At 63.2% G+C, this 54704-nt stretch carries 48 protein-coding genes; 35 read left to right on the top strand and 13 right to left on the bottom strand.

Features of this window, described 5'->3' with window-relative positions; genetic code table 11:
• Positions 1-161 precede the first annotated feature (161 nt).
• Positions 162-365 carry a cold-shock protein gene (locus B5F70_RS09375; RefSeq protein ID WP_087205308.1) on the bottom strand — a complete coding sequence of 68 codons (204 nt, stop codon included), beginning with the start codon at positions 363-365 and terminating at the stop codon, positions 162-164.
• Between the two features lie 481 nt (positions 366-846).
• Between B5F70_RS09375 and B5F70_RS09370 the strand changes: the two genes are divergently transcribed.
• From B5F70_RS09370 to B5F70_RS09360, 3 genes are all read left to right on the top strand, one after another.
• Positions 847-1587 (top strand): DUF4352 domain-containing protein, encoded by a 741-nt coding sequence (locus B5F70_RS09370; RefSeq protein WP_087205307.1) that lies wholly within the window; start codon positions 847-849, stop codon positions 1585-1587.
• A 62-nt stretch (positions 1588-1649) separates the two neighbouring features.
• Positions 1650-2099, top strand: a complete 450-nt coding sequence (locus tag B5F70_RS09365) for a helix-turn-helix domain-containing protein (RefSeq protein ID WP_087205306.1) — start codon at positions 1650-1652, stop codon at positions 2097-2099.
• 57 nt (positions 2100-2156) lie between these two features.
• Positions 2157-3524: a serine/threonine-protein kinase gene (locus B5F70_RS09360; protein WP_206383548.1), complete on the top strand. Its 1368-nt coding sequence runs from the start codon at positions 2157-2159 to the stop codon at positions 3522-3524.
• A 112-nt stretch (positions 3525-3636) separates the two neighbouring features.
• On the opposite strand, the gene B5F70_RS09355 is transcribed toward B5F70_RS09360, so the two are convergent.
• Positions 3637-4776 carry a hypothetical protein gene (locus B5F70_RS09355; protein WP_087205304.1) on the bottom strand — a complete coding sequence of 380 codons (1140 nt, stop codon included), beginning with the start codon at positions 4774-4776 and terminating at the stop codon, positions 3637-3639.
• A 390-nt stretch (positions 4777-5166) separates the two neighbouring features.
• Here B5F70_RS09355 and B5F70_RS09350 point away from each other — a divergent pair, with 390 nt between their 5' ends.
• The 4 genes from B5F70_RS09350 to B5F70_RS09335 all read left to right on the top strand — a co-directional run bounded on the left by B5F70_RS09350 (position 5167) and on the right by B5F70_RS09335 (position 14320).
• Positions 5167-6423: an ATP-grasp domain-containing protein gene (locus B5F70_RS09350; RefSeq protein WP_087205303.1), complete on the top strand. Its 1257-nt coding sequence runs from the start codon at positions 5167-5169 to the stop codon at positions 6421-6423.
• Positions 6424-6508: 85 nt separating this feature from the next.
• Positions 6509-7261 (top strand): amino acid racemase, encoded by a 753-nt coding sequence (locus B5F70_RS09345; protein ID WP_087205302.1) that lies wholly within the window; start codon positions 6509-6511, stop codon positions 7259-7261.
• Positions 7262-7653: 392 nt separating this feature from the next.
• Positions 7654-13239 carry an immunoglobulin-like domain-containing protein gene (locus B5F70_RS09340; protein ID WP_087205301.1) on the top strand — a complete coding sequence of 1862 codons (5586 nt, stop codon included), beginning with the start codon at positions 7654-7656 and terminating at the stop codon, positions 13237-13239.
• Between the two features lies 1 nt (position 13240).
• Positions 13241-14320, top strand: coding sequence for a DUF4430 domain-containing protein (locus B5F70_RS09335; protein WP_087205300.1), 1080 nt, complete (start codon positions 13241-13243; stop codon positions 14318-14320).
• Positions 14321-14866: 546 nt separating this feature from the next.
• Here the strand turns inward: B5F70_RS09335 and B5F70_RS09330 are convergent.
• Positions 14867-15265: a GtrA family protein gene (locus B5F70_RS09330; RefSeq protein WP_087205299.1), complete on the bottom strand. Its 399-nt coding sequence runs from the start codon at positions 15263-15265 to the stop codon at positions 14867-14869.
• Positions 15266-15595: 330 nt separating this feature from the next.
• Here B5F70_RS09330 and B5F70_RS09325 point away from each other — a divergent pair, with 330 nt between their 5' ends.
• Positions 15596-16489 carry a DegV family protein gene (locus tag B5F70_RS09325; protein ID WP_087205298.1) on the top strand — a complete coding sequence of 298 codons (894 nt, stop codon included), beginning with the start codon at positions 15596-15598 and terminating at the stop codon, positions 16487-16489.
• A 77-nt stretch (positions 16490-16566) separates the two neighbouring features.
• On the opposite strand, the gene B5F70_RS09320 is transcribed toward B5F70_RS09325, so the two are convergent.
• On the bottom strand, positions 16567-17097 hold the full coding sequence (locus tag B5F70_RS09320) for a nitroreductase family protein (protein ID WP_087205297.1): 531 nt from the start codon (positions 17095-17097) through the stop codon (positions 16567-16569).
• Positions 17098-17273: 176 nt separating this feature from the next.
• Between B5F70_RS09320 and B5F70_RS09315 the strand changes: the two genes are divergently transcribed.
• A complete protein-coding gene (locus B5F70_RS09315; RefSeq protein WP_087205296.1) occupies positions 17274-17468 on the top strand; it encodes a hypothetical protein in 195 nt (64 codons plus the stop codon).
• Positions 17469-17528: 60 nt separating this feature from the next.
• Here B5F70_RS09315 and B5F70_RS09310 read toward each other — a convergent pair whose 3' ends face one another.
• From B5F70_RS09310 to B5F70_RS09285, 6 genes are all read right to left on the bottom strand, one after another.
• Positions 17529-18512 (bottom strand): RsmB/NOP family class I SAM-dependent RNA methyltransferase, encoded by a 984-nt coding sequence (locus B5F70_RS09310; RefSeq protein ID WP_087205295.1) that lies wholly within the window; start codon positions 18510-18512, stop codon positions 17529-17531.
• Positions 18513-18585: 73 nt separating this feature from the next.
• Positions 18586-19332: an energy-coupling factor transporter transmembrane component T gene (locus tag B5F70_RS09305; RefSeq protein ID WP_087205294.1), complete on the bottom strand. Its 747-nt coding sequence runs from the start codon at positions 19330-19332 to the stop codon at positions 18586-18588.
• Positions 19325-21148 (bottom strand): energy-coupling factor transporter ATPase, encoded by a 1824-nt coding sequence (locus B5F70_RS09300; protein ID WP_087205293.1) that lies wholly within the window; start codon positions 21146-21148, stop codon positions 19325-19327. The genes B5F70_RS09305 and B5F70_RS09300 overlap by 8 nt, the downstream gene beginning before the upstream one ends.
• Before the next feature lie 138 nt (positions 21149-21286).
• Positions 21287-21871: a hypothetical protein gene (locus B5F70_RS09295; protein WP_087205292.1), complete on the bottom strand. Its 585-nt coding sequence runs from the start codon at positions 21869-21871 to the stop codon at positions 21287-21289.
• A gap of 405 nt (positions 21872-22276) precedes the next feature.
• Positions 22277-23377 carry an ATP-binding protein gene (locus B5F70_RS09290; protein ID WP_239463063.1) on the bottom strand — a complete coding sequence of 367 codons (1101 nt, stop codon included), beginning with the start codon at positions 23375-23377 and terminating at the stop codon, positions 22277-22279.
• A 214-nt stretch (positions 23378-23591) separates the two neighbouring features.
• Complete coding sequence (locus B5F70_RS09285) at positions 23592-24515, bottom strand: diacylglycerol kinase family protein (protein ID WP_087205290.1); 924 nt, start codon at positions 24513-24515, stop codon at positions 23592-23594.
• A gap of 92 nt (positions 24516-24607) precedes the next feature.
• Between B5F70_RS09285 and rnd the strand changes: the two genes are divergently transcribed.
• From rnd to B5F70_RS09160, 24 genes are all read left to right on the top strand, one after another.
• Positions 24608-25744, top strand: coding sequence for a ribonuclease D (rnd, locus tag B5F70_RS09280; protein ID WP_087205289.1), 1137 nt, complete (start codon positions 24608-24610; stop codon positions 25742-25744).
• A 162-nt stretch (positions 25745-25906) separates the two neighbouring features.
• Positions 25907-27460, top strand: coding sequence for an exodeoxyribonuclease VII large subunit (xseA, locus tag B5F70_RS09275; protein ID WP_087205288.1), 1554 nt, complete (start codon positions 25907-25909; stop codon positions 27458-27460).
• Positions 27461-27566: 106 nt separating this feature from the next.
• Positions 27567-27830 carry an exodeoxyribonuclease VII small subunit gene (gene xseB / locus B5F70_RS09270; protein WP_087205287.1) on the top strand — a complete coding sequence of 88 codons (264 nt, stop codon included), beginning with the start codon at positions 27567-27569 and terminating at the stop codon, positions 27828-27830.
• 15 nt (positions 27831-27845) lie between these two features.
• The gene (locus B5F70_RS09265; RefSeq protein ID WP_087205286.1) at positions 27846-28181 is read left to right on the top strand and encodes a histidine triad nucleotide-binding protein; all 336 of its coding nucleotides are present in this window, start codon (positions 27846-27848) and stop codon (positions 28179-28181) included.
• Between the two features lie 313 nt (positions 28182-28494).
• On the top strand, positions 28495-29667 hold the full coding sequence (locus B5F70_RS09260; protein WP_087205285.1) for an acetate kinase: 1173 nt from the start codon (positions 28495-28497) through the stop codon (positions 29665-29667).
• A 107-nt stretch (positions 29668-29774) separates the two neighbouring features.
• Positions 29775-30953, top strand: coding sequence for an acetate kinase (locus B5F70_RS09255; RefSeq protein ID WP_087205284.1), 1179 nt, complete (start codon positions 29775-29777; stop codon positions 30951-30953).
• Positions 30954-31187: 234 nt separating this feature from the next.
• On the top strand, positions 31188-31844 hold the full coding sequence (locus B5F70_RS09250) for a Wzz/FepE/Etk N-terminal domain-containing protein (RefSeq protein WP_087205283.1): 657 nt from the start codon (positions 31188-31190) through the stop codon (positions 31842-31844).
• Positions 31845-31847: 3 nt separating this feature from the next.
• Complete coding sequence (locus B5F70_RS09245; protein WP_087205282.1) at positions 31848-32759, top strand: CpsD/CapB family tyrosine-protein kinase; 912 nt, start codon at positions 31848-31850, stop codon at positions 32757-32759.
• A gap of 1 nt (position 32760) precedes the next feature.
• The gene (locus tag B5F70_RS09240; RefSeq protein ID WP_087205281.1) at positions 32761-33408 is read left to right on the top strand and encodes a CpsB/CapC family capsule biosynthesis tyrosine phosphatase; all 648 of its coding nucleotides are present in this window, start codon (positions 32761-32763) and stop codon (positions 33406-33408) included.
• A 412-nt stretch (positions 33409-33820) separates the two neighbouring features.
• Positions 33821-34354 (top strand): antiterminator LoaP, encoded by a 534-nt coding sequence (gene loaP / locus B5F70_RS09235; protein ID WP_241145966.1) that lies wholly within the window; start codon positions 33821-33823, stop codon positions 34352-34354.
• Positions 34355-34433: 79 nt separating this feature from the next.
• Positions 34434-35183, top strand: coding sequence for a sugar transferase (locus B5F70_RS09230; protein ID WP_206383547.1), 750 nt, complete (start codon positions 34434-34436; stop codon positions 35181-35183).
• Between the two features lie 38 nt (positions 35184-35221).
• Complete coding sequence (locus tag B5F70_RS09225) at positions 35222-36058, top strand: sugar transferase (RefSeq protein WP_158094979.1); 837 nt, start codon at positions 35222-35224, stop codon at positions 36056-36058.
• Positions 36055-36894, top strand: a complete 840-nt coding sequence (locus B5F70_RS09220; protein WP_087205279.1) for a glycosyltransferase — start codon at positions 36055-36057, stop codon at positions 36892-36894. The genes B5F70_RS09225 and B5F70_RS09220 overlap by 4 nt, the downstream gene beginning before the upstream one ends.
• 2 nt (positions 36895-36896) lie before the next feature.
• Positions 36897-38213 (top strand): hypothetical protein, encoded by a 1317-nt coding sequence (locus B5F70_RS09215; RefSeq protein WP_087205278.1) that lies wholly within the window; start codon positions 36897-36899, stop codon positions 38211-38213.
• Positions 38206-38997, top strand: a complete 792-nt coding sequence (locus tag B5F70_RS09210) for a hypothetical protein (protein WP_087205277.1) — start codon at positions 38206-38208, stop codon at positions 38995-38997. The genes B5F70_RS09215 and B5F70_RS09210 overlap by 8 nt, the downstream gene beginning before the upstream one ends.
• A 55-nt stretch (positions 38998-39052) precedes the next feature.
• Positions 39053-40246 (top strand): hypothetical protein, encoded by a 1194-nt coding sequence (locus B5F70_RS09205; protein ID WP_143753966.1) that lies wholly within the window; start codon positions 39053-39055, stop codon positions 40244-40246.
• Positions 40236-41288: a polysaccharide biosynthesis protein gene (locus tag B5F70_RS09200; RefSeq protein WP_087205275.1), complete on the top strand. Its 1053-nt coding sequence runs from the start codon at positions 40236-40238 to the stop codon at positions 41286-41288. Before B5F70_RS09205 ends, B5F70_RS09200 begins: the two co-directional genes overlap by 11 nt.
• Position 41289: 1 nt before the next feature.
• Positions 41290-42513, top strand: coding sequence for an NAD-dependent epimerase/dehydratase family protein (locus tag B5F70_RS09195; protein ID WP_087205274.1), 1224 nt, complete (start codon positions 41290-41292; stop codon positions 42511-42513).
• 4 nt (positions 42514-42517) lie between these two features.
• Positions 42518-43933, top strand: coding sequence for a glycosyltransferase (locus tag B5F70_RS09190; protein ID WP_143753965.1), 1416 nt, complete (start codon positions 42518-42520; stop codon positions 43931-43933).
• A gap of 27 nt (positions 43934-43960) precedes the next feature.
• Positions 43961-45184: a glycosyltransferase family 4 protein gene (locus tag B5F70_RS09185; RefSeq protein ID WP_087205272.1), complete on the top strand. Its 1224-nt coding sequence runs from the start codon at positions 43961-43963 to the stop codon at positions 45182-45184.
• A 564-nt stretch (positions 45185-45748) separates the two neighbouring features.
• Entirely contained in the window at positions 45749-47242 is a 1494-nt protein-coding gene (locus B5F70_RS09175; protein WP_087205270.1) for a polysaccharide biosynthesis C-terminal domain-containing protein, read from the top strand.
• An 84-nt stretch (positions 47243-47326) separates the two neighbouring features.
• On the top strand, positions 47327-48505 hold the full coding sequence (wecB, locus tag B5F70_RS09170; RefSeq protein WP_241145965.1) for a UDP-N-acetylglucosamine 2-epimerase (non-hydrolyzing): 1179 nt from the start codon (positions 47327-47329) through the stop codon (positions 48503-48505).
• Between the two features lie 248 nt (positions 48506-48753).
• Positions 48754-50256 (top strand): serine/threonine-protein kinase, encoded by a 1503-nt coding sequence (locus B5F70_RS09165; RefSeq protein ID WP_087205268.1) that lies wholly within the window; start codon positions 48754-48756, stop codon positions 50254-50256.
• Between the two features lie 23 nt (positions 50257-50279).
• Entirely contained in the window at positions 50280-50825 is a 546-nt protein-coding gene (locus B5F70_RS09160) for a hypothetical protein (RefSeq protein WP_087205267.1), read from the top strand.
• A 222-nt stretch (positions 50826-51047) separates the two neighbouring features.
• Here B5F70_RS09160 and B5F70_RS09155 read toward each other — a convergent pair whose 3' ends face one another.
• Positions 51048-51440 (bottom strand): hypothetical protein, encoded by a 393-nt coding sequence (locus B5F70_RS09155; RefSeq protein ID WP_087205266.1) that lies wholly within the window; start codon positions 51438-51440, stop codon positions 51048-51050.
• Between B5F70_RS09155 and B5F70_RS09150 the strand changes: the two genes are divergently transcribed.
• Positions 51414-51650, top strand: a complete 237-nt coding sequence (locus B5F70_RS09150) for a hypothetical protein (RefSeq protein WP_087205265.1) — start codon at positions 51414-51416, stop codon at positions 51648-51650. The two genes, B5F70_RS09155 and B5F70_RS09150, sit on opposite strands and share 27 nt — an antisense overlap.
• A 6-nt stretch (positions 51651-51656) precedes the next feature.
• On the opposite strand, the gene B5F70_RS09145 is transcribed toward B5F70_RS09150, so the two are convergent.
• On the bottom strand, positions 51657-53102 hold the full coding sequence (locus tag B5F70_RS09145; protein WP_087205264.1) for a hypothetical protein: 1446 nt from the start codon (positions 53100-53102) through the stop codon (positions 51657-51659).
• Between the two features lie 199 nt (positions 53103-53301).
• Here B5F70_RS09145 and B5F70_RS10555 point away from each other — a divergent pair, with 199 nt between their 5' ends.
• A complete protein-coding gene (locus B5F70_RS10555) occupies positions 53302-53427 on the top strand; it encodes an AAA family ATPase (protein WP_143753963.1) in 126 nt (41 codons plus the stop codon).
• Positions 53428-53459: 32 nt separating this feature from the next.
• Here B5F70_RS10555 and B5F70_RS09140 read toward each other — a convergent pair.
• On the bottom strand, positions 53460-54704 hold a 1245-nt coding region (locus B5F70_RS09140; protein ID WP_087205263.1), incomplete at its 5' end, for an ISL3 family transposase.

The following is a 54704-nucleotide window of genomic DNA, read 5'->3' as shown; positions in this document are numbered from 1 at the left end:
AGGCGGCAGCCAGCCCGGGTGAAGATAGGTAGGCCCGACCGGTCGCGGTAGCTCCGCGGGCGGTCGGGCCGGTTTTGCCTCTTGACAATGTTCAGCTCATATTAAAAAAAGAGGCGCCCCGTAGGGCGCCTCCTAAGCTAACGATCGCGTTTGCGCGGCTCTTAGAGCTTGCGGACGTTGGAAGCCTGCAGCTTGCCGTTCTGACCGGTCGTAACGTCGAACTCGACGCTCTCGCCCTCGTCGAGGGTCTTGTAGCCGTCCATCTGAATCTCAGAGAAGTGGACAAACAGGTCGTCCCCATCCTCGCGGGAGATGAAGCCGTAGCCCTTCTCGGGGTTGAACCACTTAACGGTACCTTGTGCCATGACGTGCCTTTCTTTCGTGCCCTTGCGGGCAAAAAATGCGCTTGCGCGCGAAACAGGAACGCGACCGAACGGCCGCGAGGGATATGGTACCCCATGCGGCGAAAGTTAACGCGCTCGGATGCGAAACATTGCGATAAGTTGCAACGAAGTTTTCTGCGCGCTCCCGCCTCTAGAGACGCGACGCGCGCCGTTTACGGTAGCCGCCCGACCGTAATTAAGGTACGAGCGATTCGCTGAGACATCTCGGTTATGCGTGGTGACAATGGTGCGGGAGTTTCGCGTGATGCTCAACCCCTCGGTGATGGGTTTGATGGCTGACGGTGCGGTTCGGGACAGTGCCCGTCGCATGCTGCGTAGGCTCCATACGCCGCAAGCCTCCAACCCGTTTCATTAGCTCGCAGCTAATGAAACGGGGGCAGATCTTTTCCATACTGGGCGTGATGGCACCGGAGGGGTGCCGTGTCCATGGGAAGGGGTCGTTATGGCAGGGGAGAATAGGGACGCATCGCGTTCGGTCGCCGCAATCGTCGGTTTGGTGCTGGGTATCTTGGCGGTCGTGCTATCGTGGATGCCCATCATCAACAACTTCGCCTTCGTGCTGGGAGGCATCGGGCTCGTGTTTGCCGTCGTGGGCATGGTGGGCGTGGTGCGCGGCAAGAAGGCCGGTAAGGCGCTCGCCATCGCCGCCCTTGTGGTGAACATCGCCTCGCTTGCCGTGGTTCTGGGGACGCAGAGCATGTACTCCTCCGCCTTGGATGATGCGGCGAACGGTCCAGACGTCACGGCGACGGACGCCGCGCAGGCGGCAGGGGATGACGCCGATCGCGGGGACGCCGCCGACACGGACGCCGTGTCGACGCAGGACCTCGGCGTCGGCTCATCGGTGACGTTCGAGGACGGTGTCACCCTGACGCTCGACAGCGTGGAGCCGGGGCTCACCAACTACGATGGCTCGCCGGTGATCGGCATACACGTGACCTACGTGAACAACGGCGACGCCGAGTTCGATTACAACAGCTACAACTGGAAGGGCCGGGATGCCCAGGGCGCGGCAACCGACCCGGTGTATTACAGCGAGGCGGTCGACGAGCTCTCTTACGGTACGCTCGCTGCAGGCGGCACCGTATCCGGCTCGGTATATTTCGAGGGCGACAGCGTGTCGGCGCTCTACTACGCCTCGATCATTGCCGACAGCCCCGCCGCGAGCTGGACGATCGCATAGCATGCGCGGCCGTTTTGCTGCGCTATAGTGCAACGTGACAGGTGCGATCGATGGGAGTGGTCATGGCAGAGACGGGCGATGGTCGTCGAGATGGGGAGCCGCTTACCGAGGAGCTGCTCGCCGAGCTGCTCGCGGCTCCCGATCCCGCGGTGTTTGCCGATGCGCACGACCTCGTGCACCGCGATCTTGCCACCTATCTGAACGAGCTCCTTCTCGCCAAAGGCAGGAGACGCGTCGAGGTGGTGCGCGCGGCCGAGCTCAACGAGACCTTCGGCTACCAGATCTTCAAGGGTCGGCGCGGGGCGGGGCGCGATACGGTGCTGCGCCTCGCCATCGCCCTCGGCTGCGACCTGGTGGAGACGCGGCGGCTCTTGCAGGCGGCCGGTGTGAACGAGCTCTACTGCAAAGATCGCCGCGACGCCATCATCATCTTCTGCATCGACCGCGGCTACAGCCTGCGCCGCGTGGACGACGAGCTCTACCGCCTGGGGGAGCGCACGCTGGGGGAGTAGCGCCCGGCCAACAGGCGGCGCGCCCCCTTGTCCGCGCGGTCTGCTAGTATGAGCGCCATGGACGAGACGATGGTGACAGATGACGGTTTGGACGCGTATCTCGACGCGGTGGCGCGCTCGGATGCGTACAGGGTCGAGCGCACCCTTGGCAGCCGCGACGGCCTGACGGAGCTCGTCTACTTTGCCGGGGAGGGCGGCACCCGCCTCGGTCCCTTTGTGCGCAAGCGCATCGAGTTGGCGACGGGGCTCGGCGGCGCGTACGAGGAGCTGTTGCGCGCCCAGCGCGCGGGCAGGCGCTTTTGCCATCTGCCACGCGTGGTGGAATGCTATAAGACGGGGTCCGAGCTGGTGGTCGTGACCGAATATGTGCCCGGCGAGACGCTTGCGGCATACGTGGCGCGCCGCGGCGGGTCGCCGGCGCTCGCGCGGGAGGTGTTCCCCGTGCTCTGCGAGGCGGTCGCCGAGCTGCACGGAGTCTGCGACCCGCCCCTCATCCACCGCGACCTCAAACCGCAGAACGTGATTATCGCCCCCGAGGGGCTCTTTCTGATCGACTTCGGTATCGCCCGGCGCTACCGCGATGACGCGGCGTCCGATACGGTGCACCTGGGCACGCGCGCCTACGCACCGCCCGAGCAGTACGGTTTTGGGCAGACCGATGTGCGAAGCGATGTCTTTGCGCTGGGGCAGTTGCTCGCGTTCTGCCTGACGGGGGAGGAGCCCCGGCCTGGTTTCGACACAACGGCGCATGCCGCCGAGGTGACGCCCGCGCTCGCCCCGGTGCTCGCGCGGGCGACGGCATTTGATCCGGCGGAGCGTTATGCGGATGTTCCGGCGCTCGCCGAAGCCTTTGCCGAGGCGGTTTTCGGAGCGGGCGCTTTGTCGCTTAAGCCGGCTACCAAGGTTGCTGCGCCGGCATCTGCTGTCCGTACCGAGTCCGCACCGGTGCCCGCCACGGGTGCGGAGTCTGCGGCGCCGTCCGCCGTCCGTACCGAGTCTGCGGGGCCGTCCGCCGGGGCCGCGGCGACCACCGGCGCATCCTCGGCGCTTATCGAGGATGCGCCCCCTGCAGCGGTAACACGGGCGGCTTCGCAGGGGAGCCGCCTGCCGTGGGGCGGCATCGCATGGAACGTCGCCATTGCGGTCTTTGTGCTGGTATGCTTCGCTGCGGTGGTGAACGAGGTGCTCCACCCCTCGGCTGCCAACGCGGGCAAGCCCCTCTGGTATTTGGGGCTGCTGGGTCTGGGCTTTGTCTTTCCCGCTATGGGCGGTATGTCCTATCTGGCCTGCAACCGGACCGCCCTCGCCCTCGTGCTCCCCGTTGTGGCGCGGCGCACCCGTAGGCAGGACGCTCTTGTCCTCATTCTCTATCTCGTTATCGTGTTTGCCATCTTGGTGGTTGTCACGCCGCCATCGGCTGCATAACGCCTCGGGACATCGTTGCCCTGAGGCGCGGGACACGGAGTCAAAAAACACCCGCCCGGCCATGTGGTCCGGGCGGGCGTCTGTTTGCGTATTAAGACGTGGCCAACGCGCGCTAGATACGGTTCATCTCGCTTGCGACCTTGTTGTACCAATCCTGCCACGTGGGCGGGCAGTACTTCTGCGCCGCAGCGGGGGTGAGCGTCGGGCCGTAATACTTGTACAGGTAGGAAACGTGGTAGTTGATGGCCTCGGTCCAGCTGCCGAAGTTCATCCAGCCGCCGCCCACGGCCGAGAGGCCCCACGCGTTACAGCTGCCGGCGCAGTAGCGGCCCTTGGTGCTCTCGATGCAGGAGATGGCGGGCGACCAGCGCGGGTCGGTGCCGGTGTTCCACGATGCCTCGGCAAACACGCGGCCGTAACCGGCGAGCGGGGAACCGGCGAGGTAGTTGTCGATGCGCGTCGTCCACGTGTTGATGAACTCGTCGTAGGAGACGTTCCAGTTGACGCCGCCGGAGGAGACGCCGCCCGACACGGAACTGCCCTGGTCGGTGGCGCCGGAGTAGGGGTTGTCGCCGGAGACGCCGGAGCCCTCACCGGGCGCAGTCTGCTCGGCCTGGCTCTGGGCGGCGAGCGCTGCGAGCTCGGCGGCAGCCTCGGCCTCGGCCTTGGCCTGCGCGGCGGAGCGGGCGGCCTGTGCCTCGGCGAGCGCGTCGGCAGCGGCCTTCTTCTGCTCCTCGAGCTGGGCCTTCGCCTGATCGAGCTCGGCCTTCTGCTGCTCGAGCTCCTGCTGCTTGCTGTTGAGCTCGTCGATGGCAGCGTTGTTGGAGGACTGGATCTGGTCCATGTAGACGACGCCTGTGATGAGGTCGTCCAAGCTCTGCGACTTGAGCACGAAGCTCACGAGCGGATTGGAGTTGCTCTGGTACTTGTAGGCCTCGCGCATCGCCTGGCTCGCCGCGGCCTGCAGGCCGGGCAGCTCCTCCTCGATGGCCGCGATGTTGGCGGTGTTCTCGTCGATCTTCGCCTGGAGCTCCTCGAGCTTTTTGGCCGCCTCGTTGTAGGCGGCGGCGTAGGAGTCCACCTGGCTCTCGGCGGCGTCGAGCTCTGCCTGGGTCTCGCTCGAGACCGCGTAGGCGGCGACGGGGGAGAGAAGGGGGGTCGCGGCAAACGCGACGGCGAGTGCGGCACAGGTGAGCGCACGGGCCGGGCGGCTGGCGATGACCTTCACGATCGATGGTTTGGAATCTCGCATAGAAGTCCTTGTCCTCTACGAACGACATACCTCACGTGCTGGTGGACAGTATAGTACGGCGATTTTAATTAATAACCCCCTACCCCTACCTTAAGGCTCAAGTTGAAGGTTTAAGATTGGGCGCGACCTGCGGCTTTTCCGGTCCGTTGAGAAACTGTGGAGTTTCAAGCTCACCTTTAAGGTTAATGTTCTGCAGGGTTTGAGACGGCTCCAGCGCCTTTTTGGAGCGCGCGGGGCGCGCCCGCGCTCAAGGGAGAAGCATGGGGAACGTGTAAGGCCGGGCGCTCGCTCGGACGTTGGGCGGCGGCGCGCCGTATACTAATACAGTTTGCCGTCCGCGCGACCCGGTGGTCCAGCGCACGGCGCACCGAGTGACGAGAAGGGGAGAAGATGGCCCTTACCTTTACCGAGCGCGAGTTCATCCCCGTCCTTCTGGGCGGCGACATCAACGTGTATTCCGTGGCGCGCGCGTTCTTTGAGCAGTATGGCGTACGCAGCGTGGCCTTTGGCAAGTACCACACCGGCCCCGCCTTCCGGAGCCTTATCGTCGATTACCGCCCCAACGAGCGCATCGACACCCGCGAGGTCTTCCTGCCCACGGTGAACGCCTTTGCCCGCGAGCACGCGGACAAAAAGATCGTCCTCATGGGCTGCGGCGACAACTACGTCGCGCTCATCGCGCAGGCGAAGGACGCAGGCGAGCTCGAGGGGAACATCGTGGCGCCGTACGGCCCCTTTGAGCAGATGAACAGCTGCCAGCAGAAGGAGGTCTTCTACGACCTCTGCGAGAAGCACGGCGTGCCCTACCCGCATACCTTCACCTTCACGGCGGCCATGGCGGCGGACCCGGCGAAGACGGCTGCCGCGATCGACGCCCTCGACTTCCCGTACCCCATGATCTTGAAGCCGTCGGACGGCATCTCGTACTGGGAGCACCCCTTCGCCACCCAGCAGAAGGCCTACACGATCGAATCGCGCGCCGAGCTCGAGGCGACCATCCGCGACGTGTACGCCTCGGGCTACGAGGACGACCTCATCATCCAGGACCGCGTGCCGGGCAACGACGAGTACATGCGCGTGCTCACGAGCTACTCCGACCGCTCGGGCAAGGTGCGCATGATGTGCCTGGGCCACGTGCTGCTAGAGGAGCACGGGCCGCATGCCCAGGGCAACCACGCCTGCATCATCACCGAGCCCAACGACGAGCTGATGGGCGGTGTGCGTGAGCTTCTGGAGGACCTGCACTTTGTGGGCTTCTCCAACTTCGACGTCAAGTACGACGAGCGCGACGGGTCGTTCAAGTTCTTCGACTTCAACACGCGTCAGGGCCGCAGCAACTACTACGTGACGGGCTCCGGCTTCAACGTGGCGAAGTACGTGGTGGAGGAGTACGTCTACAACCGGCCCTTCGACCCCGCCTTCGAGACGGCGCGCGAGGAGCACCTCTGGACGGTCGTGCCCAAAGGCGTCATCAAGCGCTACGTGCGCGACCCCGAGCTCCGCGAGCGGGCGCTCCGCCTCATGCGCGAGGGCAAGGGCGTCAACCCGGTCTTCATGAAGGGAGACTTTACTCTCAACCGGTGGCTCCGCATGGTGCACACCACTATGGAGCACTTCAAGATCTTCAAGCGCTACTACCGCGCATAGGCGACGGCGCGACGGGGCTGCCTGCCGGCTTCGTCGCGCGCAAAAGGGCGCGTGCGGAGACGCGCGCCGACGGGAGGTGCGACAGATGGAGAAGCTCGGCGTGATCGGCGGCATGGGCCCCGAGGCGACCTCGTACTTCTATGACGAGGTGGTGCGCCACACCCAGGCGTCGTGCGACCAGGAGCACCTCAACATGGTGATTCTCTCGTGCGCCTCCATGCCGGACCGCACCCGCGCCATCGAGACGGGAGACCACGCGGCGCTTCTCGCCGAGATGCGCTCTGCCACCGCCGCGCTCGAGGGCCTGGGCTGCGCGCACATCGCCATCCCGTGCAACACGTCGCATTATTTCTACGATCAGATCCAGGCGATGACCCGGGTGCCCATCATCCACATGCCGCGCGAGGCAGCGCGCTATGCGGCGGCGGGCGCCGTGGTGGGGGAGCGCGGGTTCGACCCGGCGGCGTCGGCGGGCCTCTTCGAGCGGCCCATCCGCCGTATCGGCATCATGGGGACGGACGGCACGGTGGGCTCGGGCGTGTACGCGCGCGCATGCGAGGCCGTGGGCGTGGAGGCCGTGGTGCCGAGCCCGGAGCGGCAGCGCGATGTGATGTCGCTCATCTACGACGACGTCAAGGCCGGCCGCGAGCCGCATCTCTACCTGTTTGAGCGCGTGCTGGAGGAGTTTGACGCCGTGGGATGCGACCGCGTGATCCTCGCCTGCACGGAGCTCTCGGTTCTCAAGCGGTATCGCACCATGCCCCCGCGCGTGCTCGACGCGATGGATGTGCTCGTGCGCGAGAGCATCGTGCGCTGCGGGGCTCCCTACCGGGCGTAGCCTTCGGCTCCTTTGGGCTTCGGCGCACGCCGCGCGCCCCAGCAGCCTCTCCCGTCTGCGGACGCCCGTGTGCAATCGGGAACGTTCCCCTGCCCTCCGATGCGCGCAGCCGGCGGCCCAACCGGCTATCCCGATGTGCTAGCATACGGGGCACATATACGTTGGCCTCGAGAGTGGTGCGGAGACGCACGGGCGCCAGGCGCCCAGGGGAAGAGGGGTGCGAGACCCCCGCTATACCAGTAACCGTGAATCGCGATGCCCGCCGGGTACTCGCGCCGCAGATCGGACGGCGCGCGGCGGGAAGGGCGGTGAGCCGGATCGCCTCCTCTCGATAGGCGCGCAGGCAACGCTTGGGTGCATGCGCGTCGGGCCCTGGGAGAGAGGTTGCACCTATGAAGGTGAATCGGGACGCTGCACGGGCGCGGGAGGCACTCGACCGCGGCGGACGTTGGTGGCGCGCGGGCGCGCCCTGGCGCCGTGCGACTGCGCGGCGTGCAGTTGCCGTCGGACTTACGGGATTGCTGCTGTTTGGCCAGGTTCCCGCGGCAGCGTGGGCGGCGGAGGCAGAGGCCCTCGGGCACGTGGCCCAAAACGTGGTTGCGTTTGCGCAGAACGCAGGCGAGGGTATCGCTGCGACGGACGCGGTCGGTGCCGAGGGCACGGCGGCGGATGGGGCTGCCGGCGCCGGTGACACGGCGGCGGGCGCAGATTCTGCCGAGGGCACGATTGCCTCAGACACGGGGGATGGCGCGGTATCCGCGGCAACAGACGATGCGTCCCCGGAGACCGCTGCGGACGCGGCGCCGGCAACGGATGCGCCCGCATCCGATGCGGCGGCGCCGTCTGCCGCCGATGGGACGACGGCGCCCGACGCCGCTTCGCAGGCGCATACGGGGGCCGTGTACCTGCTGATTCAGGACGCCAAGGACGCAGCGTCGTCGGAGGGCAGTGTCGAGGGCGCCGTGAGCGCGGGCACGACGCTCTGGGCCAACCTGTTCATCGGTGGGGAGGATGCCGATGGGGCCGATGCCGACGCGGCCGTGGCCGCGCAGGACGGTTGGTCCTACCAGTGGTACGCCTGCGGCACCGCCTCCGCGCGCATAGACGACTACGAGCCCATCGCGGGCCAAACCGCGCAGAGCCTCGTTCTCACCGAAGACCTGGCAGAGCAGCTTGCGGGCAGCTATCTCGCCGTCGCGGTGACGGTCGACGGTGAGTGCCACGTGGGTCCTGCGGAGCGCTTTGGCACCGCGCAGGGCGCCCTCGATACCGTCTCGCCGGTCGGCCCCGTTGCGGCGCCCCCTGCGAGCGCGTCTGCGGGTGCTGCGTCCACGGCGCCCGAGGCGGCGGGCGCCTCCGATGCCGCTACCGCAGGAGCGGACGAATCGCCTGCGACCGACGAGGGCGTCGCGTCCCTCGCCGTGACGGCGGCGGCAGGCGACGCTGCGATTGCGGACGCCGCCGTGGGCGCCGCCCCTGCTAGGGACGCGGGGCGCTACACGCTCTCGGGCATCAAACTGTCCTCGAGCGGTCAGGCGGCGCAGGCGGGCAACGTCATCACCGCCACGGCGCAGGTGCGCCAGGGCTACTACGAGGTGGCGGCTCCCGCGGACGCCGCCCTCAGCTTCATCTGGGAGGTGCAGGACGAGGCGGGGTCGTGGCAACCGCTCGACGAACGCCTTGCCGCGAGCGGCAAGGGTGACCTCCTTTTGCTCGACGGCTACGTGGGCAAGACGCTTCGCGTGCGCGCCTCGGCGCTCGACAACGAGGTCGTCTCCGAGAGCTTCACCGTGCTCGCGGCGGGTACGTACGACCTGCTCCGCGTGACCACCTCGCCCCTTGTCTCCAGCTCGACCACGCAGCTTTTTACGGGCGATACCGTGACGGCGACGGTCCAGGCGCGCCGGCTCGGCGGGTCCGCGACCTACGGCGACAACGTAACCGGCGACGTCGCGATCCAGTGGTATGCGGCGGATGCGGCCGAGGGCCCCTTTGCGGCGATCGACGGGGCGGACGGGGCCTCGCTCACCATCGGCGCTGACCTCGCCGGCTTCTACCTCAAGGCGGTGGCGACCAGCGGTTCCTCCACGGTGGAGATCGCCGCGGCGAACCCCGTCATCGATGCGACGTCGCTTGCGGGCATCGCGGCCAAGCTCGCGGACGAGAGCTGGCGCCCCGAGCTCACCTACGGCGTGGACACCAACCTGAACGACGTGCTCCGGGCGAAGCTCGCGCGCATGGGCGCGGACGACGTCGCCGTGCGCACGGTCGCCATCGAGGTCTCGCGGCCTGCCGAGGGCGCGGTGCTCGGCATCTCGACCGATGATGCCTCAAACGGCGCCATCACCTACTTCTTCATGGACCCCGACGACCTCACGGGTTGGGGCGGGTTCACCGGCTACCGCACGTTCACACCTACGTTCGAGCTTGCGCGCGACGGCGAGACCGTTCTGTTCACCCCCGAGCGCACGGCGACCATGCCGTGGGACGAGGCGCGCGTCGAGGAGATGCTCGCATCCGATGCGGCGGCCGCCCTCGCCATCGGGTACACCGCAGGCGACGCGGCGGAATCCGTCACCCAGGACGTGACGCTGCCGCTCAAGCTGGCCGACAAGAGCTGGTCGACTGTCAGCTGGACGAGCTCCGACGAGGACGTCGTCAAGGTTGCCGGCAATAGCTGGGACAAGACCATGACCGGCGCGGTCACGCGGCCGGCGGAGGATACCGAGGTCACGCTCACGGCTACGGTGGGCGTGGTGACCTCTGGCGGCCCCGAGGTTACGGTCGAGGTGCCGTTCACGCTGACGGTCAAGGCCGATCCCGCCGCCATCGAGGAGGAGACGGCCGCGCTCGCGGCGAAGGTCGACGCCGCCTTCACGCCCGACGCCCTCACCTACAGCGCTGACGGCGCCGCGGTCGACGCGGCGGCGGTGGCGGGCGACCTGCAGCTGCCCACGACGCGCGCCCTCGGTATCGACGGCAAGTATTACACGGTCGCGTACGCGGCCTCGACGGACGCCCTCGTCATCAACGGGTACCGCGCCAACGTGTACCAGCCGCTGCCGGGCGGCGCGCCGCGCGAGGTCGAGCTCGCGCTCACGGTGACGAGCAAGGATAACCCCGCAATCACGGCGACCAAGACCATCGCGCTCACCGTCTCGCCGCTCACGGCGGAGGCGATCGATGCCGAGCTCGCCCTTATGGAGGAAGCCGCGGCGGGGTATGCCGCCGCCCTGCTCGACGGGCAGGGCGCCGATGCCGTGACGGGCGACCTCGCCATCTTCCAGAAGGCGTACCGCGCCGAGGACGGCTCGCTCGCGTGGGCGCGCGATTACGCGGAGGCCTCCGCCGCGGGCGACGGTATCGAGACCGTCGACCTCGAGGCGGATGACGAGATGGGCGTCGTGCCCGGCCATTGGTTCAAGTCAAGCGACGCCGGCGTGGTGGCGCACGACACGCTGCGGGTGACCCAGCCGGAATACGACACGCAGGTTACCGTCACGAGCATGCTCGCGAGCGAGAGGTTCGCGCGCTACGCCGAGCGCTATGCGGACGATGCCACGTGGGGCCCCGCGTTTACCCGGCTCGCCGGCCAAGAGGTGCGCGCCACCTTCACGGTTGCGGGCACGAGGGGGGCTGAGGACCCGGATGTGGAGGCCACGGTTGCCATCATCGGTGCAGACGCCTTTGGCGAGGACCAGGTCTGGGTGGCGCGCACGTCCTACGACCTCGCGAAGGGGTCGACGGCGGCCGACCTCATCGAGGCGGCGCTCGCCGACGCCGGGCTCGCGCACGAGGCGTCGGGCGTGGGCACCGAGGGGTACTACCTCAGCACGATCACCGCTCCGGACGGCCGCGTGCTGGGTTGGGACGAGGCGACGGGCAAATACTGGCAGCTCTTTGTGGACGGCGCCGCCTCCGATACGGGCGCGGGCCAGGTGGCGCTCGAGCCGGGTACCGACGTCGTGCTGTACTACGCGCCCTACGGCGCGTCGCCGGAGGATATCGGCAAGGCCAAGATCACGGTGACCGCGCAGATCATCGGTCCCGATGCGGAGGGCGCGGACGCGTCGTGGATGGGCCCCACCGAGATCTCGCTCCCGCAGGGCTCCACGGCGGCCGACCTCACCGAGCGCGCCCTCGCGCTCGCGGGCCTCGAGGCGGATACGGGCACCGGCTCGTACGGCTGGTTCCTCAACAGCATCACCTCGCCCATCACCGGCGAGTCGCTGGGCACGGTCGAGACCTCGCCGGGTACGTGGTCGTACTGGCAGCTGTTTGTGGATGGCGCGTCGTCCGACCTCGGCGCGGGCAGCGTGGAGCTCAAGCCGGGCACCCAGGTGGTGTGGTATTACTCCGCGTACGGCGCCGAGCTTCCCGCAAACGACGTCACGGTCGATCCGGACGCCTGGGACGAGCGCCCCTCCGACTGGGAGGCGGCGTGGGAGGGCTTCGCCCCGGGTGCCCTCGCGGGCATCGCCACGCCCACCGAGGGCGGCGAGCTCGCTTGGGCGGTCGCCACGGGGGCCACGCCGGGCAGCGCCTCCGCCGTCTATCAGAGCGACCCCGTCATCGCGGGCGGACGCGTCTTTTTGGCAGTGGGGGACACCCTCAGGGCCTATGACAGCGCGACGGGCACGGAGCTCGCCCGCGCGACCCTCGCCACGAGCATCGATTCCGCCTGCCGGCTCGTCTTTGCGGACGGTCTCATCGTCGTGCCGCTCCACGGCGGCCGGCTGCAGGTGCTCACGGCCGATACGCTCACCACGGTCTCGCTCACCTCGGAGCTCGCGGCGGGCGCGCAGGCGCTCTCCTCGGTGACCGTGCGGGACGGATACGCGTATTTCGGCACGACGGACGGCGCCGGCGCCGCGGGCGCGCTCTTCTGCGTCAACCTGCGGACGGGCGCCGTCGCGTGGTCGACGACCGGCTCCGGTGACGCCGGTTACTACTGGACGGGCGCCGTGCGCGCGGGCGATCGCGTGGTCGCCGTCGACGGTGCGGGTACGGTGCGCTCGCTCGACGCGGCGACGGGTGCCGACGAGCAGACGCTCGCGCTCGGCGCCGCCGCGCGTGCGGCGCTCGTGGCGGACCCGTCGGACGCCTCGACGCTCTACGCCGTAACGCGGGACGGAACCCTCCACCGCATCACGGTTGCGGCGGACGGATCGCTTGCGCTCGCGGGCAGCGTCCGCTTTGCGGCGAGCTCGACCTCCACGCCCACCATCGCCGACGGGCGCGCCTATGTCGGCGGCGCCACGGAGGGTTACACGGGTGTGCTCGCGGTCATCGATCTGGCCACCATGACGGTCGAGCACGAGGTCACCGGCTTTGCGAGCGGGGTGTCGCTTCCCGGCGACGTCAAGGCGGCGCCGACGGTCGCGGTGCAGGGCGACGCCACCTACGTCTACTTCACCTGCAACGCCGCGACCGGTGCGGTGTACCGCTACCGCCTGGGCGACGATGCGGTGGTGCTTGTGTACGAGCCGACGGGAGCCTATGCCGACTGGTGCATGGCGAGCGTGGCCGTCGATGCCGAGGGCGCGCTCTATTTCGTCAACGACTCCGGCCATCTCTTCCGCATCGATGCGGGCGCGGCACTGCCCGATCCGGAGGCGCCGGCAGACCCCGAGGGCTCGGGGACATCGGATGGCGCGGGGCAGGGCGGTGCGGCCTCCGGCGCGGGCGGGGCAACCGGCGGTACCGTGCCGCAGATCGTGCTTACGGGCACGGCCGCGGCCGCCGACGCCGCCGCATCGAATGGCGATGCCGGCGATACTGCGGACGCCGAGTCCCAGAGCCTGCTCTCGGCCTTCGCCCGCGCAGGGGAGGACGGTGCGGTTGCGGCGGCTTCCGCCGCCGACGCGACCGAGGGCCCGCGCGCCCCGCTCGCCGCCGTCTTCCTCCTTGCCATCGCCGCGGGCGTCATCCTCATCATCGGTCTTGTCGTCACGCGCCGCCGCGCGGGGGAGGAGTAGCATGACTGCCACCGATCAGGGGCGCGCGCCCCACTGGATCCGTCCCGCGCTCGCCGCGCTCGCGGTCCTGCTCATCGTCGTCGGTGTCGGCGGGGCGATTGCCCTGGGCGCCGGAGACGGCCTCGCGGGGCTTCTCGGCTCCGACCTCTTCCAGACGGTGGCCGAGGAGCCAGCGGAAGATGATGCCGCGCTCACGGCGACGGTCACCGTCGAAGACGTGCAGGGGGCGCTCGCGGAACTCCCCGGTGATCTTGCCATCTCCCCGGACGCCACCGGCATCACCTGCGTGGTGGACGGTGACGGCATCTGGGTGGAGTACCCCGAGGCGACCGATGCCTCCGCGGTCATCGACCGCGCCGCGCGGCGCGCGGCGGGCCTCGCGCAGTGGGCCGCGCAGGCGGATCCCGCCATCAGCCGGGTGACCTGGATCGCCGAGGATGCGCGTCAGACGGCGCTTTTTGCCCTGACCCTCGATCCCGCCGTCGTTGTGTCCGATGCGGCAGACGCCTCCGCCGCGGATATCCTCGCTGCGGCCACCGGCTACCGCATCGCGGGCGACGCGTACGCCTCTCTCGACGACCCGGTCTTCGAGCAGGAGGCGGGCGCGGCGCCCTCGCTGCCCGACGGCAGCGAGGTGCCCATCGAGCTTGCGCAGACCGCAACCGATGGGGCCGATGCCGCGCAAGGCGGCGCCTCCGGCTCGACGGGGGGCGGCGCTGCCGGCGCGGCGCAGGGCGGCCCGACCGGTACCGCGTCCGGTGCCACGGCAGACCTCATCACGGTGTCCATCACCGTCGACGGCTCGGCTGCCGGGGCGGGCGCCTCGTCTGCCACGGTATCGCTCGCGGCGGGCTCAACGGTCTACGACGCGCTTGCCAAAACGGGCATCGGCATCTCCGCCTCGGAGTCGGCCTACGGCATGTACGTGTCGGCGATCGGCGGCCTCGCGGAGCGCCAGCACGGCCCCATGAGCGGGTGGATCTTCAGCGTCAACGGCGTCGAGCCCAGCGTGGCGTGCTCCGCCTATACGCTCAGCGCGGGCGATAGCATCGTGTGGACGTACGTGAACGTGGAGGAGTAAGCGACGGGAAGGGTTTCCGTTACGCGTCGGTTTGCGGGGCGCGGGCGCAAGGGGTGCGCCCGCGCCCCGTTTTGCCGCACCGGAGAGTTCGAGAGCGCCGCCCGCGGGAGGAGAACCGCGCGCATCCCGCACGAAGGCGCCGTTTCACCGAAATAAATAACCCCCTATGGACAAAAAGCGCATCGAAATAATGATTGACCCTCGTTCCCAGGGGCCTTCACTGTGCTGCGACGGGACATGGCGCCAGCTACAACCAGCGTTTCCGCAGGAAACGCCCTGCCGCCAAGGTGAGTGCGGGCAACTTGCGCGCGCCGGAAGCCTCTGCTCCCGTGTCCTGTCGTTATTTGAAGCGCTTTTCTGGCCAGAGGGGGTTATTTATATCCCTGTTGGGCGCGACCTGGCCACCCGTGAGCGGCGCGCAATCGATGGGCGCTGCGCGATTCCGCGATTCCCGCGGGCGGGGTGCTATGTGTCGATCGCAGGGAGTGCGCGAGGCGCCGCAGATGCGTCGTGCTCCACGCCGGGGCGCCGGGCGGCGACGGAGGGCTACCCTGCGAGGAACTTCTTGCGGGTAAAGAAGTTGTACCAGGTGACGCAGAACGTGGCGATGACCTTCATGGCCTGGTAGGCGATGTTCAGCATCGTGACGCCCACGAACATAAAGAGGTCGTTGAGCCCCAGGCCCACCGCCGAGAGGATGGCGAAGATCGTGAACTCGCGCTTACGGCTCATGTCGTCGCGGTGATCGAAGACGTAGCGCATGCTGAGCGCGTAGTTGAGCACGACCGAGGCGATGAACGAGATGGTGGTGGAGAGGAGGTAGTCGGCGCGGAAACCCTCGACGAGCACGATGAGGAGGGCCCAATCGACGACAAACGAGATGATGCCCACGCAAGCGAACTTGGCGAATTGCACCGTTGTGGGCTTGTAGAGCGTCGCGCGCACCGTGGGCTCCCTCTCCTCGGCGACGGCCGGCCATCAGGTGCGCGCCGGCGCGTCAAGTGTTTCATGTCTTAGCGGTGGCAACTATACGGTAACCGTAAGGATTCGGTAAGCGCCGGCGGGCGCCCGGCGGCGAAAAGCGCGGTTTCTGCACAGTTGCGCATGCGCTGGGTTGCTTGGGGTATATGTCGACGGGGAACATACGAGGTGGGGGCATGCCGCCTCCGCTATCATGGGGGATGAGCCCAACGCGCCGTATCCGGGCGCGTATCATATCTGTGTTTGAGGCTATGCGCGTCACCGGGCTTGCCGGTGTCGCGGAGAGGAGTGCGCATGAGCGATTGCAGTTATGTGTTGTCCTGCGAGTCCACGGCGGATTACCCGCGCGCGTTTTTCGAGCAGCGCGACATCGCCTGGGTTCCCTTCCATTACATGATCGACGGCGTGAGCCATCCGGACGATCTCTACACGTCCATCACGCCCGAGGCGTTCTTCAACCAGATCAAGGCCGGTGCGCAACCCACCACCTCGCAGGTGGGCGTGGGCGAGTACGAGGAGTTCTGGGAGCCCTTCCTCCAAGAGGGCAAGGACGTCTTGCACCTCACGCTCTCGTCGGGCATATCGGGTTCGTACAACTCCGCCTGCATCGCCGCCGAGCAGCTGCGCGAGCGCTATCCCGAGCGCCGCGTGTGCGTGGTGGACTCCCTTGCCGCGTCGGCGGGCTTCGGTCTTCTGATGGAGTATCTCGCCGACCTGCGCGACGGCGGCATGTCGTTTGACGACGCCTGCGCGTGGGTCGAGGAGCACAAGCTCAACCTCAACCATTGGTTCTTCGTGTCGGATCTCGATTGCCTGAAGCGCGGCGGCCGCGTCTCCGCCACGAGCGCGCTGCTCGCCAACGCCCTTAAGATCTGCCCGGTGCTGAACGTGGACTATCAGGGCAAGCTCATCCCGCGGCAGAAGATCCGCACCGTCAAGCGCGCCATCGCCGAGCTCGTGCGCATGATGGAGGAGCATGCCGAGGGCGGGCTCGCCTACGCGGGCAAGTGCTGCCTCTCGCAGTCGAATTGCCGCGGCGAGGCCGAGGCCGTGGTCGCGGGTATCGAGGAGAGGTTCCCGCAGCTTGCCGGCAAGATCGCCATTTACGACATCGGTACGGTCATCGGGGCGCACACCGGTCCCGGCACCGTAGCCCTCTTCTTTATGGGTGATAAGCGCGTAGACTAGCGGACGCGCAAGCGGATGAGAAAGGGCGGGCCCGCGGGTCCGCCCTTTTTCGTGTCTCCCTCGTCACGCGCGGGGGCTCAGCCGCAGTGGTCCGCGTAGGTCTCCCACGCGACCATCTGCTCGAGCGGAAGGGACTCCTCATGCAGATGCGCGGGGTGGCTCCGCTCACTCGGGTAGCCGAGGGGCATGACCGAGATGATGCGCTGCGTGCGCGGGATGTCAAACTGCCGGCGCAGCTCCGGCGGGTCGATGAGGCCGACCCAGCAGCTGTGGACGCCGAGCTCCTGGGCCTCGAGCATCATATGCGTCGCGGCGATGGCGGTGTCCACCACACCGAAGTCGACGACGTCGGGGTGGCGCGACGCCACCGTCATGTCGTAGGAGAGCACGAGCACCACGGGCGCGCCGAAGCGGCAGGAGGTCGCGCGGTCGATCTTGGCGAGGCCCTCGGGGCTCTGCACCACTAGGATGCGCTGGGGCTGGAGGTTGCGCGCGGTGGGCGCGACGCGCGCGGCCTCGAGGATGCGCGACAGCTTCTCGGGTTCGATGGGGTCGGGTGCGAAGCGGCGCTCGGAGTAGCGGGCGCGGGCGAGGTCGAGAAACGACATGCCGGTCTCCTTTCGGCGATGCGGGGCGCCGTTGCGCCGTGACGGTGCGCGGCGTCTCCTCTTCTTGTGACGATGCCCCTCCCGCCGCGGTGCGCATGGCGCCCGTTTGCTAAGCTAGAGGACATCAACGCACAGTGTACCCCGCGGGGCGGGGTTTTTCGATAGCAGGTGTTCAGATGCTCGATTCCATTGCCGAGATCATAGGTCCCGTCATCATCGTCCTTGTCGCCATCGTGGTTGCGGCAGGGCTCTATCTGGCCGTCTCGACGGTCAAGGCGCGGCGCGAGGAGCGCCGGGCCGCGCGCGATGCCGCCGACGCGCTGCGCGGCGGAGCCCCGCACGGGCGCCGGGACGGGGCGCACCGGCGCTAAGCGCGTCCCTGCCGGGAGCCCCCGCCCCGTCGCACCGCCGCCGGGTCGTGGGGTTCGGCGCTACGGGCGCGCCGCTTTGCGGATAAGGGCGAGATAGAACCCCTCGAACTCGCGCGTGGGGCAGACGGTGAGCGTTCCCTCGGGTCCGCCCGGGAGCACGGGGATGGAGCCCGCGTCGATGGCGTCTGCCACGGCCTGGGCGGTCGCGGGGCGCGCCGGCGCGTCCTCGGGAAGCGCGCCGGCGAGCGGGACGAGCGCGCAATCGCGGTGGCGCTTGAGCGCGGAGGCGACCTGCTCGCCGTTTTCCTCAGGCAGGATCGAGCAGGTGGAGTAGACGAGGGTGCCGCCCGGTTTGAGCACGGTGAGCGCGCGGTCGAGAAGCGCCCGCTGCGCCTTGGTAGCCTTGGCGAGAAGTGCCGGCGTGATGCGCCGCGCCGCCCGCTCGTCGCCCGCACGGACCGTGCCCGTGCCGGTGCACGGCGCGTCGAGCAGGATCTGGTCGAAGGAGAAGAACGTATCGAGGCGGCGGGCGTCCGTGCGCATGATGTTCACGCCGGTGACACCGAGCTTCTGGAGGTTGTAGGCAAGCTTCTCGGCGCGGGGGGCGTTCATCTCGCAGGCGGTGAGGTGCGCCCGCGGCTCGAGGGCGGCGAGCTCGGAGGTCTTGCCTCCCGGTGCGGCGCACATGTCGAGGACATCCGCCCCGGCGCGCGGCGCCAGCGCGAGCGGGGGCAGCATGGAGGAGAGGCTCTGCAGGTAGACCTTGCCCTCTTGGTAGAGCGGCAGCTCCCAGAGGGCGCGCTCGCGCACGTCGGCGAGCACGAAGGCGTCCGGGTACCAGGAGACGCCCTCCCACGCGATGCCCGCCTCGTCGAGCGCGGCGGCGACCTCGTCGCGGTCTGCGCGCAGTGCGTTGGCGCGAAGCGTTACCGGGCGCTTTGCGGCCGCCGCGAGCCCGGCGCGGATGCGCGCACGGGCCTCCTCGTCAAAATGGGCCTCGATCGTATCGTCAAGAAAGGGGAATAGGGTTGCGCCGTCGCTCATGCCGTCTCCTCACATAGGGGGTTCGACGGCATGGTAGCAAAAAAGTGGCGCGCTCTTCTGCGTGATGTCTGCCTTACAGCGCGATGCCGCCGGCGATGAGCGCCACGCAGACGAGCGCCGCGGCCGCGTCGCGCGCGCAGAAGGGGTAGCGCCGGTAGCTGCTCGCGCGGGTGCGCAGGTAGAAGCCGCGCTGCTCTGCGGCGAGCGCCGTCGCATCCGTCTTGCCCACCGAGGTCACGAGGAGCGGCACGCACACCGGCAGCATGAGCATGAGCTTCTTCAGGGGGTTCTTGGTGTCAAACGCCACGCCGCGCGCGGTCTGCGCCTCCATGATGGCGTTCATCTCCTGCGTGAAGACGGGCACGAAGCGCAGCGCCGTCGTAAACGTGAAGGCTAAAGGGTAGGGGACGTGCAGCTTCTCCACGCAGGCGTTGGCGAGGTCCGTCGTCTTGGTGACGGTGAGCATGAGGACGAGCGGCAGCGCCACGCCCACGAGGCGCAGGCACGCCTTGGTGCCCGAGACGAGGCCGTCGGTGGTGATGAAGAGCCAGAGCACCTCGCCGTGGCGCACGAAGGCGAGCTGCAGCACGAGCATGAGGGCGGAGACGGGCACGAGCACCTTCACGAGCGAGAAGAGCCGGCTTGCGCTTCCCGCGTAGGCGCCGAGCAGAAGCGTCAGGAGCAGCAGGCCGATGAGCGCCGCGTAGCCGTCGGCAAGAAACGTCGCGGCGATGATCGAGGCGGCGAGGGTGAGTTTGGTGACGGGGTTCAGGCGGTGGAGGATTGTGTCGCCGGGCACGTAGTCGATGACGTTAAGCACGGAGGGCCTCCTCGGGGTCGGCGGTGGGTGCGGGGCTGCCGGCGAGCGCGACGGTGGTGTCAACGATGCCGGACACCTCGGTTTCGTGGGCGAAGGCGGGGGAGACCTCCTGCGCGAGCCGGGCGGAGAGCTCCACCACCTGCGGCGGCGTCACGCGGGCGCGCGCCATGAGCGCGGCGTCGGCGAAGACGTCGGCGGTGGCGCCGCGGGCGAGGATGCAGCCGTCCGCCATGACGACGAGCCGCTCGGCAAAGTCGGAGACGACCTCCATGTCGTGGCAGACCATGATGACGGCGGATCCCTGTTCGGCCATCTCGCGCACCGTCTCCATGACGGTCATGCACTCGCGGTAGTCGAGCCCGCTCGTGGGCTCGTCGAGCACGATGACCGCGGGCTCGGTCACCACGACGGAGGCGAGGGCGACCATCTGGCGCTGCCCGCGCGAGAGCGAGAACGGCGCCTCGTCGGCCGGCAGGCCAAAGCGCTCGATGACGCGCTCGGCGCGGCAGACGGCTTCGGCGCGCGGGACGCCCTGGAGTTCGAGGCCAAAGGCGACCTCGTCGCGCACGGTGTTCTTGCAGAGCTGGTGGTCGGGATTCTGGAAGAGCGTGGCCACGTGGCGCGCGATCTCGGATACGGGGACGTCGCGTGTGTCCACGCCGGCGATGCGCACGCTGCCCGAGCTCGGGCGCAGAAGCCCGTTGACGAGCTTGGTGGCCGTCGTCTTGCCGGTGCCGTTCTGGCCGACGATGCCCACGAGCTCGCCGGGGTAGACGGCGAGGTCGAGGTTGTTGACCGAGGCGCCGCCGCCCGGGTAGGCGAACGTCACGCCCGAGAAGCGGACCACGGGCTCCGCCCCCTCCGCATGCGGGCGCGGCGCGGGGGCGTGGGGGGAGCCGGTGCGCGGAGCGGCTGCGGGAACCGAGCCGGGCTCTCCCGCCTGAGGTGCGCCGGTACCCACGGTGCGGGCGATGAGCGATGCCGCCTCGGCAACGTTGAGACACGGGGTCCCCGCCGGATAGAGGCCGCGCCGGGCGAGGCTGTTCGAGATGCGCGCCACGCGCGGGCTGTCGACGCCGATGGCGCGGAGCTCGGCGGCGTGCGCGAAGACCTCGTGCGGCGTGCCCTCGAGCGCCACGCGCCCCTCGTTCATGACGAGGAGCCGGTCGCAGAACTCCGAGAGGAGCGCCACCTTCTGCTCGATGACGATAACCGTGATGCCGCGGTCGCGGTTGAGGTCGCGCAGCACGTCGAAGACCATGCGCGAGCTCACGGGGTCGAGGGCGGCCGTGGGCTCGTCGAGCACGAGCACGCGCGGGGCGAGCGCGAGTATCGCCGCGATGGCGACCTTCTGCTTCTGGCCGCCGGAGAGCGTGGCGATCTCGCGGTCGCGGAGGTCGGCGATGCCCACGGCATCGAGCGCCGCCGCGATGGTCTCGTCGATGCGCTCGTGCGCCACGCCGAAGTTCTCGAGGCCGAAGAGCAGCTCGTCCTCAACCACCGAGGCGACCATCTGCGCATCGATGTCCTGGTTGACCGAGCCCACGATCCGCGAGATGTCGGTGAGCGTGAGCTCGCAGGTGTCCTGCCCCTCGACGAGCGTCGCGCCAAAGAGCTGTCCGGTGAAGTGGTGCGGGATGGCACCGGCGAGCACGGCGGCGAGCGTCGACTTGCCGGCGCCCGAGGGGCCGATGATGCCCGTGAACGAGCCGGGGGCGATGGTGAGCGTGATGCCGTCGAGCGCCCGGTCGGCGTCCTCCCCATAGGAGAACGCGACGTCGCGCATCTCGATGATCGGCTGTTCGGTGGGCTGCATGGGGTCCTCTCGAGGGGTCGGGGTCGCTGGCGGTACTTGTCGGGACGGGTATCTCACCCGTGAGCCCCGCGCCGGCGGGCGCGGGGCACAGGTTCTGGTCGATGGGGCGGCGCGCACCGGGTGGGCGTGCGCCCGGTGCTAGTCGGCGAGCTTGAGCGCGTGCTTGATGGGCAGGTAGAGCGCGCCCACGAGGATGGCGTTGAAGACGGCGGTGAGCGCGACGACGGGGAGCATGGCGGCGGCGATGGCCATGTCGAACTGCATGAGCGCCATGCGGATGACCATAAAGATGAAGCCGGAGACAAACGTGCAGACAAACGTGCCCGCCACCGGCACGACGCCCTTGGCGCCCGTCTTCATGCCGGCGTTGACGATGGCGGCCATCAGCACGGCGGCGATGCCCTCGGCCACAAAGTCGGCGCCGGGCAGCGTCGTGGTGAGCTGGATGACGGCGGCGGAGACGAGGCCGATGACGAGCGCCTGCAGCAGGTTGGGACGGACGATGAGGATGGTGAGGCAGAAGGCGGAGATGATGAACTCGGGGCTGATCATGCCGCCGGAGACGGCGCCGATGGCACGGCCGAGCGTGAAGTTCAGGATGAAGCCGGCGGCGAGGAGCACGGCGAGCAGGACGAGGGCCTTGATGTCGAGTTTGCCGCGGTCGACGGAGGCGACGGTGCGGGGCTGGGCGGTGGTGGTGCGCGGGGTGGTGTTCTCGGTCATGGTGATCAACCTTTCGGGGTGTGGGGTGTGTGAGAGGGGTTGCTCGACGAGCGGGGTGGAGGCGCGTGATGCGAACGGGGTCGGTGCGGTCGCGGGGGCGAAAACTAAAAACGGCCCCCGGTCAACCCGGGGGCCGTATCTGCGCAAATCTATAGGCGCGAAGGGCTCACCGTTGACCGGCCGAGTTCACATCACGCCACCACCAGTTGTTGAGGGCGAGGTTGACGTTCAACATATCCGGTGGCTCCTTTCGAGGTGCGGGCGGCTGCTGCCGCCGTCTGTACGTTGAGGGCACTATAGCACACGGGGGCGCCGCCTAGCCGGCATTCCCCTTAAGATTGCCGTTCTGTTTCGCGTCGGATCGATGGCGCGCCGTATATTGTAGCCCAGCGCTTGAGGGCCTGCTCATCCTCGCTGCTTGATGTAGCTCGCAAAGTGAGGCGTAACCAAGCGTACCAGGCCGTGCCCGGCGGGCTCTATTACGCGCTCCTTCATCAAGCTTGCGCGATACTTCCCCGCCCAGCTTGCACTCCGACGCGCCCGCTTTGCCACATCTGACACGCGCGCAGGTTCAGGATCGTCGCGAGCGACCTCGTTTACAAACAGCCGCTGCGCGCTTGTCAGTCCGTCGTACAGCGGGGCGCAAACGGCCTCCTCAAAAGCCATGATGGCATCGGATGCGCCCATTTCCACATCGCAACGTTCGATCGCATTCGATCCGCGTGCCTGCGCGCTGCGCCACATGTAGTAACCGACCAGCTGAACCATGTACGGATAGCCGTCTGTCGCTCGCGCAGCCTCAAGGGCGACATCATGCGCAATGGTTTTGCCCGACATCCGCACCGTCTCTATAAAGGCGCTTCGCACATCGGGCAAAGGGACGGCGCCCAGATCATGGCGAACGCTCCGACGCAAGAAGGTCAGAACCTTATCGTTCAGAAGCTCGTCCATGAGTGACGGCAGTGCGGCGAACACAAACGCCACGCCCTTCTTCTCGTCATCGGGGACGTCTGTCATATCTTGATCGCGGATGATATGCTGCAACGTCGTTGCAAGAGCAACCATGTCCTCGCGCGAAGCCGCCTGCGCCTCGTCGATGGTGAATGCGATGCCCCTTCCTTTCCCCACCTTGCGCAGGCGCGCCTCGATGGCCTTGCGCAACGTGAGCGCCCCTTGCTCTGGCGAGACGAACGACGCGCTGCCAATCTGCGCGGTCGCGACACCGGGAATGCCAATCGAGGGCGAGACGCTCGCACGCTCTAGCCGTACGCCCGGAGGGGTAATCTCTTGAATCAGGCGGGCGCACATGCCCTCTGATGCGGTTTCAGACACAACGACCCATCCGCGCTCGCGGGCGACCCGCCCAAGCTCGGTGAGCATAACGGTCTTCCCGTATCCACGCTGACCGGTAATGAGCATCAACCGCCCCGGGGCTCCCGCGCCGTTATCGAGCCCCTCGGCAAAATCATCGATAACCGCTTGACGGCCGATGAGAATAGGCGGCATCTTGCCCGCCGTCGGCTTGAATGGATTGGTCGGCATGAGGCTCCCTCCGTAAGAACTCACACCATTTTACACTCATTCATACCCTTCTACACTCATCTACACCCTTTTACACTCTTTCACACCCTTTTACACCGAGCACGGGGGAGGGACGCGACCTTTACATCGCGTCGTTGCGGGCGCATCGGGGCGCCCATGTCCCCGCGCCCGCTTGCTATTACGCCTCGTGCGCGAGCGGTGAGAGGTCGTCCACGATGAGGTCGAGGCAGCGCGGCAGCACGCGCGCGCCAAAGGTGCCCGCGTGGTTGTCCACGAGCTCACCGTCGAACTGCATGCCGAGCGACGGGGTGCACCGCACGAGCACCTCGCGCGCCTGGAACATGGTGAACTGCGGGCGACCGAGCCCCTTACCCACGGGGTCGATGACGGCGGCGAGCGCCGTCGGCAGCAGCTGCACGAGCCCCACCGGCTCGATGATGGCGATGTCGAGCAGGCCGTCGTTCATGCGGCAGTCGGGGAAGAGGTTGATGCCGTTTTGGATGACGGCGGTGTTGCCCACCATGCACGATATGCCGTCGAGCTCCTCCGTCACGCCGTCGTGCTCGATGGAGAAGTGCGCCACCTCGGGCTCGAGCGTCGAGAGGGCCGAGAGGAAGTACGCGATTTCGCCGATGTCGCGCTTGGCGGGCGCCGCCTTCTCCATGATGGTGGCGTCAAAGCCCGAGCCCGCGATGATGGTGAAGCCGTGGCGCTCGGTGCGGCCGTCATCGCCCAGCCAGAAGAGCTCGCCCATATCCACGGGGGCGGTGCGCCCGGCGCGGCATGCGGCGGCGAGCGCGGCGATCTCGGGGCTGTTGCCGATGTTGTTGAAGAAGAGGTTCGCCGTGCCGGAGGGGAAGACGAGTGCGGGCACGTGCGTGTCGCGCAGGCAATCGAGCACGTTGGCCACTGTGCCGTCCCCGCCGGAGGCGACGACGCGGTCGAAGGTGCGCACGTCGCGCGTGGCCTCGTCGGGCTCCATGCCGTCGCCGATGAAGCGCATGACAACCTCGTCGCCCGCTTGGGCGAGCGCGTGCGCAAACGCGAAGATCTCGTCAGAGCGGGGGCCCGATCGAAGATTGTGGATGATGAGGCAACGCATGCGTGAGCTTCCGTTCTAGGCCAAAGCGCGTATAGTTACATTGTCGTATCCTACCCGGATGACCGTACGTGATACCGAGGCCAGAGGAGAGCATGATTATATCCACAGAGAGCGAGCTCGCCGCCTTCTGCGCGCGGGCCGCCGCCTTCGATGCCGTCGCCGTCGACACCGAGTTTCTGCGCGAGCGGACGTTCCACCCCCGCCTGTGCCTCATCCAGGTGGGCACGCCTGACGAATCGGTCGCCATCGACCCCATCGCCCTCGCCGGGCACCTGGACCCTCTGGCCGCGCTGTTTACCGACACCTCGACCGTCAAGGTGTTCCATGCCTGCACGCAGGACATGGAGGTGCTGCTCAACGCCCTCGGCGTGCTGCCCGCGCCCATCTTCGACACGCAGGTGGCGGCCGCGTTTCTGGGCGAGCGGCTGCAGATCGCCTACAACGGGCTGGTGCAGACGTTCTGCGGCGTGACGCTCCCCAAGACCGAGTCGCTCACTGATTGGTCGCGCCGCCCGCTGACCGAGCAGCAGATCGAGTACGCCTTGGACGACGTGCGCTACCTCATTCGCGCCTACGCGGTCATCCGCGAGCGGCTCGAGCGCGCCGGGCGCCTGTGGTGGGTGCTCGACGAGCTGCGTCCCCTGACCGAGCGCGCGCACTACGAGACCGACCGGCGCCTCGCCTACAAGCGCGTCAAGCGCATCAACTCCTGCACCCGCAAGCAGATGGCGATCGCGCGCGAGCTCGCCGCCTGGCGCGAGGGCCGGGCGGAGAAGCTCGACATCCCGCGCAAGTGGGTGATGTCGGACGAGGTCCTCATCGCGCTGGTCAAGCGGCTGCCGCGCGAGGTGACCGATGTGCGGGGCGTCCGCGGCACCGAGCAGCTCTCCGAGGGCGACGTGCATGCGATTTTGATGGCCATCGACCGCGGGCGCCGCTGCCCGCCCGACCGCCTGCCGCCCGCGCAGCACGCCCGCCGCGCGCTCTCGAGCGAGCTCGAGAGCGTCGTCGACCTCATGTACGCCCTGCTGCGCCTGGTGGCCGAGCGCGCCGGCGTGGCGACGGCCATGATCGCCTCGCGCGACGACCTCTCCGACTACATCGATCACCCCGAGCGGAGCCCCTTGCGCGAGGGCTGGCGCTTCGAGCTCGTGGGGACGCGCTTGGACGACCTGCTCTCGGGCAACATGGGCCTGACCGTCAAGGACCGCCGCATCGAGATCCTGTGACGCCTCATTTGGGGACGGGTTCAATCTGTGCGCCGCCGTGCGGCTCTCCCGGGGTGGGCCCGTCCGGAGCGCCCCCGTGCGAAACCTTGTCCGCACGACGGGGTAGACTGAGAGGCGACCAACAAGGCGGGCGCCTGCCCGCCGCATAGATTCGGAGGGCACATGACCGGATGGAACCTGACGGGCAAAAGCGCCCGCCCGCGTGCCGCCACAGATCCCCTGCCCTGGGAGCGGGACTCCTCGCACGGACCGTCCGCGCAGGGCGGCGCCGCTGCCGTCGGCACCCCGGGGGCGACGGAGGACGACGAGCGCGATCCGCACATCCTCACCGTCACGCAGGCGGTGGGCCTCGCCGGCGCCACGCTCGCCGAGCTGCCGCCCATCACCGTGCTGGGCGAGGTCTCGGGCTTCCGCGGGCCGTACGGTGCGCGCGGGCACTGCTATTTCCAGATCAAGGACGAGGCGAGCTCGCTCGAGTGCATCATCTGGGGCGGCGTCTACAAGGCGAGCCCCTATGAGCTCAGAAACGGCCTCAAGATGCGCTTCACGGGCAAGTTCGAGGTCTATGCGCGCACGGGCAAGATGAGCTTTCAGATATCGCGCTTCGAGCCGGTGGGGGAGGGCCTGCTGCGCCAGCAGGTGGCGGCGCTCGCCGAGAAACTCCGCCGCGAGGGCCTCATGGACGAGGCGCGCAAGCGGCCCATCCCCGCATTCTGCACGCGCGTGGCGGTGGTGACCTCGCTCTCCGGCGTCGTCATCGACGACGTCAAGCGCACCCTGCGCCGCCGCAACCCCCTGGTGGAGCTCATTTGCGTGGGGTCGAAGGTGCAGGGGGAGGGGGCCGAGGCCGAGCTCATCGACGCCCTCGGCCGCGCGGCGCGGATCGCCCCCGCGGTCGACTGTATCCTGCTCGTGCGCGGCGGCGGCTCGTTCGAGGACCTCATGACGTTCAACGACGAGGCGCTCGCCCGCGCCGTGGCCGCCTCGCCCGTTCCCGTGGTGACGGGCATCGGCCATGAGCCGGACACGTCCATCTGCGACATGGTGAGCGACAGGCGCTGCTCCACGCCCACAGCGGCGGCGGAGTCCGTGGCGCCGGCGGCGACGGAGCTCGCCGAGCTCTTGTCCACGCGCGAACGCCGCCTCGCGACGGCGATGGCGGGTGCGGTGGGGACGGGCCGCACCGATCTCGCGCGCGCTGCCGAGCGCGCGACGAGGGCCGTCGAGCAGCGTCTCGCGCGCGAGGGGCTCGCGCTCGGTGCGCTCGCGCAGCGCCCCTGCCTCACGCGCCCGGACGAGACGGTGCTCCGTCGCGCCGCCGAGCTCGAGCAGAGCGCCGACCGGCTCGAGGGCGCCCTCGCGCGGCAGCAGGAGCGCTGGCGCGCGGCGCTCGATGCGCTCACGGCGCGCTTCCCGGCGGGCACAGCGCTTCTCGCCGCGCCCCAGCAGGCGCTCGCACGGGCGCAGGAGCGCCTCGCCCGCGAGGGTCGCACCATCACGGCGGCGCGCGACGCGGACCTCGCCCGGCAGGCGGCGGCGCTCGATGCGCTCTCGCCCCTCAAGGTGCTCGCGCGCGGCTACGCCATCGCCTACCGGGAAGACGCGGTCGCCACGAGTACGGCGGCCTTCGCCCCGGGCGACGCCATCGCCGTCCGCTTTGCCGACGGCACCGTGACCGGTACGGTGGACACGGTCGCCGCGGATGCGCGGCGATAGGGAGCGGCGCCGTGCGGTAGCGCACCGGATGCGAGCTGGCACCGCCCGCACGCACTTGATTGGGAAACCCATGGGGCCCGCGGGCCCCGGTGAGAAAGGACACGCCATGGCAGACAAGAACATCGACGAGCTCACCTACAAGGAGGCCTCGCAGGAACTCGAGCGCATCATCCGCGCGCTGGAGTCGGGCGACCTCGAGCTCGAGCAGTCGCTCGAGAGCTACACGCGCGGCGTCGCGCTCGTCAAGAGCCTGCGCGAGCGCCTCGACCATGCGGAGCAGCAGGTCAAGATTCTCGTGAAGGATATGGATGGCAACGACGCGCTCGTGGCCGGTGAGGCGGCCGCGACCGAGAACACGCTCAGCATCTAAGGGAGGAGACCCACCATGCCAGACTGCATCTTCTGCAAGATCGCCAACCACGAGATCCCCTCGACCATCGTGTACGAGGACGACAAGGTCATCGCCTTCGACGACCTCAACCCGCAGGCGCCCGTCCACACGCTCGTGGTGCCCAAGGCGCACTACGAAAACATCATCGACGGCGTCCCGGGCGACGTGCTCGAGGCCATGGCGCACGCCGTGGGCGAGGTCGCGCGCGCAAAGGGTCTTGAGGCGGGCTTCCGCGTGATCACCAACACCGGTGCCGCCGCGGGCCAGACCGTGATGCACCTGCATTGGCACGTGCTCGGCGGCCGCGACCTCGGCGAGGGCCTCGTTTAGGCAGCCTCTGCCCGGCGCGGCCGTGCCCGGGCCGCACGCGGGCGCCCGCACGCGCCCCTGCGTCGCGGATGCCGGCATCGGCGCCGGGCGCATATCTCGCTCGCAACGCGCGGGACGGTCTTTAGGCCGTCCCGCGTTTTTACGTCTGCGTTCTCCGGTTGTTGAGCGGCGAGCTTCCTCTGCCCAGGGCCCCGCCTGCGCCCGGAGCGCCGCCGGGCACGGTATCGCGGGCCGCCCGCGCCGCGTTTGGCGGTAGAATAAAAGCGTTGTGTAGCTTCGCGTCGCCGGACGCGCAAAACCAAGAGGGAGACTCATGAACGTTCTCGTTGTCAATGCCGGTAGCTCCACGCTCAAGTACCAGCTGATCGATACCCAGACCCACAAGGTTTCCGCCAAGGGTTCCTGTGAGCGCGTGGGCTTCACGGGCGGCACCTTCACCCACACCGTCGCCGGCGAGCCCAAGGTCACCGACAACGTCGAGTTCCCCGACCACAAGGTCGCCATCGAGGTCGTGCTGAAGGACCTCGAGGCCCACAACGTCAAGATCGACGGCATCGGCCACCGCATCGTGCAGGGCGGCTGGTACTTCGGCGACTCCACGCTCGTGGACGCCGACATCCTCGCCAAGATCCGCGAGGTCGCCCCGCTCGCCCCGCTCCACAACAACCCCGAGGCGAACGTCATCGAGTACTGCCTCGAGCAGTACCCCGACCTGCCGAACGTCACCGTCTACGACACGGCCTTCCACTTCAACATGCCCGCCGTGGCGCAGACCTACTCCCTCCCGCGTGAGGTGTGCGATAAGCTGCACATCCGCAAGTACGGCGCGCACGGCACGAGCTACCGCTACATCTCCAAGAAGGTGGACGAGCTCACCTGTGGCAAGGCGCACAAGGTCGTCATCTGCCACATCGGCTCCGGCGCCTCGCTCGCCGCGGTCGAGGACGGCAAGTGCATGGACACCACGATGGGGCTCACCCCGCTCGACGGCGTCATGATGGGCACCCGCTGCGGCTCCATCGACCCGGCGACCGTGTGCTACCTCCAGCGCGAGGGCGGCTACACCTTTGACGAGGTCGACGACATGATGAACAAGAAGTCCGGCCTCCTCGCCATCGCGGGCACGAACGACATCCGCGACATCGAGCAGGGCGCGGCCGACGGCGACGCCGGCTGCAAGCTCGCGCTCGACATGTTCATCTACAAGATCGCGGCCAAGGTGGCCGAGATGGCGACCGCCATGTGCGGCATGGACACACTCGTCTTCACCGCGGGCATCGGCGAGCACGCGCCCGCCGTCCGCGCCGGCGTGGCCGACCGCCTCGCGTGGATGGGCGTGAAGATGGACCACGCCAAGAACGCCCTGCGCGCCGACGGCGGCTGGTGCCTCTCCACGGAGGACTCGCCCGTCACGATCTATGTGATCCCCACCGACGAGGAGTACATGATCGCGGCCGACGTGGAGCGCATCGTCTCCGGCAAGTAGGTTTTTTCTGCAGCACGAGTGCATGCGGCGCGCACCCACGCACGGGGGCGCGCCGCAGCCGTCCCCACAGCACCGGCCAAGCCGGGCGACCCCTCGATAGGAGAGCCATGAACGTACTCGTCGTCAACGCGGGCAGCTCGAGCCTCAAGTACCAGCTCCTCGACACCGACACGCGTAAGATCGCCACCAAGGGCAACTGCGAGCGCATCGGCCTCGACCGCGGCATCTTCACCCACGCGGACCCCTCGGGCGAGAAGGTGGTGGAAGACGCGCTCTTCCCGGACCACAAGGCTGCCATCAACCGCGTGCTGAAGACGCTCGACGAGGGCGGGTACACGTTTGAGGGCATCGGCCACCGCATCGTGCAGGGCGGCTGGTACTTCGACGACTCCGCGCTCGTAGACGACGAGGTCATGGCGAAGATCCTCGAGGTCGCGCCGCTCGCACCGCTCCACAACTACGGCGAGGCGGCCGCCATCGACGCGTGCCGCGAGCGGTATCCGGAGATCCCCAACGTCGCCGTCTTCGACACGTCGTTCCATATGACGATGCCGCAGGTCGCCTATACCTACGCGCTGCCCAAGGACGTGTGCGAGAAGTACCACATCCGCAAGTACGGCGCCCACGGCACGAGCCACCGCTACGAGTGGATGGTCGCCAAGGAGATGCTCGGCGACTTCTGCCACCGCCTGCTCTCGTGCCATCTGGGCAACGGCGCGTCGCTCTGCGCCATCGAGGACGGTGTCTGCCGCGACACCACGATGGGCTTAACGCCGCTCGACGGCCTCATGATGGGCACCCGCTGCGGCTCCATCGACCCGGCGACCGTGTGCTACCTCCAGCGCGAGGGCGGCTACACCTACGATGAGGTCGACGAGATGATGAACAAGAAGTCCGGCCTCCTCGCCGTCTCGGGCATCTCGAGCGACGCGCGCGACATCCGCGAGGGCGCCAACCACGGTGACGAGAACTGCCTGCTCGCGTTCGACATGTACGCGTACAAGGCGATGCTTCAGGCCGCGTCGATGATCGCGTCGATGGCGGGCGTGGACACCATCACCTTCACGGCGGGCATCGGCGAGAACGACTGGACCATCCGCCAGGCGTTCTGCGAGTGCTTCGACTGGCTGGGCGTGCGCGTGGACCGCGAGCGCAACCAGAACGCGGTGGGCAACGGAGCCCAGGTCATCAGTGCGGCCGGCTCGCCCGTGACGGTCATGGTCATCCCCACGGATGAGGAGTACATGATCGCACTCGACGTCAAGCGCCTGACCGAGGGCGCGTAGGGCCGCATCCGCGTACCGGCTTCCTATGGCCATTCGTGGTAAAATCCTCCATTATGGCAGGGGACCCTCAGTTATCCCCTCCGGTGTCCTATAGTATCTGCTGCACCGAAGCGCTCAGTGCCATTCGCAGCCCCGTCGGCTGGGCCCTTAGGGCCTTAACGTCCGAGGCGGGGGAGGGGGAGGACGAAGGCGCCGCGGTGCGGCTTTTTGCAGACAGATCGTGAGAGGTACGTCATGACCCTGCTGGAACTCCTGACGCTGCTGCGCAAGCACCTCAGGCTCGTTATCGTGCTGCCGGTGGCGTGCGCCATCGCCGTGGCAGCCTACGCCTTCCTATTTATGGAGAACACCTACTCCACCACCACGAGCATGTACGTGCTCACGCTCGACCAGACGGCCACGGGCGCCAACCTCTACTCCGACCTCAACGCCTCGCAGCAGGTGGCGAACGACATCGCGCAGCTGATGGACAGCTCGCGCGTGCGCGACGACGCCGCCCGCGCCGTGGGCCTCGAGGACCTCGATGGCTTCGAGATCTCCGTGGCGAGCGAGACCAATACCCGCGTCATCACCCTCACGGTGACGGGCGGCGAGCCCCGCGCCGTGGCCGAGGTGGCCAACGCGCTCGCCGAGAGCGTGGGCGACGTGGCGCGCGAGGTCATGAACGTCGAGAGCGTCAACGTCATCGACGAGGCCTCCGCACCCACCGCGCCGAGCGGCCCCAACCGTCCGCTCTACATCGCCGTGGGCCTTATGGCGGGCCTTTTCGCCGCCGTGGCGATCGTCGTTCTGATGGATATGCTCGACACGCGCGTGCGCGGCGACGAGATCGTGGAGCTCCTGGGTGTGCCCGTCATCGGCCGCATCCCGCTCGTCAAGGGAGGTAACTAACCCATGGCCCGCAAGCGCAAGCATCAAAACGAGCAGGTCCTGATGCAAAACGCCGTCAAGACCCTGCTGGCAAACATCCGCTTCGCCAGTGTGGACGACCCGGTGTCCTCCATCGTCATCACGTCGTCGGTGCCCAACGAGGGCAAGACCACCGTGGCGATCAACCTCGCGCGCGCGATCGCCACGAGCGGCCGCGACGTGCTTTTGGTCGAGACCGACATGCGCCGCCGCTCGCTCGCCGGCCAGCTCGGCGTGCACCCGAGCCACGGGCTCTACGCCGTGCTCGCGGGCGACTGTACGCTCGAGGAGGCCGTCGTGCCCACCAAGACGGGCGACTGCTACTTCCTCGACGCCGAGCCCAACATCCCCAACCCGGCGGACATCCTGGCGTCGCACCGCTTCCGCAAGTTCGTGAAAGAGGTCAACGCCAAGTACGATTACGTGGTATTTGACACGCCGCCCGTGGGCACGTTTGTCGACGCAGCCGTCATCGCCGCCGTGGTGGACGCCACGGTGCTCGTGGTGCGCGAGAACTACGTCAAGCGCCGCGACCTCGTGGGCGCCTACGAGCAGCTGCAGAAGGCCGAGGCCAACGTCATCGGCGTCGTGCTCAACGCCTGCGACCGCAAGGCGGATGACTATTACTACGCCTACTACAACGGTGACGGCGTCCGCGTGGATCTGGATGCCGAGGCCAAGGCAGCCGCGCGCGTGCCCGCCGCCAAGGCGCAGACGCGCCCGCCGCACCCCACCGCGCGCACGGCGCAGGCCGCGCGCCAAGCGCCCCAGACCGCAGCCCGTGCAGGCGCCCCGCAGCAGGCAGCCCCTGCCGCGCAGCCCGTACAGGCGCCGCGTCCCGTGTCGCCCAGCTCCACGGCGGCGATGATCAACCAGTTCCAGAGCACCGGCCGCTAACATGCGCGACATCCACTGCCATATCCTCCCCGGCGTGGATGACGGAGCCCGCAGCCTCACCGAGAGCGGGCAGATGCTCTACATGGCGCAACGCGTCGGTATAACCAGCATCGTCTGTACGCCCCATGTGCGCGACCCGTACTTCGACTACGAGCGCATGCGGGGCGCCTTCCGTACGCTTCAGGCCTATGCGCAGGGCTTCCCTTTGCAGATGGGGTGGGAGGTAAACCACACCAAGCTGATGGAGCTCGGGCTCGAGTGGGCGGACCGCCTGCACTTCGACGGGTCCGACGAGTTTCTACTGGAGCTTTCGAGCCGCTGCACCAAGGACGATTTTCCCGAGTACGAGCGCACCATCTACGCGCTGCAGGCGCGCGGCTTTGAGGTCATCATCGCGCACCCCGAGCGCTACCGCGCGATCCAGAAGGACCCAAGCCTCGCCGAGGAGCTCGTGCGCATGGGCTGCAAGCTCCAGGCGTCGGCCGATTTTGTCGTGGGGGGCCGCCTGGGCCGCGAGAAGCGGCCGGCCAAGAAGCTCCTCGAGCGGGGGCTCTACACCTACATCGCCAGCGACGCGCACCGCATCGGCCATTACGAGAACCTGCGGCGCGCCTGCGACCTCGCCGGCATCGATATGATGCAGGCATAAGGCTATCTACCAGCATAAATCTGCTTTCAGCTCTGCAATGTCTACCGCGCCGTCATAACCGGGGCATCTTTTGTCATAATCGACGCGCCCTTTTGCAAAGGGTTTGTTAGGTATGGCGAATCCTCGGCGGAGCGTCGGATGTCGCCCATACCGCTGTGCTAGAATCTGAAATCTGTCGAGGGCCACCCGAGAGTTGCGTCCGCCAAGGTCGCGGCATAGGGGATGAGGCGCCTCTGCAGGCGGCCCGGTGCCGCGGGCGGCCGCAGTGCCGCGCGTGCGCCCGGTCGCACACATATCTGGTAGGTACGCAATCGTCGCCCGGTGCGCGTTGCCGTCACCTGCGAGGGGTTGAATAGCTTGCGTCTGCTGCGGCATGTCCGTATGGCGAAGCCGTGGCAGTTGGGGGGGCACGATGCGCACGTATGCCATGCAGGTGGCAACGGGCCGCGAGAGCAAGACGGTCGAGCTCATCGGCCGTGTGCTGGGCCATGCCGTGGCAGCCCGGTGCTTTGTCCCGCGGTTTCAGTTTCAGCGAAAGGTCCGCGGCGCCTGGACGCTCCAAGAGGAGCTCCTGACGCCGGGATACGTCTACCTTACGGCCAAGAAGACCGAGGTGGCAGAGCTTGCCGAGCGCCTGCGCCGCGTGCCCGCCATGACCAAGCTGCTTGCCACCGCAGGCAAGATCACCCCACTCACGCAGGAGGAGACGGCATGGCTACTCGCACTGACCGGGCCCGACCACGTGGTGGAGCCGTCCATCGCGGTTGCCGAGGGCGATCGCATCAGGGTTACCGACGGCCCGCTCAAAGGGTTTGAGGCGCAGATCAAAAAGATCGACCGCCACAAGCGCTTGGCCTACGTGGAAGGCCGGCTGTTCGGCCGGCCGAAGGTCGTCAAAGTTGGGTTGGAAGTTGTTGGGAGAATCGAGCGAGGCGCTGACGGTTGAGCCTTCGGGCTCAACATCGCCGGCGACTTCGGTTGATACAGCAAGCATCTCTGTTGAGGGGAAGGGGGGCCGCCGCGCGGTGCTTCCCGTGCCGGGCACGGCTGCCGACCGCGTGGCTCCGCGTGGAGAGGACGCCCGCTTCTCGCAGGCTGAGCTCGAGCGCATCGCCCAAGGTATCGAGGGCAGGCTCCTCTACCGCACGGTGAAGCGCCTGTTCGATATCGCATTCAGCCTCGCAGTCCTCGTTGTGCTTCTGCCCGTGCACCTCGCCGTCGCGCTCGCCGTCTACCTCGACGATCCGCATGGCTCCCCGCTCTTCTTTCAGGAGCGCGTGGGCAGGCGCGGCAGGACGTTCCGCATGGTGAAGTTCCGCTCGATGTACGTGGATGCCGAGGATCGCCTCGAGAGCCTCATGTCCGCCAACGAGAAGGACGGACCCGTATTCAAGATTAGGGAAGACCCGCGCATCACCCGCGTGGGGCGCTTCATCCGCAAGACCTCGCTCGACGAGCTGCCCCAGTTCTGGAACGTGCTGGTGGGAGACATCCCTTTGCGCATATTAAAAACGCGCCCGGAGTTCTCTGAGAAATCTATGGGTGCGTTCGCGCTTCCCGCCAAATCTAGCACGAACAAAGAAAAGGCGTTTTCGCAGGTTGTGAGCTGTTTTGCGAACGGCCTGCGGATGCGTCGCATCTCTTTACTCAATTGTAACTGCATCGGCGGTATGGAAACCCAATTTCTTACAAAACCCGTTTTCGGTGTGTCTCCTGTGCATCCAGGGACCCTGTTTCAGAAGTCAAACAATGGGCTGGCTAAAGCAGCATGGTAATTGGTAGCGATACAACAATTGGAGGCGGTAGGCCGGAAATGAAACCAACTATCAGTGCATTCTCCGCTAATGAGACGGCGCTTGATCATAACAGCGCTTGTTATTGTGCGGACAAATATCATGATGTGGTCTCGCCGGAATTTGATTTGACGCAACGAAGGGCTGCAGCACAGGTTGAGGCCAAAGGCAAATACGAGCCTTACTTGAGCGAACATGGGATCCCGAGCGACGTCCTTGCAAAGTTGCTTCCCGGCGACGACATCGTCGAGTTGGTTGAACCCAAAGTCAACGGCGGGCTAGGTTACCGTTTTGTCAAGCGTGCGTTTGATTTCGTGAGCTGCGGATGCGCGTTGATCGTGCTCGCCATCCCCATGGTGGTTATCGCCGCGAAAATCAAGCTTGAGAGCCCCGGGCCTGTCATCTATTCGCAGAGGCGGGTCGGTAAGAACGGCAAGATCTTCAACGTCTACAAATTTAGAAGCATGTATACCGATGCCGAGACCCGCGGTGCGCGGTGGGCTGCTGGGGATGACCCACGCGTCACTCCGTTCGGCAAGTTCATGCGAGAGAAACGCATAGATGAGATTCCTCAGTTTTGGAACGTGCTTAAGGGCGACATGTCACTTATCGGACCGCGTCCGGAACGCCCGGCGTTCTGTGCCGAGTTCGAGAAGCGTATCCACGGTTGGCATTATCGCACCATGGTGACCCCGGGCCTTTCCGGTCTGGCCCAAGTGACGGGTGGTTACGACTTGCTTCCCAAGGAGAAAGTGGTGCTTGACCTGAAGTACATCGAGCACCGATCAATTGCTATGGACCTGAAGATTATCCTGAAAACGCTCGGCGTTGTTTCAACTGGCGAGGGCGCGCGATGAGCGGAAATGGCCTTCCCCCATACAGCGTGCTCATGTCGGTTTATTCGGGGGAAAGCGCGGATAATCTTCGGTGTGCTGTCTCGAGCATGTTAAATCAGACAGTTCGTCCGGACCAGTTTGTCGTGGTCTGCGACGGGCCTCTTGGCGATGACTTGGATGCCGTTTTGTCCGATTTCGTGAATACGGACGCAGAAGGCCTGTTCGATGTTGTTCGATTGCCGAAGAATGTCGGCTTGGGCAGAGCGTTAAGCGCTGGTCTTGATGCCTGCCGTAACAAGTATGTTGCGAGAATGGACAGCGACGATATTGCCTTCCTGAACAGATGTGAGCTTCAGCTGGATGCGGTTGTTGCTCATAAACTTCAGCTTATTAGCGGCTATGTGCTTGAGTTCGCGGGTGACACGAGCAATGTTGTATCAATGCGCAAAGTTCCTGCGACCCAAGAGGAAATCGTTGAGTTCTCGAAGAGGCGCAACCCTTTCAATCATCCTTGCGTGATGTTCGAGAAAGCCGCCGTTCTGAAGGCGGGTGGCTATCAAGACCTGTACCGCTTGGAAGATTATTATCTTTGGGTCAGAATGCTTGCTGACGGTTGCAGGGTGGCTAACGTGGCGCAGCCAATTCTATATATGCGTTCCGACGAGGGGATGTACGGCCGGCGCGGCGGCATCGCCTATGGCGTCTCTCAGATGAAGCTACTCAATTATATGAGATCGACGGGCTATATTGGTATACGGGGCTTCCTCCTCATGAGCGCCGTGCGATTCGTGTTGTCCATCGTGCCGGCCTCTTTGAGACGCACTATCTACAGTAAAGTTGCGAGGGAAAAATCCTGAGTATGGTTAACGAGTTTCCTAAAGTGCTCATAGTCGGCACTGTTCCCTACAATAAGAAATCCACTTCCCGAGCTTTCGAATCGTACTTTCATGGCTGGAATAAGGAGCGCCTGGCGCAGGTGTTCTCCAATACGCGAACCCCCGTCAAGGGACATTGTGGCTCCCTGTATCAGATTACCGACCAGCGCCTTGTGAAGCGCAGATTTGACAAACGCATCAAGGTTGGCAAGAGATATGAGTATGACGAACTGCCGGACGAATGGCTGGACGACGACTTGGAGCTAGGTAGCTCCATGTTTAGCAAGCTGTACGCCTTCGGCAGCCGCAGTAGTCACATCACGCACTTGATGAGGAAGTGCGTCTGGCGCGAGAGGTACTGGCATACGGAGGACCTTGATGCTTGGCTTGATGCCTTCAAGCCTGACTGCGTTTTCTTGGCGTTCTCGAACGACTACTTTATCCTGGAGATTGCCCTCTACGTTGCTGAGAGGTTTGACGTGCCGATTGTCTCGGCGATAGGCGATGACTACTACTTCGAGGAGAGGAAGACCCTCTCGCCGCTCTATTGGCTGTACAAGAGAACCTATCGTTCTCTGGTGCGTCGCGTTTTTGAGCACGGTGGAAGCGCTGTTTACATTGGCAACAAAATACGCGATAAATACAACTCGGCGTTTGGCTTGCGAGGTGAGACGGTTTACCTGACATCAGAGGCTCACAGAAGGCCGTTTAGGCCTATAAATACCGAGCGCCCGATTATTCGCTACTTCGGCAACATCAGGCTCGGGCGGAACCGGTCTCTCCTCGAACTTGGCAAAGTTCTAGGTCGCATCAATTCCAACTACCGTCTGGAGGTGTATTCCAACGAGACCGATTCGAAGCAGTACCAGATGCTCGTTGATGAGCCGATGGTCGATTTCATGGGCTCTGTGCCCTATAAGACGGTCCTCGAGAAGACTCTGGAGAGCGATGTCCTGGTGGTGGTCGAGGGCTTCGATAAAAGGGATGTTGACATCACTCGTTATTCTCTTTCTACCAAGGTGGCAGACGCATTAGCGTCGGGGGCCATGGTGGTGGGCTACGGCAGCTCCGAGTGTGGGGCCATAGAGTATCTCGCCGAGGTCAATTGTTGTTGTGTGGCAAACAATGTTGCGGATCTGCAGCAAAAGATTGAGCATATGCTCGGCGATGTAGAGCTTCAGCGGCGTCTTTATAAGGCGAGTAGCGAGGTGGCACGCGTGAACCATACGCTAGAGAACAGCAACGCGGTCTTCAGGGGCATCGTCAAGGAGGCCATGGAAGGGTACGTGCGCCATGAGTAGGGCTATAACAATGCTGATAAGCAGTTGCGATGCCTATTCGGATCTTTGGGACGGGCATATTGAGCTGCTGAACAGGAATTGGCCCGAACGTAATTTCAAGGTTTTGCTCGTAACCGACAAGCCTACAGATAGGACGTACAAGGGCGTTGAAATCGTGGCAGCTGGCGCGGGGGTTGAGATGCCCCAGAGGATTGCTTACGCTCTCGATCGCGTTGAGACTCCCTATGTGCTGCTGACGCTCGATGATTATTATCCAGTTAATCGAGTGCGCGAAGAGAAGATCAGCTCGCTTCTTGATCAGATGGGGGAGCTTGAAATCGATTACCTTCGTTTGTTCAAAAGGCCCATGCCTAAAAGGAAGATATTGGGACATGAGGGGCTGTACTGGGTTGATTTGGATGGCAATTATAGGGTTAACCTTTATGCGGGCATCTGGAGCGCCGAATTCCTGAAGGCGACTGTTGGAGAGGGTCTAAACGCGTGGCAATATGAGGTCTCATTGACGGATAAGGCTCGAGAATATGGCGCAGTGTGTGCCGCGAGCCTAGGAGGCGAGTTTGAGACGCTCGATGTCGTGCGCAAGGGAAAAATCCTGCACAAGGCGGCGCGCTATTTTAGGAAGGACCCCGTGTACCAAGGCAACAGGGGCCTATGCCCCCTTTCCCACGAAGTACAGATTGCAGTTCGTACGTGCATGACCGAGCATCTCCCGAAAGGCGCTATTGGCGCCATGAAGCGCGTGATGGCAAAATTCGGCTTCAAATTTTATTCGGGGCTTAATTAAAAGTTGAGAGCCTTTCGGAATCAGGGTAATGACATTCTTAAAGTTGATAAATAGTATGAGCGCCGCGCAAAGGTTTTACATCCTTGTGGTCGCATTATTCAGTGTTAACTTCTTGGCTTATGGAAACCTAATTTCTATTGTGGGCTGCGTTCTTCTGCTGGTGTTCTGCAGTACGCTAGAAATGCCGCGTAGCAGTCTCTTCCTTTGGTTTTACCTGTTTGCTGTCGCGTATCCCACCTGTACAGTTTTATTTGGCGGCATCACCGATATGACGACATCGTTGTTTCTCGTTGGCATTGGAGTAGCCAGCTCATACCTTCTTGGCAATATGGCACTGCGACTGTTTCCCAGATGTACGCCCAGTGTGTTCGTTCTCCTAATTTGCTTCGGTTTTGCTGCCCATGGGATGCTCAACCTTGTCGCAAATATCCTCTCTGGCACGGGAAGTGGTGGTCAATGCATCGATTTTTGGACGAGGAGTTATTCTGCTGCGACCGCACAGGCAATCCTCTTCACCCCTTTGATTGCGATTATGTGGGCAGTTCTTCTGGCAAAACGGAAGAGGCTGCTAAAAATAGTGACATTGGCAGTGATGGTTGCAGCACTGTATTATGATTTTATGCTAGGTGGAAGATCATTCTTCGTTCTGATGGCTCTTTCCGGTCTGGTTTTGCTAGCGATAAAACTTGGCAACGTCAACAAGTCGATATTTGACGCGATGAAGGGCGCAGCGCTCATCTTCATTCTGTGCGTTGTGGCGTTTGCGCTGTATCAGGCTGATTTTCTATCACTAAAGAGCAGTTTCGAGACTTCCTACATGGCCCATAGATTTAGTTACCAAGGCGTGGGCGATGACGACAGGTCGCAGAGGTGGCTGTATTACATCGCGCATTTTTCGGAGGGAATTCTCGGCGGAAACGTGATTGGCACCACGTCGGGATACGGGTATGCGCACAACCTCTGGCTCGATACGTTTGACGAGGCGGGGCTGTTGCCTTTGGTATTTCTCGTTTTGATTGCTGTGCAAAGCATCGCGAAAACGATTCAAGTGACATCTCGTTCGGATGTATACGAGCAAAGCATCATTCTGTCTTTTCTCATCATCTTGATGGCCCAGTTCTTTGTTGAGCCGGTAATGCAGGGAAGTCCGTTGCTGTTTATGGCATTTGCTTATTTTTGCGGGCTGATTGATTGGGAATCGAATCGATTAACAAAAGCGAATACACGATTGGAGAATAATGACAACTAGTTACAAAGATAAGACTCTACTCATCACCGGTGGTACGGGCAGTTTCGGCTCGACCGTGTTGAAGCATTTCGTACATACCGATCTTGCTGAGATTCGTATTTTCAGCCGTGACGAGAAAAAGCAGGACGACATGCGACACTGGCTGCAGGAGAGAAGTCCTGAGCTAGCATCCAAAGTGCGTTTCTTCATTGGCGATGTGCGCAATGCTCAGTCGGTGCGCGATGCGATGCACGGCGTCGATTACATCTTCCATGCAGCCGCGCTCAAACAAGTGCCTTCATGCGAGTTTTTCCCTATGGAAGCCGTGCGTACAAACGTTATTGGTACTGATAACGTCCTTCATGCCGCAATTGACGAGGGGGTTGAGCGTGTGGTATGCCTGTCCACCGACAAGGCTGCGTACCCCATTAACGCCATGGGCAAGTCGAAGGCCATGATGGAGTCCATCATCTATGCCAACGCCCGTAATGGCGCCGGTCGTACTACTATCTGCTGCACCCGCTATGGAAATGTTATGTGCTCGCGTGGCAGCGTGATTCCGCTGTTCATCGACCGAATTCGCAAGGGCGAGCCGCTTACCGTCACTGACCCCAACATGACGCGTTTTCTCATGAACCTCGATGAGGCAGTGGATTTGGTGCAGTTCGCTTTTGAGCATGCCAACCCGGGTGACTTGTTCATTCAAAAGGCGCCGGCTAGCACCATTGGCGACCTAGCTGAAGCTGTGCAGGAGGTGTTCGGTCATGTAGGAACGCAGGTAATCGGCACACGCCACGGCGAGAAACTCTACGAGACGCTCATGACGCGCGAGGAGCGTCTGAGAGCCGAGGATATGGGCAATTACTTCCGTGTTTGTTGTGACTCACGCGACCTGAACTATGATAGCTTCACCGTCGAGGGTGATGTGAAGACCCAAGCAGACGAGAGCTATACCTCGCATAACACTACTCGTTTGGACGTGGCGGGTACCGTGGAGAAAATCAAGACTGCCGAGTACGTGCAGCTGGCCCTTGAGGGCCGCGAGCGCGAGGCGGTGCAGTAAGATGCGGGTGCTTATTACCGGCTCTAAAGGCTTTGTTGGCAGGAACCTATGTGAGGCCTTGAAAAACATTCGGGATGGTAAGGACCGCAGGAAGAAATACCAATCTCTGCTGCCGCTCACGATTTATGAATACGACCGCGATGGCACGCAGGAGGAGCTGAGCTTCTACTGCTCAACGGCGGATTTCGTAATCAACCTGGCAGGTATCAATCGACCCAAGGACGCGAAAGAGTTTATGGAGGGCAACCGAGGCTTTGGCGAGGTTCTCCTTGGTCTGCTCGAGCACCACAAGAACACATGCCCAGTGATGTTGTCCAGCAGCGTGCAGGCGACCCTTCAGGGCCGCTATGCGGGTAGCCCGTACGGCGAAAGTAAGCTGGCGGGTGAGGAGCTGCTGTTCGATTACGCCGCAAGAACTGGTGCAGAGGCTTACGTCTATCGCTTTCCGAACCTGTATGGCAAGTGGTGTCGCCCCAACTACAACTCCGCTGTGGCAACGTTCTGCGATGCCATCGCCAATAACCGCGAGTTTAAAGTTAGCGATCCGAGTGTGGAGCTTGAGCTGCTCTATATAGACGACCTCGTTGCGGCCATGCTTGATGCTCTCCTGGGTGAAACGCGTCGCTGCTGCTACGAGGGGCTCGAGTGCGTTCCTGACGCAGCGGGAAGGTATTGCTATGCGCCTGGTGCGCAGAAAGCAACGCTGGGTGAGATCGTTGCCATGCTTGAAGGTTTTCGCGATGCCCGCGAAACGCTGGTGGTACCCGACTTGCTCGAGGACGGCTTCTCCAAGAAACTCTACTCGACCTTCTTGAGCTACTATGAATCCGAGCGTTTCGCTTATGAGCTTCGTTCCAATGCAGACGCGCGTGGTAGCTTTACCGAGTTCCTGCGCACGCCGGAGCGCGGGCAGGTGTCCGTTAACGTGAGCAAACCCGGTATAACCAAGGGCAACCATTGGCACATGAGCAAGTGGGAAAAATTTCTTGTAGTATCAGGCGCCGCGAGTATCAAGTTGCGTAGGGTTGGCTTGGATAGCGATGGGAATCCCTACCCGGTGGCTGAGTTCGTGGTGCGCGGCGAGGACATGCGTGTGGTAGAGATGATTCCCGGATACACGCACTCGATTACTAACCTCAGTAAAGCTGATGACCTTGTCACCGTGATGTGGGCCAATGAGCCTTTCGATCCCGAGAATCCTGACACTTACTACGAGGAGGTATAAGGATTTGGCGGTATATGTGCAGATTAACTGCGTCCCAAACGGTTCGACTGGTGGCATCATGCTGAATGAGCACAAGGACAGGCTGGCGAATGGGGACACTTCCTATGCTTTCTGGGGAAGGGGACGTAGCCCCAAGAACAAAGGGGAATGGAAGTTTGCCAATGAGGCTGGCTGCAAGACCCATGCTTTGTTGGACAGACTTACGGGCAAGCACGGGTTCTACTCGTCCTTTGCGACACGGAAGCTACTGAGACGCCTTGATGAAATCGGGCCAGACGTGGTCCATCTGCACAATATCCATGGGTACTACGTGAATATTCCGATGTTATTTGGCTGGCTTGCTGAGCACGATTGCAAGGTCGAGTGGACCCTGCACGACTGTTGGGCGTTTACGGGCCATTGTGCGTACTTCACATATGTGAAGTGCGCGCAATGGAGGACCCATTGCGCGTACTCGAAGAAGTGCCCTCAGCTGCATGCATATCCCATGACGTACTCGCCGTTCACCTGTTCGTGGAATTTCGAGCAGAAGAAGAAGTACTTTACTCTCGTGCCAGCCGAGCGTATGAGGCTTATAACCCCCTCAAAATGGCTTGCCGATTTAGTAGGTGAGAGCTTTCTAGCCAAGTATCCCGTGGAAGTACGTCACAACACAATAGATGCATCCGTGTTCAAACCCACTCCGAGCGATTTCCGTGTTCGATATGGTATTGGTAATCGATTCATGGTGCTTGGCGTAGCAAGTCCTTGGAGCGATCGAAAAGGTCTCGGTGACTTTGTCCGACTCGCAAGTGAGCTAGATAGCGGCAGGTTCGTCATCGTGCTGGTAGGGCTTTCCGAGAAGCAAATTGGTAAACTTGCCAACATATTGGTCGCGCTTCCCAAAACCGAGAACAAAGAACAGCTGGCGGAGGCGTACAGCGCTGCCGACGTATTTGTGCACCCTGGTGTGGAGGAAACATTCGACATGACAGTTGCCGAAGCGCAAGCCTGCGGGACCCCCGTCATAGTGACCGCAGGTTCTGCATGTGCCGAGATTTCCGATTCGGATGCTGCCACGGTTGTGCCCGCCGATCTGTCGACGTTGAAGGCGACAATCGTAAAACTCGCCAGGGGGGGGCGAGTGGTTTTGGCATCTAGAACAGATTCCGCAGTGCAGCTTGCTGCAATTTATAGTGCGGCGGATATCTTTTTTAACCCGACTGTGGAGGACAACTTTCCTACGGTAAATCTAGAGGCAGAGGCCTGCGGAACGCCCGTGGTAACCTACGACACGGGCGGCTGCAGTGAGACGATCGAGGCCCCATGTAGTTTTTGCTGCGGTGATTACGAAGCTGCTTTAGCGCGGATTGCTTTGCAAGCATATTCGCGTAGTCATTGTTCGCCGTGCCGAAATAAGGCAAAGGCGCCTTCAATATGATAAAGAGGCCTGCACGGGAGAAGAGCTATGCAGACAACGTGCGAGCAAATTAAGCTTGTTCTCATATCGAATTTTTTGAACCACCATCAGCTTCCCCTTTGCGAGGAATTCTTAGATTTACTTGATGGGTCATTCAGATTCGTCGCAACACAGCCAATCCCCGAAGAGAGGCTGAGGATGGGTTATGCCAATTACAACGATATGTACCCTTTTGTAATCAAGGCATATGACGGTGAGGATGAGGAGACGGCCAGAGCGATATACGATGCCGACATTGTAATCAATGCTGGTGCGCCGGCATTGCGCTCGGTGATTCGTCGAGTATGGTCAGATAGGTTGACTTTCGTTTATGCAGAGCGCTTGCTCAAAGACGGCGATAGGGTTTTGCGGAACCCTCTCAGGTTGCTGAAATACAAATGGCTGTTTTCCCGCTTCAGCAGGAAAAACCTGCATTTGTTATGCGCAAGCAGCTATGCCGCTTCGGATTTTTCTAAAATTGGCGCGTTTCCGGGTAAGAAATATAAATGGGGCTATTTTCCTGAGCTTCCCCCCGTTATGGAGAAGAATGTTTGCGGACCTTTGCGCAAAGGCGGTTCCTCCGAACTGAGTATATTATGGGCGGGGCGTTTATTGGATTGGAAACGGCCGTATGATGCGGTTGAACTTGCCAGGTCGCTGTATGTTGAAAGCATTCCTTTTAATCTTCGGATTATAGGAAACGGCGTTGAGTTCGCGGGTGTTCAGGAGGCTGTAAAAGCCGCTGGTCTAATCGGCCGGGTTGAGATGCTGGGTTCCAAAGGCCCTGACGAGGTGAAGAGCGCCATGGCAGAATCGGATGTGTTTCTTTTCACTAGCGACTATAGGGAGGGCTGGGGTGCAGTTCTTAACGAGGCTATGGGATGTGGCACAGCTGTGGTGGCGAGCCATGCATGCGGTTCCACGAACTTCCTGATAAGGCACGGGGTTAACGGATTGATATATCCGTGTGGTTGCATAGAGAGTCTTCAGAGACAAGTTAGGCTGCTTGCAATCGATGACGATTTAAGGATTCGGCTAGGCAGGGCTGCAAGGGAAACCGTGCACGGCGAATGGGGGGCGCATTCTGCGGCAAGTAGGCTCTTGGAGCTGTCTGACTCAATAGTCGGGAAACGAGCAAATCCCTTTACAGCTGGTCCATGCAGCAAGGCTTACGACATCAGTAACGAAGAGGCCGAGGCGGCAGTTTTCGATTCTATGAAGAGGCAGGATTAAAAAGACGATGATAGTTCGAAGGATTATCGGGGCAGTTAAGAGAATGCTATTCATCCATCTAGTAAACGGCCCCCTTGCTGGGACGGATGCTTTTGAACTGAAACGAAAGCTCCTGAACTCGCTTGGTCATTCGATTGGCTCTGGGACAAAAGTGGTTGGACCCGTGTATTTGAGCGGAACTGCTATCATTGGCAAGAATTGTTGGATTGGACGCAATTTCTCTGTTAACGGGAACGGCAAGGTATACATTGGTGACAATTGCGACATCGCGCCCGATGTGCATTTCAACACTGGCGGTCATGTTATGGGGACGCATGGTAGGCGCGCTGGTGAGGGTGAGATTTACAATCAAAAGATTGGTAGCGGTACCTGGATTGGCGCTCGAAGCACCTTTGTAACCAATGTTGTGGTTGGCGAAGGGTGTATGGTTGCTGCGTGCGCATGTGTTGTCAGAGACGTTGAAGGGGATAGCCTTGTTGGTGGTGTCCCTGCGAAGCTGATTCGCAAATTGCCTTAGTATTGAGATAAATCCCAACGCCAACCTGTGTATTTGAGTTGTAGCATATGAATGATTTGAAAAAAGGCGCTCTACTTTCCTATGCGGGTGTTGTCTTCAATGCATTAAGCGGTCTTTTGTACACACCCTGGATGATTTCATGTATCGGATCAGATGACTATGGCCTGTATACCCTCGCTATGTCTGCGGTAAATCTCTTTCTTCTGGATTTTGGCTTGGGCGATGCTGTGTCCCGCTTTCTGTCTGCCTACTATGCGAAGGGCGATGAACGAAGGGCGAACGCGTTTCTCGGGGTGGTTTTAAAGCTGTATATCGCCATCGCGACAGTGGTGTTTGCTCTGCTCGCCCTTGTTTACTTCAATATTGATGTAATTTACGCAAATTTAGGAGATGACCAACTTGGCATCTTCAAAGGGTTGTTTTTTGTTGTCGCCTGCTACAGCGTCGTGTCGTTGCCGCTAATTTCCTTCAACGGAATTTTGACGGCTAATGAAAAGTTCGTCGCATTAAACGGTATTAACTTGGTCCAAAAAGTTGCGGCCGTCGCGCTGATAGTCGTTGCCTTGCTGCTTAATGAAGGCGTCTTTGCGATTGTATTGATAAATGCAGGGACGGGGCTCGTATGCTCGCTTTTGAAATACCTCGTGGTCTCTCGCGGTACCAGCGCTAGATATGCGGTGCGCTCCGATGTCCAAATATCCTACAGGGAGGTTTTGGGCTTTTCGTTCTGGTCGATGGTCGTTCAAATTTGCCAGCGTTTTATATTCACAATTATGCCATCCGTGCTTGCTATCGTCTCGAATGCATGGGAAATCACGCTCTTCGGTCTTGCGTCCTCGCTGGAGAGCTATGTGTATACAGTGGCTAGCGCACTTAACGGGCTGTTCATGCCTAAAGTATCGCGTATTTTGAACGCAAAGGACGTCAATGAGCTTCATCGTCTCAATTTGCGAATAGGGCGAATCCAGCTTGCGATAATCGGCGGTATTGTCGGGGGTTTTCTCGCAATCGGTTCGCGTTTTGTCGCGTGCTGGGTCGGGCCAGAATATGGAATGCTAGTCATCTGCACGCTATTCATAATAATACCGAGCGTATTCGATTTGCCTTTACTTGTGGAGAACACCGCAATCGTTGCTGCGGGCTATGTTAAGCAGCGGGGTGTGATTTACATCACGATGGCGATGATGAATATCGTTTTAGGGTTTTTGCTCGCGGGCAGGTTCGGAGCGGCTGGGGCCTGCGCTGCAATATGCTTATCTTATTTTGTACGTACGGCTGGGCAATGCGTTCTTTACAAGAAGTACCTTGGTTTCAGGCTGTTTAATTTTTTAAAATCTGCTTATCCCTTTTGGCTTGTTGCTGTAGGAATCGCGATTGTTGTGACGGCTATTGTTTCAAATGGCGTTCCTATCGAGGGGTGGCTCGGGCTGTTGCTATGCGCCATGGTCTTTCTTGTCGTATATGTTGTTGCTTTATTTTCCGTCTACTTTAACGGCTCAGAGATCGGGCTCGTGAAGTCTCTGGTTGGCAAAGGCAAGTGACAAATTCTCGGAACAGTAGCTTTCTCTCTTGTTTGGTTTGTTCCTGAATCGAATTCAATAGATGAAAAAGTAAAGGAGATAGTTGTGAGTGAAACGCAAGTCGCTTTTAAGAATGACGGACGCCTGAAGCTGTTGATTATAGTGGGCACGCGCCCCGAGGTCATCCGTCTCTCGGAGGTCATCAAGAAGTGCCGCTGCCACTTCGACTGCCTGCTGGCGCACACCGGGCAGAACTACGACTACACCTTGAACGGCATCTTCTTCCGCGATTTGTCGCTGGATGACCCCGACGTGTACCTGGACGCCGTGGGCGCGGACCTGGGCGAGACGGTGGGAAACATCATCGCCTCGAGCTACAAGCTCATGGTGCAGGTGAAGCCCGACGCTCTACTCATCCTGGGCGACACGAACTCGTGCCTTTCTGCTATTTCGGCAAAGCGCCTGCACATCCCCATCTTCCACATGGAAGCGGGCAACCGTTGCAAGGACGAGTGCCTACCTGAGGAGACCAACCGCCGCATCGTCGACGTGATCAGCGACGTGAACCTGGCCTACTCCGAGCATGCGCGCCGCTACCTGAAGGACACCGGCTGCGCCCCCGAGCGCACCTACGTGACGGGCAGCCCCATGGCGGAGGTGCTGCGCGCCAATCTCGAGAAGATCGAGGCGTCTAACGTTCTTGGCGAGCTGGGGCTTGAGCCTAAGCGCTACATGCTGCTCAGCGCCCATCGCGAGGAGAACATCGACACCGAGGCGAACTTCACGAGCCTGTTCACTGCCATCAACGCGCTGGCCGAGAAGTACGACATGCCCATCCTGTACAGCTGCCACCCGCGTTCTCGCAAGCGCCTGGAGGCCACGGGCTTCAAGCTGGACCAGAGGGTCCGCATGCACGAGCCCATGGGCTTCCACGACTACAACTGCCTGCAGATGAACGCCTTCGCGGTGGTTTCCGACTCGGGTACTCTGCCCGAGGAGTCGAGCTTCTTCGCGAGCATCGGCAAGCCCTTCCCGGCGGTGTGCATTCGTACCTCCACCGAGCGTCCCGAGGCGCTCGACAAGGCGTGCTTCACGCTTGCCGGCATTTCCGAGCGCGGCCTTCTGCAGGCTGTGCATACTGCCGTGGCCCTGGACGAGGAGGGGAGCCTGCCGCAGGCTCCAGTCCCCGACTACGCTGACGAGACCGTGAGCACCAAAGTTGTGAAGATCATTCAGAGCTACACGGGCATTGTTGACCGTATGGTTTGGAGGAAGCAGGGGTAGCTGTGGCTGGCATAGACTGGGCGGCCGCCCAGCCTATGCCGACGCGCTCGACGCAAGGGTTGGCCTTATCGTCCTCAAATACTATCGCGCGACGAGGGCTGTTGAGTTATGCGAGAAAACCGCCGTTAACGACGGAGGATATAAAGCAATATGCTTGAGATATGAGCACCGTCGCTCTGCCCCATAGCTGTTCTTGTGTTCCCCCTGATGGCTATCGGTTATTTTTATGAGGCTTGAATAAGGTGTCTATGGCTAACTTGAAACTAGACAACACGCTCGCAGGGGCGCTTTCGACGATCGTCGAGCGCTATAAGGATGATAATCAGTTTGTTTCCGTGGAGAATGCAGATAAGCTGGTTTTCGACGAGCTTGAGCGAATGGGCTACCTTAAAAACCTGAGCTATGATTTTTCAGGTAACGCCATCATGATTCCAACGTACAAGGCCGCTGCCTATTTCCAGGAAGAGAATGGCGCGGCAATTGTTGCGTCCCGTAATAATAAGGTGTTTGAGACGTTCAAAGAAACTTATACTCGGGTAAAGGGAATCGGGAATGGCGGCGCGGGCAACGTGTACGAGGTTGCCGCCTCGGATGGCGAGCGTTACGCGCTCAAGCTGCTGAACGCGGAAGCGGCCCGCAATCCCTCCAAGCTGAAGCGCTTTCTCCAGGAAGCGCGCTACGAGCTGGAAGGCAGGTGCTCTGCCGTCGTGAAGGCGGTTGACCTTGGCAGCATCGGTTCTGGCAACGAGAAGCGCCCCTTCTACGTCATGCCTTTGATGGACGGCAGTCTCGATGGCCTGATGAAGCGGGCTGAGGAGTTTTCTGCAGGTGCGCTGGCCGAGATGGTCCTGACTCTCATGGACGAGCTTAGGCCCTTCTACCGTGATGGGAACTTTCACAGGGATATCAAGCCCCAAAATCTCCTTTACGACGCCTCGTCCAATCGCTTGCTGCTCTCCGACCTCGGCATCGCACATATTGAGGAGGGCTATCCTGGCGCGACCGTCGAGACTGTCGCGTCTGACCGGTTGGCGAACTTTCAATACGCCGCTCCCGAGCAGCGCGTGAAAGGCGGCTCGTGCGATCAGCGGACCGACATCTATGCTTTCGGTTTGATTCTGAACGAGCTCTTCACTGCTGCCGTCCCGCAGGGCGCGAACTACAGGCGAATCTCGGATGTCGACGGGGAGCATGCCTTCCTGGACCGTGTCGTAGAACGCATGATCGCGCAGAACCCCGACGACCGCTACCCGAGCATAGAGGCCGTTCTCTTGGATGTCGAAGCCTTGTCCAACAAAGCCGCCGCTGAATCCGCTGCGCGCCGTGCTCTGGAGAATGTTGCATCCGATGAAGTGCCTATGATTCGCGTCGTCGGCAAGCGATGGGAAAACGGCGCCATCTTATTCGAGATGAGCGACGGGCTTCAAGGCCGCTGGCTGGACGTTTTCAGGAGTTACGGGCAGACGTCCTTTTGCACCGATGGGTTCTATCTTGATCCCAAGCGGTTCGGTTGCTCTGGCTCAACCCTCACGGTGCCGAAGGTGGGCTACGACAAGGTCAGGGCCAAGGAAGCGGTCGAATACGTCGGCCAGGTAGTCGATTGGGCCAACGGCGAGTATGCGCGCATGGTGAAGCGCGAAAGGCAACGCGAGCATGAGGAAGAGCTGGCAAGGCGCCGCGCCGAGCTCGAGCGCGCCGAGAAAGACGCCGAGTTCGGAAGCGCCATCAACGATATGCTTGCGAATATGTAGGCTCTTGAAGAAAGGGCTCTGCGTTGGATTCTTGCAGCCTAAGCGCCGTTCTGGACACCTTGACCCCAGCGCTCCCGTCGCTTGTCGGCACGCTTATCGGTGGGGCCGTGACGTTACTTGCGACTTGCATGACGGCAAGGCACCAGAACAAGCTCGAGGACAAGAGGCTTGACGCCTCTCGCGAGGATGAGTGGAGGCGCTTCGAGCGCGACAATCTGGTGGGGCTGCAAGAAGCTGTCCAGCGCAGTATGAGGGCCACGGGGAAATGCTGCCTTCAGATGGATAAGCTTGCTACTGAGGGGAAGGAATGGGCGGATTGGATTATCGACCCCGCGGACTCGGAAATGCAGCGCCAGTCGCTGGAGGACATCCTGTTGCTTTCGTGCAGGATCGATGATGCCGATCTGACAAAAGCCCTCTCACTATTTCGCCAGAAGGCTCATAACGTCACCTTCGGCTCAAGGACCCGTACTCAGCTGTTCGATTCGATGAGGGAGCTATCCGATGCCTACGATGCCGTTATGGAGGTCATCAGCGAGAAGCTGAAAGACTGCGTTAAGGGGCGCTGAGCCGGGCGAATAGGGGACGGAGGCGCGTTCGCTCTTGATAGGTTTTGGAACGCGAGGCCGCATGGCCCATGCTATATCGGGCTCCGCAATGTCGAGAAGGCCTCATTTCATCCGATACTATGTGACCGATTGCGAAGATTGTGCCGATGCTTAAGGTGGTTTGTTTGAAGCCCCGACCTCTATTGATTGACTTTTTCCTCCAGCGTTCACTTACCCCGCAACTCAACCGAGCTGCGGGGTTTCTTGGTTTTGGAGCTTCCAGAGTGCCGCCGGGTTCTGTTTGGTGGTTGTGGCCGTCTGCTCGTCGGGGAAGAGCAGCCCGAGCCGGTAGTCGCCTGCAGCAAACCGGTCGAGGTGCTCGCGCTCGGCTTCGGTGCGTGGCGGGATTCGCGTCTCTATAAAATGCTCGGCGGTTTCCATGAGCCCCTGGAGGGCCGGGCGTTCGCCCGCCGTCCTCAGCATGGGAATCAGCTTGTCCTCGAGCTCTTCCTGTCTGTCGGCGAAGCTCTCCACCCTGTCCTCGAAAGGCTGCGGGAACCTCGCTGAGATCGAGGCATAGTAGAGCATTGCCCGGAGGGCGAGCGCCTCATGCTCGTCGTCGGCGCCGTCGAGCACGCCCTTGAGGTTGCGGACGTCATAGGGGCTCCGCACCTTGATGTGGCCGAAGAGTGCCTTTACCGGCGCAACCGCGACTCGATCTCTTTCGAAGAGTGGATCAACCTCGACCTGCTCTACCTCCTCAAAGCCGGCATTTGGAGCGATGTCAACTTGATCATCCAGACCGTAGGCTGCGTGCTCACCATGCTGAATACTCGGTACCCGTGAACCAGACTATTCATCGCAAGCGTACAGATGCCTTTGATCGCCATTCATTACAAAGTCATCAACGAGCCGCGTGATGGTCAGGTAATGGGGGATGGGCTCGCCGTCTTCGTTTTTCGCGGGGCGGCGCGCGTACTGTTGACGGCTCTCCTCGTCCAGATGCCGGATGAGAAAGCGAGCGAGCTCGAGCTCTTGGGTGGCGTGCTGGTGGTAATCCATGAACTTGCCCACCTCTTTCTCGCTCAGGCCTGCGGCATCTCCCTGGCTGCGCCTCTTGGATTCATAGGCCTCTAGCGCGGTCTTGGCGTCGGTTCGGGACGGGCTCCCCACGAGGTCGCAGGGGAGCTTGGGGACCCTGCCTGCAGAGATGGAGTCATAGATGAAGAAGGCCCGCGGGCAATGAAAGTGGAGTAGCTTGCTCGAAAATGAAACGCTTACGCTCGGAGTTCCCTTGATGAGGAGCTTCGCTCCCTTTGAGAAGGATGCCCAGTTCTCGAGGAAGCCTCGCTTCACGGGGTTGGGTAGGCGGAGCGTGCGTAACGTGAGGATGACAATCGTGGCGTCCCTGAGTATGCGTGCAGAGTTGAGCGCCTTGGCGAAGTTGATGACGCAGGCTGTCAGGTCGCCGACGTACTCCCGGCATCCCTCTGGCTTCCGCCCGAACAGAATCTCGTCCGACCGTTTGGAGAGGGATTCGAGCATGGCGAGAAACCCGCTCTCATGGAAGCGCCGCAGCTGCTTCCGTGCGTCTGCCACAACCTCCTGGAGACTCTTGACGTCATGGGCGAATTCCTCTGGGCAAAGATGGATGTCACTGAATCCGACCCCCCTCATTTTGGTCGCCGCGTCGAGTGCCTCGATCAACTCAATCCTGTCCGCCGTCTTCTGTACAAGGTGGTCTATCTCATCAATGAGATCCTTTGGACTGCCCCTGAAGTATGTCGTGGAGCCTGTGCAGCACTCCGTCCTATACAGCGTTCGGGCGATGTCTTGGAAGAAGCTCTCGTATCCTTCCGTATCAAGAAAGCTTTCTCGTGGTTTTCCGGGATGGCGGTTTTTGTATCCCCTCCCATTCTCCGCACTCAGCGTGTATGAGTACCGTTCAGGAGACGCCGCATACGCACGTCCAATCAGCCACATTTGGTTTGCGAGGGCTGACTCTGCCGGCGTAAGCCACTCCCGGTCCAGACTCTCCTCTCGTTGCCGCTCGACAATTTCAGCGCATGGGAGAGGGCTCCTCTCGCAGTAATAGTACAGAAGGTCGTTTCCGTCCCAAGTGACGTTATGCATAGAGCGTGTGGCCTCGTTGAGTACTTGTTTCATTTCGATCCTCCCCTTATCGGCTTCGTTTCCCAGGCGATGGACGATATAGAAGTCTACCCGCAGTCCGTAATCGTGTCCCACGGCCGTCAACTTGTGGGGCCCTACATCCTGCTTGCACTCGGCAGCGAGCATTGACTCGGCGACACCATGAGCTGTGCGAGTTTCCCGTTCTTTCGACGGGCTTTCGACCGACCGAGACTTCACGACTGCGCTGGTGCACGATGATCTGAGGCTCTGCTGCGCTGGGCGGCAAACGGACGACTTTTTGCTTGAGCTGGTTATCCTACAAGACAGGGCAGACGTGTCGAAGGGGGCGTGGCCAATGGTACGCATGACGCTTAACCGATACGCTGTTGGCACGCAGTCGTTCTCGGCGCTGCGGCGCGAGGGCGCCCTGTATGTCGATAAGACCGAGTTTGTCTGGCGCCTTGCGCACCAGGCGGGTAAATACTTCTGAGGCTTCGGTAGTTTGTGTGACAAGGGGCTAGCCTAGGCAGCAACGCTCTTCGCTCCCTTCACGCCCTTCTTCCTCGCCTTCACCGGGCGACCCGGGAGCTGGGGCTGGCAGTCGCCGCACCTGAGCATGAGCAGGGCCACGAGGTTGTCGGTGTTGCGGAAGCCGTAGCCCATCCTCACCGTCACCTTGATCTTGTTGTTGATGGCCTCTACGCGCCCGTTGCTGATGCCGAGCTCGACTGCGGCGATGATGTCGTCGCGCCGGCGGCGCACCTTCTTCTCCACGGCGACGACCTTGGCGATCTTGCAGTAGGCGGCCCTGTGCATCCAGTCGTCGAGCAGCTCGGCGGCCTCGGAGCCGTCGGCTGCCCGGAAGACGGCCCGCAGGTCCTCCTTGAGCTCCCAGGCCCTGACCAGCCGCGAGCCGGCCCTCTTCTTGAGCGCCTCGAGCCTCGCCCTCTGGCCGTCGGTGAGGTCCTCGGGGTTCTTCACGAGCGCGTAGCGGCTGCCCTTGATGGAGGCCGCCTCCTCCTCGAGCGCCCTGACCTCCTCGGGCGGCAGCTCGCCTTTGGCAGGCCTGCCGCGCTTGCCCTCGGGCCTGGGCCTGGCGGCCCTGGCGGCGGCCCTGGCGGCGTTCCACTCCTCGCAGCGCACGGCGTCGAGCGCGTCGTTCATCCACTGGACCACGTGGAAGGGGTCCATGACCCACCTCGCGTTGGGGCAGCGGCGCTTGACCAGCTGCCTTATCCACCTCGCGCCGTCGGCGGTCACCACCTCTATGGCGCGCCTCTGCTCGCGCGTGAGCTCGTCGAGGAACAGGTTGAGCACGTCCTTGCCGGTGCCCTCGTGCGCCCAGATGAGGCAGCCGCGGTCGTGGTCGACGACCACCGTGACGTACTTGTGGCCCTTCTTGTACGACGTCTCGTCGATGCCGATGCGGCGCACGCCGTCGAACCTCGAGGCGCCGCGCGCGGCCTCCAGCTCGGCGTAGACGCGCCTGCACACGCCGCCCACGCTGTGCCACTCGACGCGGGCGAGCTCGGAGACCGCCGAGGCGGTGCAGCGGACCGCCAGCCACGCCACCCAGTCCTCGAAGTCGCGCGTGAAGCGCGCCCCGTGCCGCGCCCAGGGGACGGCCTCGGTGCGCACGCCGTGCTCCGGGCAGCGCACCCTGCAGGGCGCGTACTCCAGGTAGCAGGCCGAGCGCGCCAGGTCCATCGCCCTCCACAGCCTGGGGGCCCCGCGGTTCGCCATGTCGTAGAAGTCGCAGGCCCTGCC

It is taken from the genome of Collinsella sp. An268 (genome assembly GCF_002159765.1).
Lineage (GTDB): Bacteria > Actinomycetota > Coriobacteriia > Coriobacteriales > Coriobacteriaceae > Coprousia.
The sequence above is the reverse complement of the archived record's forward strand: the minus strand, read 5'-3'. Positions and strand labels throughout refer to the sequence as shown.

Bases quoted from the DNA above. Each gene is read 5' to 3' on its own strand.
- B5F70_RS09375 (WP_087205308.1), bottom strand. From the start codon at position 365: ATGGCACAAGGTACCGTTAAGTGGTTCAACCCCGAGAAGGGCTACGGC.
- B5F70_RS09370 (WP_087205307.1), top strand. From the start codon at position 847: ATGGCAGGGGAGAATAGGGACGCATCGCGTTCGGTCGCCGCAATCGTC.
- B5F70_RS09365 (WP_087205306.1), top strand. From the start codon at position 1,650: ATGGCAGAGACGGGCGATGGTCGTCGAGATGGGGAGCCGCTTACCGAG.
- B5F70_RS09360 (WP_206383548.1), top strand. From the start codon at position 2,157: ATGGACGAGACGATGGTGACAGATGACGGTTTGGACGCGTATCTCGAC.
- B5F70_RS09355 (WP_087205304.1), bottom strand. From the start codon at position 4,776: ATGCGAGATTCCAAACCATCGATCGTGAAGGTCATCGCCAGCCGCCCG.
- B5F70_RS09350 (WP_087205303.1), top strand. From the start codon at position 5,167: ATGGCCCTTACCTTTACCGAGCGCGAGTTCATCCCCGTCCTTCTGGGC.
- B5F70_RS09345 (WP_087205302.1), top strand. From the start codon at position 6,509: ATGGAGAAGCTCGGCGTGATCGGCGGCATGGGCCCCGAGGCGACCTCG.
- B5F70_RS09340 (WP_087205301.1), top strand. From the start codon at position 7,654: ATGAAGGTGAATCGGGACGCTGCACGGGCGCGGGAGGCACTCGACCGC.
- B5F70_RS09335 (WP_087205300.1), top strand. From the start codon at position 13,241: ATGACTGCCACCGATCAGGGGCGCGCGCCCCACTGGATCCGTCCCGCG.
- B5F70_RS09325 (WP_087205298.1), top strand. From the start codon at position 15,596: ATGAGCGATTGCAGTTATGTGTTGTCCTGCGAGTCCACGGCGGATTAC.
- B5F70_RS09320 (WP_087205297.1), bottom strand. From the start codon at position 17,097: ATGTCGTTTCTCGACCTCGCCCGCGCCCGCTACTCCGAGCGCCGCTTC.
- B5F70_RS09315 (WP_087205296.1), top strand. From the start codon at position 17,274: ATGCTCGATTCCATTGCCGAGATCATAGGTCCCGTCATCATCGTCCTT.
- B5F70_RS09310 (WP_087205295.1), bottom strand. From the start codon at position 18,512: ATGAGCGACGGCGCAACCCTATTCCCCTTTCTTGACGATACGATCGAG.
- B5F70_RS09300 (WP_087205293.1), bottom strand. From the start codon at position 21,148: ATGCAGCCCACCGAACAGCCGATCATCGAGATGCGCGACGTCGCGTTC.
- B5F70_RS09295 (WP_087205292.1), bottom strand. From the start codon at position 21,871: ATGACCGAGAACACCACCCCGCGCACCACCACCGCCCAGCCCCGCACC.
- B5F70_RS09290 (WP_239463063.1), bottom strand. From the start codon at position 23,377: ATGCCGCCTATTCTCATCGGCCGTCAAGCGGTTATCGATGATTTTGCC.
- B5F70_RS09285 (WP_087205290.1), bottom strand. From the start codon at position 24,515: ATGCGTTGCCTCATCATCCACAATCTTCGATCGGGCCCCCGCTCTGAC.
- rnd (WP_087205289.1), top strand. From the start codon at position 24,608: ATGATTATATCCACAGAGAGCGAGCTCGCCGCCTTCTGCGCGCGGGCC.
- xseA (WP_087205288.1), top strand. From the start codon at position 25,907: ATGACCGGATGGAACCTGACGGGCAAAAGCGCCCGCCCGCGTGCCGCC.
- xseB (WP_087205287.1), top strand. From the start codon at position 27,567: ATGGCAGACAAGAACATCGACGAGCTCACCTACAAGGAGGCCTCGCAG.
- B5F70_RS09265 (WP_087205286.1), top strand. From the start codon at position 27,846: ATGCCAGACTGCATCTTCTGCAAGATCGCCAACCACGAGATCCCCTCG.
- B5F70_RS09260 (WP_087205285.1), top strand. From the start codon at position 28,495: ATGAACGTTCTCGTTGTCAATGCCGGTAGCTCCACGCTCAAGTACCAG.
- B5F70_RS09255 (WP_087205284.1), top strand. From the start codon at position 29,775: ATGAACGTACTCGTCGTCAACGCGGGCAGCTCGAGCCTCAAGTACCAG.
- B5F70_RS09250 (WP_087205283.1), top strand. From the start codon at position 31,188: ATGACCCTGCTGGAACTCCTGACGCTGCTGCGCAAGCACCTCAGGCTC.
- B5F70_RS09245 (WP_087205282.1), top strand. From the start codon at position 31,848: ATGGCCCGCAAGCGCAAGCATCAAAACGAGCAGGTCCTGATGCAAAAC.
- B5F70_RS09240 (WP_087205281.1), top strand. From the start codon at position 32,761: ATGCGCGACATCCACTGCCATATCCTCCCCGGCGTGGATGACGGAGCC.
- loaP (WP_241145966.1), top strand. From the start codon at position 33,821: ATGCGCACGTATGCCATGCAGGTGGCAACGGGCCGCGAGAGCAAGACG.
- B5F70_RS09225 (WP_158094979.1), top strand. From the start codon at position 35,222: ATGAAACCAACTATCAGTGCATTCTCCGCTAATGAGACGGCGCTTGAT.
- B5F70_RS09220 (WP_087205279.1), top strand. From the start codon at position 36,055: ATGAGCGGAAATGGCCTTCCCCCATACAGCGTGCTCATGTCGGTTTAT.
- B5F70_RS09215 (WP_087205278.1), top strand. From the start codon at position 36,897: ATGGTTAACGAGTTTCCTAAAGTGCTCATAGTCGGCACTGTTCCCTAC.
- B5F70_RS09210 (WP_087205277.1), top strand. From the start codon at position 38,206: ATGAGTAGGGCTATAACAATGCTGATAAGCAGTTGCGATGCCTATTCG.
- B5F70_RS09205 (WP_143753966.1), top strand. From the start codon at position 39,053: ATGAGCGCCGCGCAAAGGTTTTACATCCTTGTGGTCGCATTATTCAGT.
- B5F70_RS09200 (WP_087205275.1), top strand. From the start codon at position 40,236: ATGACAACTAGTTACAAAGATAAGACTCTACTCATCACCGGTGGTACG.
- B5F70_RS09195 (WP_087205274.1), top strand. From the start codon at position 41,290: ATGCGGGTGCTTATTACCGGCTCTAAAGGCTTTGTTGGCAGGAACCTA.
- B5F70_RS09185 (WP_087205272.1), top strand. From the start codon at position 43,961: ATGCAGACAACGTGCGAGCAAATTAAGCTTGTTCTCATATCGAATTTT.
- B5F70_RS09175 (WP_087205270.1), top strand. From the start codon at position 45,749: ATGAATGATTTGAAAAAAGGCGCTCTACTTTCCTATGCGGGTGTTGTC.
- B5F70_RS09165 (WP_087205268.1), top strand. From the start codon at position 48,754: ATGGCTAACTTGAAACTAGACAACACGCTCGCAGGGGCGCTTTCGACG.
- B5F70_RS09150 (WP_087205265.1), top strand. From the start codon at position 51,414: ATGCTCGTCGTCGGCGCCGTCGAGCACGCCCTTGAGGTTGCGGACGTC.
- B5F70_RS09145 (WP_087205264.1), bottom strand. From the start codon at position 53,102: ATGCTCGCTGCCGAGTGCAAGCAGGATGTAGGGCCCCACAAGTTGACG.
- B5F70_RS10555 (WP_143753963.1), top strand. From the start codon at position 53,302: ATGACGCTTAACCGATACGCTGTTGGCACGCAGTCGTTCTCGGCGCTG.